The sequence below is a fragment of the Halomonas alkalisoli genome (assembly GCF_021412585.1).
Classification (GTDB): domain Bacteria; phylum Pseudomonadota; class Gammaproteobacteria; order Pseudomonadales; family Halomonadaceae; genus Halomonas; species Halomonas alkalisoli.
Window position 1 is genome coordinate 1 of record NZ_JAKCMI010000001.1, and the last position, 40,713, is coordinate 40,713.

Here is a 40,713-nt window from a genome sequence, read left to right on the forward strand (position 1 = left end):
CCGGTCTTGTCCAGGGCGATGACCGTGGCGTCACGCAGCGACTGGAGCGCTTCGCCCTTGCGGAACAGTACGCCCATTTTCGCGGCCTTGCCGGTACCCACCATGATAGAGGTAGGGGTGGCCAGGCCCATGGCGCAGGGGCAGGCGATGATCAGTACTGCCACGCCGTTGGCCAGGGCGAAGTTCAGCGCCGGGGCCGGCCCGAAGATCAACCAGACGGCGATGGTGGCCAGGGCCACGGCGATTACCGCCGGCACGAAGTAGTTGGTGACCTTGTCCACCAGGGCCTGGATCGGCAGCTTCGAGCCCTGGGCCTGTTCCACCATGCGCACGATCTGAGCCAGCAGGGTGTCGGCACCGACCTTGGTGGCCCGGAAGGTGAAACTGCCCACCTTGTTGATGGTACCGCCCACTACCTCGGCACCGGCCTCCTTGCGCACGGGGACGGGCTCGCCGGTGATCATGGACTCATCCACGAAGGAGCTGCCGTCGGTGACCTGGCCGTCCACCGGGATCTTCTCGCCGGGGCGTACCAGCACCATATCGTTCTGACGCACTTCCTCGATGGCGATCTCCATTTCCTCGCCGCCACGAACGACGCGGGCCGTCTTGGCCTGGAGCTTCATCAGCGCCTTGATGGCTTCGCTGGTGCGGCCCTTGGCGATGGCTTCGAAATAGCGGCCGACGAGTATCAGCGTGATGATCACGGCCGAGGCCTCGAAGTAGACATTCACCGTACCGGCCGGCAGTACCTGGGGGACGAAGGTGGCCACCACCGAGTAGCCCCAGGCGGCAGAGGTGCCGAGCATCACCAGGGAGTTCATGTCCGGGCCGCCACGCATCAACGCCGGCCAGCCCTTCTGGTAGAAGCGCAGGCCGGGGCCGAACTGCACCACCGAGGCCAGGACGAAGAACAGATAGAACAGGTTCTGCTGGCCCACGGTCATATGCAGCCAGTGATGGAGCATGGGGATGAAGTGCGAGCCCATGTCCAGCACGAAGATGGGCAGGGTGAACATGGCCGCCACTGTCACTGCACGTTTCAGCTCGGAGATTTCTCGCTCGCGGGCCTCGCGCTCACGGTCACTGCGGTCCGGTGCGTCGCTGGCGGCCTCGGCGTCGTAGCCCGCCGCCTTCACGGCCTCGATCAGGCGCTGCGGGGTCACGGCCTCGGCCACCACTCTCAGGGTGGCCGTCGATGTGGCGAGGTTGACGCTGGCATCCAGGACACCGGGTACGTCGGCGAGCTTGCGCTCCACGCGGCCGACGCAGGAGGCACAGCTCATGCCCTTGATGCGCAGCTCGAGGGTGTCGGTAATGGCGGGGTAGCCGGCGCTATCCACCGCTTTTACGACACCGGCGAGGTCCGCGTGGTCGGCAGCGAATGTCACCTGGGCGCGCTGAGTGGCCAGGTTGACGGAGGCGTCGGTGACCCCCGCCACGCCACGGATCGCCTTCTCGACCCGGCCGACGCAGGAGGCACAGCTCATGCCTTCGATGCCCAGGGAGTAGGAGGCGCTGGTGGCAGGAGCCTTCTGGGTGGTCGCCCCTGTCGAGCTGACTTGGTTGCGTTGCATGATCTGGCTTCCTCTCATGTGCCGCAGTTGCTAGAGTGGTAACCATAGACCTTCCCATCGTTGGAAGGTCAAGCCATGATATGAGCAATGGCGGTGTCACACGGCAGGACTTGATACAGAAGAGCTTGATACAGAAGGCCTTGATACAGAAAAGCAGGAGAAAGCGGATGAATATCGGAGAAGCGGCAAAGGCGTCTGGCATCTCGGGGAAGATGATTCGCTATTACGAGAGCATTGGCCTTATCCCCTCGGTTGGCCGGACCGAGGCAGGCTATCGAACCTTCAGCGACAAGGACATTCATACGCTGCGCTTTATCGCGCGGGCACGAAGCCTCGGGTTTTCCGTGGAGCAGATGTCGAACCTGCTCGCCCTGTGGCGTGATAGCAATCGTGCCAGCTCAGACGTGAAGGCCGTCGCTTACGCCCATATAGAAGAACTGGACAGCAAGATCGAGAAGCTGATCTCCATGCGCCAGACCTTGCAGCACCTGGCGGAGCATTGCCAGGGTGACAATCGCCCGAGCTGCCCGATTCTCGGGGATCTGGCTGGAGCGCCCGAATCAGCCGGGACGGCTCCCGCCCAAGTGCGCCCACCGCTGGCATGTGAAGAGGCATAGCGCTGTCGTCCTGTGTGACGCAGCTTATACGCGATCGCTTTTTTAGTTTATCTTCATGGATATTTGAAAAAGTCAGGCCGGCGTGAAACAAGTTCGAGACGCTACTCATTAAAGATGGGTAAAATCCCTGCCGATAACCAAAAAAAGATACCGCTCTGGGCAGGGGGGAGCATGAACAGGACAACTCACTGGTTGACCGCTTTCGCTGCGTCGCTGGTCATGATGAGCAGTGGTGCGGCACAAGCCAATTTCGATTTTCCCACGACACTCGATGATCGCATGGAGCCGGCCTTTTCCCAGCCCGGGTTCCTGCACGCGCTCGATGCCTCGGCGATGCCGGCCGGCCTGGCACCGGATGAGATCTGGGTAAGCGTGGACCTGAAGAGCCGCCTGGTGACGGTCTATCGCGGTGAATATGTGATGAAGCGAATCGAGCACCTGGCCTATGGGGCGGGGGGGGCGGCTCCGCTGCGAGCGAAGGGTAGCTCCATGACGCCGCTGGGCGAGTTCCGGGTGGACCGGATCAACCGCGCCTCCCGCTTCGGGCTCTTCTTCGGGATCGACTATCCCAATGCCGAGGTGGCCTCCGAGGCACTGCGAATCGGCAAGATCACGCCTGAGGAGTACCACTATATCGAGTCCTACCGGGCACGCCATGGCAGGCCACCGCATACCACGGCCCTGGGTGGCCTGATCGGGTTGCATGGGCTGGGCAGCGGCGATCCCGATGTACACCAGCGCTTCGACTGGACCGAGGGGTGCGTAGCCGTCGACAACTACCAGATCCGTGCACTGGACCCTTGGCTCAACATCGGTACCCGGGTCGTGATCCGAGGTTAATCCGGCTGAGGCAACGGGGGGGCAGCGTCGATGCAGAGGCGGTCCCGGCCGAGCCGCTTGGCGCAATAGAGGCTCTCGTCGGCGCGCTGGACCATCTGCCAAGGGTCCTGGTCGTTGCCCTGCAGGTGGCTCAGCCCCAGGCTAAGGGTGTAACGGATCGGGCCGGCATCGGTATTCACCCGATGAGCCCGGTTGGCTTCGAGGATGCGTTCTGCCACGTGCCGGGCTTGCTGGAGGTTTGTCTCGGGCAGCAGTACAACGAACTCTTCACCGCCATAGCGGGCCAGATGATCCTGGGCTCGCAGCGCGGCGCGAGTCACTCTGACGATCTCCTTGAGCACCACGTCTCCCGCCAGGTGGCCTGACTCATCGTTGATCCGCTTGAAGTTATCCACATCCATCAGGATGATGGACAGCGCATGGCGAGCGCGCCGGGAGCGCTGAAATTCCTGCTGCAGCTGCTGCTCGAAGAGGCGTCGATTCCCCGCCCCGGTCAGCCCATCCCGATCGGCCAACTGCTGCAGGGTCGCCTCGGCCTCGCGACGCCGCTGGATCTCCTCCTTGAGGCGTCGGTTGGTGAACAACAGATACCCGGCAAGGCCTGCCACCACGACCACTACGCCCATGAAGGGCAGTAACCAGCGCCAGAGGGTGAGCAGCAGGGTGGTGAGGGTCGGAGGTGCAGGCTGGAACAGGAAGCCCTCCAGCTCATAGCCGTCGATCATGCCCATGGCCAGGTACTGGTCACCGATACTCTGCCAGCGCTGGGGGTTGCTGTAACCGATCTCGATGAGGCTCGGTTGCAGCAGCTCGCGAACCTGTTCGGCCTCATGCAGCAGCAGGTCGCGATCGATATCGCCATGGCGCCTGGGGTAGGCCTCTAGGATCAGGTCGACGGTCTCCTCGACATTTTCAAAGGCATACACCCAGCCCCTGATGGTGGCCTGGCGGAAGGCCGCGACGCGTTCGGGGTGCTGTTCCACCAGGGCCTGGCGCGTGAACAGCAGGTCCCCATAGAAATCGATCCCGTAGTCGGCAGGCCGGATGATCACCGGCACCTCGCCATGCCGTCTGACGGCATAGAGGCCATCGGTCGAGTAGGCCGGCATCAGCTGTGTCCGGCCCGCGTAAAGATCCTGCAGGTTCCAGCTCGGTGCGGCGTTGTTCAGCGACTCGAGGTTGACCCCGGCGGCGAGAAAGGTAGCCAGCGTTTCGGCACTGATACGCTCATCCACTCCCGGCAGCGTGACGCTGATCGGGCGATCACCGACCTCCTCAAGCCGAGAGAAACCGAAGCGCTCCAGGGTCAGGAACACCAACGGCGAGCGCTGCATGATATTGGCCACCACCGTGACCGGCTCGCCGCGGGCACGATGCAGGAGCAGGTCCGAGCGCGACACGCCGAAGTCAGCCCGGCCGGTGACCACCTCCCGCACAGGATCCGCCGCCCGGCCAGGGGTGTGGTACCCGCCATCGCGGATTTCGACGTCCAGCCCGGCTTCCTGGAAGTACCCCTGCGCCTTGGCCGCGTAGTAGCCGGCATACTGGAACTGGTGATACCACAGCAGCTGCAGGCTGACCGGCATCAGAGGCACTTCGTTGGCGAGTAGCGGTCGCGGTGAAGCGAGTAGCGCCATCCCCAAAAGCAGAGCGCCGCACACCCTTAGATGACATCTGCCGGAACGATTGCCCATGGCGCCCTCAAGTGGGTAGATGTCCAACCGAGTGTAACGAGAACGAAACAGAAAGGCAGCCATTTCAGCACCGGTGGGGCGATAACGGGGAGACAGCAAGCGCCCACGGCTGACCTGGCCCCAGCGGGCGTCAGCAGGATATCGAACCGGGCTACCGCTTCCAGGCAGTCGAGGTCTACTGCAGCTCAACCTGAGCCACACCCTGGAGCCGGAGCATGATCGTGCCGCGCGCTCGGATACCGCGGCAGTGCTCAACTATCAGGTCGGGTTCTGAGTCGTTTGAAAGCCGTTTGGGAGAGTTAAAGCCGTTGAATCTCGATGAGGTGGCCGATGATGGGGTAGCCGGCCTTCTTGGCCGCCTTCTCGGCTTCCAGCTGTGCCTCGAGCTTTGAAATGCTGCTGGAATGGTGTTCGAAGACGCTGTCCTGTTCGAGTGCCCTGGTACGCACGGCGAGCCTGACCAGATGACCCGTCTTGTAGGAGCTGGCCGATTGACCTGGGGACCTGGCCTCTCTGTCGGGCGTGGGGCGAGTCGGCCGCTTGCTCTCTTCCTTGGGGTTTTGAAAGGCGCTGATTTGACGGCGCATGGACTCTTCAAATTCCTGTAGTTCTGTCTTCATTGGCTCTCTATATGTCGATAAAGATATGTCGTTAAAATAGTTAAGGCTAAGGACGCGGTGAGTATCAGTTTCGTGATTCGATTAGTGCCAGGAAAACCATTCCAGGAAAAACAGTCATGTATGATTAATCCGGGTGCTGGCCTGTTTTATTATAGCTTCTTGATAGCGGTGACGCGCCCGCACCATGTGCAATCTTCAATATGCCGCCTTCGCGCCAGCTCATGGCAAAAGTGTCGAAGCCATGTCTCGCATCGCCCATCTCGAATTGCCAGAGCGGGCACCGCTCATCGAAGTTCGCTTGAAGAGCCCGTCTATTCAATAACCCAGGTTATGAACAGGGCGCCTTGAGTGGCGAAGAATTCCAAAAAAATCGTCAATCGACCGATAGCTGGCTTTCAGAGGCTCGCGGCGCTTCTAGAGCATATCCAAACCTCAGTTGCCGAACAACCTTAATGGTCGATTTTGCTTTCATCTCGTTACACCGTGCGCTTTCGTGTTCCGCCGCGACGTTGACGGGGCTGCCAAGGCGCGGCGAATGCGCCATGATGGTGGGAGTGCAGCCGTGCTGGAGCCACCGATGCCATTTCCGTTTGCCTTTCCTGGAGGGGCCCTGCCGATGATTTGTCTGGCAGGCGCCCTCATGTCGAGCGCCATTGCCGTGCAGGCCGATACCTGCCCCGCCCCCGGGCAGTGGTGGCAGCCCGAGGGGACGCGCCTGACACCGGATGCCCTCTTCGCCGAGCTGGCCGAGCGCGATGTGGTGCTGCTTGGCGAGCAGCACGACGACGTGGATCATCATCGCTGGCAACTCCACACCCTGGCGGGCCTGCATGGGCGTCGGCCCGATATGGTCATCGCCCTGGAGATGCTGCCGCGAGAGGCGCAGCCGGCGCTCGATGCCTGGGTGGCGGGCGAGCTTGGCGAGCAGGCCTTCATCGACGAGAGTCGCTGGAACACCGCCTGGGGCTTCGATCCGGCGCTCTATTTTCCCATCCTGCACTTCGCCCGGCTCCATCGGGTACCGCTCAAGGCGATCAACGTGACCCCGGAGTTGCGGGGCCGGCTGGTCGAGCAGGGGTGGGAGGCGGTGCCGGAAGCCGAGCGCTTCGGTATCACGGCACCGGCCGAGGCGCCGGCTGCCTATCGCGAGCGACTGGCGGAAGTGTATGCGCAGCATCCGTCCCGTGGCGGCGAGGCGGGGCTCGAACGCTTCATCGAGGCGCAGCTGGTATGGGATCGCGCCATGGCTGACGGACTGGCGGAAGCCGGGAAGGAGGCTGATCTGGTGGTTGGCCTGATCGGCCAGGGACATCTGCAATACGAACATGGTGTGCCGCATCAGCTCACGGATCTCGGCGTCGACAACCACGCGACGCTACTGCCCTGGCCGGTGAATGGAAACGAATGCCAGCTACCGCCGGAAGGCCTTGCCCGGGCGGTCTTTGCCTTGGATGAGACTCGGTACGAGGCAGCCCCCGCCATGCAGCTGGGCGTCTATACCACCCCCCATGAGGCGGGTGTCGAAGTTCACGCCATCCTCGAGGGCTCGGTCGCCGAACAGGCGGGCCTCGAGGCAGGTGACATCATTCTCCAGGCCGCCGGGGAGTCCCTGGCACGTCCCTCCGACCTGACCGGCCTGATACGCCAGCAGCGTCCGGGCACCCTGCTGCCGCTGGTCATTCGTCGAGACGGCGATGAGCGGGAGGTGCTGGCTCGCTTTCCGCCGCGGTCAACGTGAGAGATCGAGGAATGTTGGGTTGCGCCTGGCGAGTGGTAACGGCGCTGCTGCTGGTCTTGTCGCTGGCGCTGCCGGCCCATGGCAGTGAGTCTGCCCAGAGTGAGCGTGAACGCGAGGTGCGGCTGAGCGTCTGGCTGGAGCCGTCATCGCGGCGGATCCAGGGTGAAATGATCGTTCGTCCGTCTCCTCGCATGGGCACCTTCCGGCTCGATCCGGGGCTCGAAATCAGCGAGGCGCTGGTCGATGATAGGGCTTTGTCGCTGGAGGAGAGTGCGGTAGGGCGCTATCGCCTGGCGATGCCACCGAAGGCCGAGTCGGTGACGCTGCGCTGGAGCGGCGTGCTGAACACCGCGAACGGCCGGTCGATGGTGTCCCCGGAAGGCAGCCTGTTGGCGGGTGACGGCGTCTGGTATCCGCAGTTTGCCGAACTGGGGCCCTTTGCGCTGCATATCGAGGTCCAGGTGCCGGATGGCCAGCGGGCGGTGGCCACGGGGTCGCTGCTTGGGGAGCCTCTTGCTGACGAGACGGGCTATCGGGTGCGGCATTACCATCCGCGAACGGCGTCGATAGAGCTTGCCGCGGGGCCATGGCGGGAGCGCCAGCGGACGGTGGGTGGCGTGCGCGTGCGCACCCTGTTCCCCGCCGAGCTGGATGACGACCATGCCGAGACCTATCTCGCTCACTCCGGTCGCTACCTCGCCCAGTTCGGCGAGCGTGTCGGCGACTACCCTTACGACAGCTTCACCATTGCCGCATCGCCGGCGCCGCTGGGGCTGGCCTTTCCCGGCTTCACCCTGCTCGGCGAGCGGGTGATTCCGCTGCCGTTCATACCGCACACCTCGCTGGCGCACGAACTGATGCACGCTTGGTGGGGTGCCGGTGTCCGGGTGGACTACCCCAGCGGCAACTGGTCGGAGGCCTTGACCACCTACCTGGCCGACTATCATCTGGATGAGTTGCGTGGTGAAGCCAGCGACACTCGCCGCCGCTGGCTCGTCGACCTGGCGGCGTTGCCCGACACCTTCGACCAACCGCTGGTGGATTTCCGTGGTGGCCGTGACCCCGCGCTGCGACTGATGGGCTATCAGCACGGTGCGATGCTGTTTCACATGCTGCGACAGCGCATCGGTGACGAGGCGTTCGATGCCGGCCTCAAGCGCTTCGCCGCGAGGCATATGCATGCTACTGCAAGCTGGGATGACCTGGCGGCGGCGTTTTCCGAGGCGGCCGACGAGGACCTGAGAGACTTCCTCGGCGCCTGGCGACACAAGCCGGGGCGACCGGCATTGAGCATGGCGGCGGTTGAGCGCCGTGAAACCGAGACGGGCTGGCAGGTGGAGGGCGTGCTCGACCAGGCGGGCGACCACGCACCCTGGCCGCTTCTGGTGCCGGTGGTGGCAGAGACCCGCAGCGGCCCCGTGCGCCATGATGTCGCGCTCGAGACCCGGCAGGCCAGGTTTTCGCTATCGTATGACGCAGAGCCCCTCTCCCTTACCGTAGACCCTGACCATGACCTGCTGCGCGAGCTCGACCCGGCGCCGTTCATCCTGAGACACGTCGCCCTGCATCCCGAAAGCCGCCTGCTGGTGCTGCCGAAGGCGCTGGAGGCCCAGGGGCGCGAGTGGGTACAGCAGGCCCTGGGCCGGCCCCTGGCCCCGGTGGTTGGCGAACCGTCTCTCGAGGGCGAGGCGCCGCTACTGGTGCTCGGCGACGCCGAGGATGTCGCTACCTGGCTGGCCGAGCAGGCGTTGCCCGAGCCGTCGACGGCCCTGGCAGCACGGGGTGAGGCGCGGATGTGGACGCTGCCGGAAAGCCGGGTGGTGGTCGTGAGTGCCGCTGAACCTGGCCAGCTGCGACGGCTGGTGGCGTCACTGAGACACCACCAGCATCGCAGCTATCTGGTCCAGGACGCCGAGGGGGATACCCTCGAGGCCGGCACATGGCCGCTGGACGAGGCGGGGCTGCGCGTCGTGTTCTCGTCTTCGCGCTGATGCGGAGCGGGGGGCAGGGGCGCATCGAATGCGTTATCGTACCGCGTGCGCCTTGCCCCTGGCTGGCGCCTGTTTCATTATCGGCATCGCCAATGCGATGTTGCGACCGAGTTCTGGAGGAGTATCTTGGCCATTTCCCGTTTCGCCGATCTGCTGGAGGAGGCGAATCAGCAGCCGGAGCCCCAGCGGCTGCTGTTCGTCTTCACCCGTGCCGAGCTGCCGGACAACCCCACCGCCGAGCAGCGCCAGCGCTTCGAGCAGGGCGAGGGTGGGGTGCTGACCCCGGCGCTATGCGTCGACAAGTCGCCCGAGGAGCTCAGTGACATGGAGGCGCTGGTGGCGGAGTCGCGCAACACCGGCATCGAGTGGGATATCGTGTTCGTGGCCGCGCTGTCCGGCAGCGGTCTGCAGCCACCCTCCGGCGAGGAAGCCGAACGTCATCTGCAACGTATGGTCGAATCGCTCAAGATGGGTAACATAGGGAGCTTCCTGGCGCTGGATCGCCAGGGAGAGGTGGTTTCGTTTCAATAAGTTGCTCGCCAGCTATAGGCGATACTTATCACCACCATGCTTGCATTCAATTTAGCCTATCGGGGCTCAGCGGTTATCATGGGCCTCGTATTCGGACCATCAACCACCGACAAGGAGCATCACTGAATGTCCCTGATCAACACCGAAGTCAAGCCGTTCAAGGCCACCGCTTTCCACAATGGCGAGTTCATCGACGTCACCGAGGAGAGCCTGAAGGGCAAGTGGAACATCTTCTTCTTCTATCCGGCTGACTTCACTTTCGTCTGCCCCACCGAGCTGGGTGACCTGGCGGACAACTACGAAGAGTTCAAGAAGCTGGGTGTCGAGGTCTACGGTGTTTCCACCGATACCCACTTCACCCACAAGGCGTGGCACGACAGCTCCGAGACGATCAACAAGATCCAGTACCCGATGCTGGCCGACCCGACCCTGACCATCTCGCGCAACTTCGAGGTGCTGATCGAGGAAGCCGGTCTGGCCGAGCGTGGCACCTTCGTGATCGACCCGGAAGGCAAGATCCAGATCGTCGAGATCAATGCCGGCAACATCGGCCGTAACGCCGAAGAGCTGCTGCGCAAGGTGAAGGCTGCCCAGTACGTGGCCGCCAATCCGAACGAAGTCTGCCCCGCCAAGTGGAAGGAAGGCGAAGAGACCCTGTCTCCGTCCCTGGACCTGGTCGGCAAGATCTAAACGACGCTTGCCGAACCCGCGGGGCTATCCCCTGACCTCGTGAGTTCCACGCCCGGGCGTGCCCCGCCCGGGCGATTCAAGACCAAGACCCTGACCCGACGTGCGCTGGCCCCTGGCCTCGCAGGGCGTCGAGTCATGCCTGTTTCATGAGCGAGACATGAGGAAGCCGCTGTCATGTTGGACGACAATCTGAAGAGCCAGCTGCAGACGTATTTGCAAAAGGTCACCCAACCGTTCGAGATCGTCGCGTCCCTCGATGACGGCGACAAGTCTCGGGAAATGTTCAAGCTGCTGGAGCAGATCGCCGGCTTGAGCGACAAGATTACCCTGCGCAGCGATGGTCGCGATGCCCGCACGCCGTCGTTCGCCCTGAACCGTCCCGGGGAAGATACCGGCCTGGTGTTCGCCGGGATCCCCATGGGCCACGAGTTCACCTCGCTGGTATTGGCCCTGCTGCAGGTGGGCGGGCACCCGCCCAAGGTCTCCGACGAGGTGATCGAGCAGATCAAGAGCCTCGACGATGAGCTGAGCTTCGAAACCTATTACTCGCTCTCCTGCCAGAACTGCCCCGACGTGGTTCAGGCGCTCAACCTGATGGCGGTGCTCAACCCCAAGGTGCGCCACGTGGCCATCGACGGGGCCCTGTTCCAGGACGAGGTGGAGCAGCGCGAGGTGATGTCGGTACCGAGCATCTACCTCAATGGCGAACCCTTCGACCAGGGCCGCATGAGCCTCGAGCAGATCCTGGCCAAGGTCGACACCGGCGCCGCCAGGCGCGAGGCCGCCAAGCTTAACGAGAAGTCGTCCTACGAGGTGCTGATGGTCGGCGGCGGCCCGGCCGGTGCCGCGGCGGCCATCTATGCCGCACGCAAGGGCATCCGTACGGGGGTTGCCACCGAGCGCTTCGGCGGCCAGGTCCTCGACACCATGGCCATCGAGAACTTCATCTCCGTCTCGGAGACCAACGGCCCCAAGCTGGCCGCCGCGCTGGAGGAGCACGTCAAGCAGTACGACGTGGATATCATGCCGCTGCAGCGGGCCGTCAAGCTGGTGCCGGCCACACAGCCCGGCGGCGAGCATGAGGTGGTGTTCGAGTCGGGCGCGTCGCTCAAGAGCCGCTCGCTGATCCTCGCGACCGGTGCCCGCTGGCGTGAGATGGGCGTGCCCGGCGAGGACGAGTACCGCAACAAGGGGGTGGCCTATTGCCCTCACTGCGATGGGCCGCTGTTCAAGGGCAAGCGCGTGGCGGTGATCGGGGGTGGCAACTCCGGCGTCGAGGCCGCCATCGACCTGGCCGGCCTGGTCGAGCATGTCACCCTGATCGAGTTCATGGACGAGCTGCGTGCCGATGCGGTGCTGCAGAAGAAGCTCGCCAGCCTGGCCAACGTGGACGTGATCAAGGGAGCCAGGACCACCGAGGTCAACGGCGACGGCAAGCGGGTCAACGGCCTCACCTACGAGGAGCGGTCAAGCGGCGAGCTGCGTCGGCTCGACCTGGAGGGCATCTTCGTGCAGATCGGCCTGGTGCCCAACACCGAGTGGCTGACCGATTCGTCGATCGAGCTCTCCCCGCGTGGCGAGATCGTCGTCGACGATCACGGCATGACCTCGGTGCCGGGTATCTTCGCCGCCGGCGACGTCACCACGGTGCCCTACAAGCAGATCGTCATCGCCATGGGCGAAGGTTCCAAGGCGGCACTGGGTGCCTTCGACTACCTGATTCGTCTCTGACGACGAGCTCGGCGCAAGTTGTCCCGCATCGCCCCGCAGGCCCAGCCTGCGGGGCGATTGCGTATGCGGGCAGGTCAAATTCGCGGGTTCGTCCAAATGAGCGGGTGAAAGTGGTGGGTATATGGGCTAATGGTAATACGGGAGGCATCTCCACCGGCCCCCGCATGACCCACCATGGCAAGGATGAACCGCATGAACGACAACAACACGATGGCTCGGCTGATGCCGGTGATACTGCTGACCCTTGGCGCCACTGGATTGGCACAGGCCAGCACTCTGGAGGACGTACGCGACCAGGGCCATGTGCGCTGTGGCGTCAACGCCGCCCAGCCGGGCTTCTCGGCGCTGGATGACGAGGATACCTATCGGGGGCTGGATACCGATGTCTGTCGCGCCATTGCCGCCGCGGTGCTGGGCGATGCCGAGAGCGTGCGCTTCGTGCCGCTGGATTCCGTGGAGCGCTTCACGGCAATCCAGTCGGGAGAGGTCGATGTACTGTCGCGCACCACGACCTGGACATCGAGCCGGGACACCACGATGGGCGTCAACTTCACCGGGGTCAGCTACTACGACGGCCAGGCCTTCATGGTGGCAAGCGACCTGGGTATCAACAGCGCACTGGAGCTGGACGGAGCCGATGTCTGCACCCAGAGCGGTACCACCAGCGAGCTCAACCTGGCGGACTTCTTCCGCGTCAATGACATGAGCTACAACCCCATCGTGTTCGACTCCCCCGAACAGGCGATTGCCGGTTTCGAAGCGGGGCGCTGCGACGTGCTCAGCTCCGACGCCTCCCAGCTCTACTCCCAGCGCATGCAGTTGCCCGATCCCGACAGCGCCATGGTACTGACGGACATCATCTCCAAGGAGCCACTGGGTCCGGCGGTCCGTCAGGGCGACGACCAGTGGTTCAATATCGTCAAGTGGTCGCTGTTCGCCATGATCAACGCCGAGGAGATGGGCATCACCCAGGCCAACGTCGAGGAGATGCTCGATTCCGAGGATCCCGATATCGCGCGTCTGCTGGGGCGTGACGGCAACTACGGCGAGGGCATGGGGCTCGAGGCCGACTGGGCCTATCAGATCATCAGCCAGGTGGGTAACTACGGCGAGATGTTCGACCGCACCGTCGGCGCTGGTTCCGAATTCAAGATCGCCCGAGGCCTCAATGCGCTGTGGACAGATGGGGGCATCCAGTACGCGCCGCCGGTGCGTTGAGGCCGAGTGTGACGGCTAGGCGGTGGCACTGGCAGGGTCTGGCCGTCGAGGGAGATCCTCTTCGGGCGGATCGTTGAATAAGGGTTTCGACTGGACTATCCCTGTGACGGAAGAAACCTTGCTAAGGTGCGTGGCACATGCCTCGGCATGCATCATTCATACGCTACTATTGTTATCGAGGGACCCTCATGCGCAACAACAAGAACAAGTGGCTACTGCTGACATCCGCAGCGGCTTTGACACTGGGTGCCGTTTCCGCGGCGTCTGCCGATACGCTCGACAATACGCGCGAGCGCGGTGCCGTTCAGTGCGGCGTGAGTGACGGCCTGCCGGGCTTCTCCGCACCGGACGACCAGGGCGAGTGGCAGGGGCTCGATGTCGACGTCTGTCGCGCCGTGGCCGCCGCCGTCTTCGGCGACGCCGAGGCGGTGCGCTATATTTCGCTGAACGCCGTCGAGCGCTTCACCGCGCTGCAGTCCGGCGAAGTGGATCTGCTTTCGCGCAACACCACCTGGACCACCACCCGCGACACCACCCTGGGCCTGAACTTCGCCGGCGTGAACTTCTACGACGGTATCGGCTTCATGGTCAATCGCGACCTGGGTGTCTCCAGCTCCACTGAGCTCGACGGCGCGGCGGTCTGCGTGCAGTCCGGCACCACCACCGAGCTGAACGTCGCCGATTACTTCCGTGCCAACGACATGACATTCGATCCCATCGTCTTCGATACCTCCGAGCAGACCGTGGGTGGCTACGAGGCCGGCCGCTGCGACGTGTTGACCTCCGACACCTCCCAGCTGGCGGCCCTGCGCATCCAGCTCTCCGACCCCGACGGTTCGGTGATCCTGCCGGAAGTCATCTCCAAGGAGCCGCTGGGCCCGGTCGTTCGTCAGGGTGACGACCAGTGGTTCAACATCGTCAAGTGGTCGCTGTTCGCCATGCTCAACGCCGAGGAAATGGGCATCACCAGCGACAACGTCGACGAGATGCTCGCCTCCGAGGATCCGGATATTGCCCGCCTGCTGGGCGAGGACGGCAACTATGGCCAGGGCATGGGCCTCGAGGCCGACTGGGCCTACAACATCATCAGCCAGGTGGGTAACTACGGCGAAAGCTACGAGCGCAATGTGGGCATGGACTCCCCGCTGCAGATCGAGCGCGGCATCAATGCCCTGTGGACCCAGGGTGGCATTCAGTACGCACCGCCGATTCGCTGATCGAACCGTCCGGGGCGTCGCTTGATGGCGCCCCGAGCCTTGTTATGCCCCGGCCCGGCTATCCCGGCCCGGGGCTTGATACCTGCTTGACGGATCCAGGCGGAGAGTCCCTTCATGTCCGTTCGACCACAGGCCCATCCAGTGGGCCCAAAACCGCCTTTCTGGCGTGATCGCGCCAAGCGCGCACTGATCTTCCAGGTATTGCTGATTGCTGCAGTGGCTGCCTTCCTGCTCTATATCATCGGTAATACCCAGGCCAACCTGGCCGCTCGCGGCATCACGACCGGCTTCGGTTTCCTGTCCAATACGGCCGGCTTCGGCATCGTCCAGAGCCTGATCGACTACTCCTCCCAGAGCACCTACGGCCGCACCTTCGTGGTAGGACTGCTCAACACCCTGCTGGTGTCGGCGCTGGGGGTGCTGGCGGCCACGATCATCGGCTTCACCGTGGGCATCGCCCGGCTTTCGCCCAACTGGCTGATCGCCCGCCTGGCCAATGCCTACATCGAGATATTCCGCAACATACCGCTGCTGCTGCAGATCTTCTTCTGGTACTTCGCCGTGCTGCGGACCATGCCGAGTGCCCGCGACAGCCTGTCGCTGGGCGAGGTGGTCTTCCTCAACGTGCGTGGTCTCTACCTGCCCGAGCCGCTGTTCGAATCCGGCTTCGGACTGATTCCCCTGACCCTGGGCATTGCCGTGGCAGCGAGCATCGCCCTGGTGGTGTGGAACAAGCGTCGCCACGAGGCCACGGGCAAGCGCTTCCCGGCGGGCTGGATCTCGCTGGGGCTGATACTCGGCCTGCCGCTGCTGGTACTGGTCGCCACCGGCGTGCCGGTGACCTGGGATGTGCCGCAATTGACCGGCTTCAACTTCCGCGGTGGCATCACGATCATTCCCGAGTTCCTGGCCCTGTGGCTGGCCCTGTCGATCTATACCGCGTCTTTCATCGCCGAGATCGTGCGCTCGGGCATCCAGGCGATTTCCCATGGCCAGACCGAGGCCGCCCAGGCGCTCAGCCTGCCGCGCAACCTGGTGTTGCGCCTGGTGGTGGTGCCGCAGGCCATGCGGGTCATCATTCCACCGCTGACCAGCCAGTACCTCAACCTGATCAAGAACTCCTCGCTTGCCACCGCCATCGGCTATCCGGACCTGGTGTCGGTGTTCGCCGGGACCACGCTCAACCAGACGGGGCAGGCGATCGAGGTCATCGCCATGACCATGGCGGTCTACCTGACCATCAGCCTGCTGGTGTCGATGTTCATGAACTGGTTCAACGCCCGCGTGGCGCTGGTGGAACGCTAGGAGAGCGCCATGACAATTCAAGAAAAGATGATCGAGGCGCGCCCCGCACCCAGGAGCACCGTTGGCCCGGTGGCCTGGCTGCGTGCCAACCTCTTCAGCGGACCGGTGAACACGGTATTCACCCTGCTGGGGTTCTACCTGCTCTATATCCTGCTGACGCCGACGATCCAGTGGGCCTTCATCAACGCCGACTGGATCGGCACCAGCCGCGACGACTGCTCCCGGGAGGGCGCCTGCTGGGTCTTCGTCAATGCCCGTCTCGGCCAGTTCATCTATGGGCTCTATCCGGGCAGCGAGATCTGGCGGGTCAACCTGACCTTCGCCATCTTCGCCGGGCTGATCGCCTGGCTGGCGATACCGCGGCTGCCTTTCAAGCGCTGGGTGGCGGTGGCGACGCTGGTGGGCTTTCCGCTGCTGGCCTACTTCCTGCTCTACGGCGGCCACTTTGGCCTGCGCGTGGTGGAGACCCACCGCTGGGGTGGGCTGATGCTGACCCTGGTGCTGGCGGTGGTGGGCATGGTGGGCGCCCTGCCCATCGGCGTCATGCTGGCACTGGGCAGGCGTTCGCAGATGCCCATCGTCAAGAGCTTCTGCGTGGTGTTCATCGAGTTCTGGCGCGGCGTACCGCTGATCACGGTGCTGTTCATGGCCTCGGTGATGTTGCCGCTGTTCATGCCCACTGGGGTCAGCGTCGACCGCCTGATCCGCGCCTTCATCGGTATCACCCTGTTCCAGAGTGCCTATATGGCCGAAGTGATACGGGGTGGCCTGCAGGCGATCCCGCGGGGCCAGGAAGAGGCCGCGGCGGCCCTGGGCATGGGCTACTGGAAGCGCATGGGCCTGATCGTGCTGCCCCAGGCGTTGAAGATGATGATTCCGGGCATCGTCAATACCTTCATCTCGCTGTTCAAGGACACCACCCTGGTCATGATCATCGGGCTCTTCGACCTGCTGGGTATCGTGCAGGCGGCGCTGTCGGATTCCCGCTGGCTGGGCTTTGCCCTGGAAGGCTATGTGTTCGCCGCCTTCATGTTCTGGGTCTTCTGTTTCAGCATGTCGCGCTACAGCCAGTATCTCGAACGGAAGCTGCATACCGGACACCGACGCTGATGAGAGACCGGTTCCATGCTGCGCAGCGCTTCCCAAGAGCACCTTATTGAGAGACAACAACGATGAGTGAACAGGCGACAACTCCCAAGGCCGGCACCGAGACACCCATGGTCGAGATGCGCGGCGTCAACAAGTGGTACGGCGACTTCCACGTGCTCCGCGATATCGACTTCGAGGTCAAGCGTGGCGAGCGTATCGTCATCTGCGGGCCCTCGGGCTCCGGCAAGTCGACGCTGATCCGCTGCATCAACCATCTGGAAGAGCATCAGCAGGGCGAGATCGTGGTCGGGGGTATCCCGCTGACCCAGGACATCAAGCGCATCGAGCAGATTCGTCGCAGCGTGGGCATGGTGTTCCAGCACTTCAATCTCTTCCCGCACCTGACGGTGCTGGAGAACTGCTGTCTCGCCCCCATGTGGGTGCAGAAGAAGCCACGCCGCGAGGCCGAGGCGCTGGCCATGCGCTATCTCGAGCGGGTGCAGATCGCCGAGCAGGCGCGCAAGTATCCGGGGCAGCTCTCGGGGGGCCAGCAGCAGCGGGTCGCCATCGCCCGTTCGCTGTGCATGCACCCGGAGGTGATGCTGTTCGACGAGCCGACCTCCGCGCTCGATCCGGAAATGATCAAGGAGGTGCTCGACGTCATGGTCGAGCTGGCCAACGAGGGCATGACCATGCTCTGCGTGACCCACGAGATGGGTTTCGCCAAGACCGTGGCCGACCGGGTGATCTTCATGGATCAGGGGCAGATCATCGAGGAAAACGCCCCGGAGCCCTTCTTCAACAACCCCCAGTCCGAGCGTACCCAGCTGTTCCTCAGCCAGATACTGGGTCACTGAGGGTGTCGGACCTGCCCGAAGCCGTCACGTCACGCGCTGGCTTCACGGCCTGGGCTCATGGGCCGGGCAGAAGGTCAGCCCATGCCCTGGGGGCGAAATGGCTCGGCGGGACGCGTGATCCGGGCGCTTCCCACCACGCTGGCTTCTGTCTCCAGGTGGCGCGCCTCGCTGGTCCAGGCCGCATCCTCGGCGTGTACCGCAGGCCGGCGTTCGAAGGAGCGTGTCATCACATCGCCAGGTGCGAAGCCGGGCCGGCCTTTCAAGTGATGGGGCAGCAGGCACAGCTCGGCGAGCAGGCGCAGGGTCATGGCGCCCAGCAGCCAGAGGCCGCCACCGACTGCCAGGGCCGGCCAGGCCGTTACCCAGTCGGTTGACGCCAGCACCGGGGTGCGTGGCATCAACCAGAGTGCGGCGGCGGTCAACAGGCCGAGCTGAAGCAGTAGATGGCAGAAAATCAGGGTGCCGCGAGAGAGCGGACGGCGGGGAAACAGGAATTGTTGCATCGGGGATCCTCCCGTAGAGTGCACATCGTGGCACGATGAATCTCGCCGGCCTCCATGCCCGACAATGCAGAATGCTACCTCAGATGATAGCCGGGTGCAGCCGTAGATGCTGGCTATCGTGTCGGTTGGCTCACGGCAGCACAGTCAAACTGGCGGGAGCCAGCGGCTCTCGATCGCGGTGCCGGCGGAGCGGCCGGCCCTCCAGGGCCGTCAGCAGTATCTGCAGCGGATCGCCGTGGCTGACCAGAAGCACCGTTTCCCCGTCCAGTGAATGCTCCAGTGTCTCGATCACTGCCTGCATCCTCTCGGCCACGCTGGCGACGCTCTCCACGCCATGTTCGACGTGCTCGGCGCTGCGTGCATCCAGCGCCCAGACTCGGGGGTATCGGTCGTCCGCCTGGCCTTCAAGGTCGCCGAAGTGCCTTTCCCGCAGGCGAGGCTCGCTCTGCAGCGGCAGCGTGAAATGGGTTGCCACCCGGGCCGCGGTCTCGGTGGTACGCAGGAAATCCGAATGAAGGATCCGCGTGGGTGTCGGCCAGCGCCAGTCGGCGAGCAGGGCGTCGAGCTGGGCGATGCCCTGGGGGGAGAGGCCAAAGGCCGCCAGGCCCCGCTCGGGGGTACTGACGATCAGCCCCTGTGCATTGGCCTGGCTATGGCCGTGTCGCATCAGGAGGTAACGGTTGCGCCGTGGCGTCGTGGCGTTGAGGAATCTGTTTGACATGCTATCGTCATACTACCTAGATTGATCTTTAGTTTCGATAATGATCATCACGCGCGCTCACATGTTCGATTTCGATCAATCATGCGGGCGACCCACTGGCACCCTGCAACGAAAACTCTCTCGAACGTTCCAATAACAACGTACGCAAAGTGAGTCACGCCATGAAAGCATACAGCACCGTAAACAAGCACCCCCTGGCCACGCTGGCCATCTCTTCCCTGCTGCCCCTGGCCATGCTCATGTCGGCCCAGGCCCACGCCGACTGTCCGCGTGGCGACCTGGACGATCTCTACTGCGATGAAGACGGCAACATGGTTGCCGACCGGCCGGCCGATGAGTCCGAGTGGGCCAACCCCGACACGTTGATCTTCGCCTATACCCCGGTGGAAGACCCGGCCATCTACTCCGATATCTGGCAGCCGTTCATCGATCACCTCGAGGAGGTGACCGGGCGCAACGTGCGCTTCTTCGCCGTGCAGTCCAACTCGGCCCAGGTCGAGGCCATGCGCAGCGGGCGGCTGCATATCGCTGGCTTCTCCACCGGGCCGACACCCTTTGCGGTGAACCTGGCCGGCGCGGTGCCGTTCGCCCTGATGGGGTCCGACGACGGCCAGTTCGGCTATACCCTGCAGGTCTACACCCACGTCGATTCCGGTATCGATGACATGGAGGACCTCAAGGGCAAGCGGGTGGCACACACCTCGCCCACCTCCAACTCCGGAAACCTGGCGCCCCGCGCGCTGTTCCCGGAACTCGGTATCGTACCCGACGAGGACTACGAGGTGGTCTATTCCGGCAGCCATGACCAGTCGATGCTTGGCGTCGTTGCCCGTGACTATGACGCCGCGCCGGTGGCCTCCGAGGTGGTCGAGCGCATGGCCGCCCGCGGCCTCTACGACGAGGAGGACGTCAAGATCATCTACGAGTCGGACCGTTTCCCGACCACCTCCTACAACTATGCCCACAACCTGCATCCCGACCTGATCGAGAAGATCGAGGAAGCCTTCTTCTCCTTCGACTTCGTTGGAACCGCCCTGGGCGACGAGTTCGAGGGTGTGGAGAAGTTCATTCCCATCAACTACGAGGAGCATTGGCAGGTGATCCGCACCATCCAGGCGGCCAACAATGTCCGCTACACCCGCGAAGACCTGGACCAGGAGTAAGCCTGACAGACCCGCGGGTCTCCTGTCCGAGACGGTGTGAGCCCCCGGCCTCTGGCCGGGGGTCGGTTTCTGCATAGCGAGGTGGATGAATGCTGGAGATCTCCAAGCTGGTCAAGCGCTACGGGAATGACGAACCGGTGCTGCAAGATCTGGATCTCGTGGTGGAGGGCAGCAGCGTGGTCTCCATCGTTGGCGCATCGGGGGCGGGAAAGAGCACCATGCTGCGCTGTATCAACCGACTGGTGGAGCCGACCTCGGGCTCGATCCGGCTCAACGGCAATGAGCTGGTCAAGCTGAGAGGGGCTGCGCTCCGTCGGGCCCGGCGCAAGATCGGCATGGTGTTCCAGGGTTTCAACCTGATCGACCGCCTGACCGTGATGGAGAACGTGCTGGCGGGCCGGCTCGGCTACGTCAGCCTCTACCAGGCCATCTCGAGGCGTTACCCTCGGGAGGATATCGAACGTGCCTTCACGCTCATGGAGCGGGTAGGCATCGCCCACTACGCCAACAAGCGTGCCGACGAGCTTTCCGGTGGCGAACGTCAGCGGGTCGGCGTCGTGCGGGCGCTGATGCAGGAGCCCGAGATCCTGCTGGCCGACGAGCCGACGGCGTCACTGGATCCGCGGACCTCCGAGCAGATCATGATGCTGCTGCAGAGCCTGGCCAGCGAACTGTCGCTGCCGGTGCTGATCAATATCCATAACGTCGCCCAGGCCAAGGCCTACACCGAGCGCATCGTCGGCCTGCGTCACGGCAAGATGATCTTCGACGGGGCGCCGAGCGATTTCAACAAGGATGCGCTGGACGCCATCTATGGCGGTATCGAGGCACCTGAAGAGGAGCTCGCCGCAGAGCCCGACAAAGCCGAACCGAGGGTGCCTCATGACGAGACCTGACGTATCCGGCACGACGCCGGGGCCCAGAACCTGGCGCAAGCCTTCCTTCATCGCCAATCCGGTCCTTCGCTATGGGCTGTGGCTGGTGGTGCTGGTCTATCTGATCTGGGCCTTCGGCAGCCTGCCGTTCAACTGGGAGCGCATTGCCGAGGGCTTGCCGCGGGCGGCACGGATCTTCGGCAGCGGCTTCCCGCCGAGCTTCGAGCGCGGCGGCCTGCTGCTCACCGGGTTCAAGGAGAGCTTTCAGATCGCCATCCTGGCAACCCTGCTGGGGGTTGCGCTGTCGATTCCCTTCGCGGTGATGGCGGCACGCAACATTGCGCCGCTGCCGATCTACCTGTTCGGCCGTGCGGTGATCATCGTCTCGCGCAGTTTCCATCCGGTGATCGTTGCCATCCTGTTCGTGGCAGCGGTGGGGTTCGGCCCCTTGGCGGGCGTGCTGACCCTGACCCTCTACTCCATCGGCTTCGTCGGCAAGCTGCTGGCGGAGGAGATCGAGGAGATCGACTGGGGTCAGGTCGAGGCGATGAAGGCGACCGGTGCGGGCTATTTCTCGATTCTGGTCTACGCCGTCTTCCCCCAGATCCTGCCGCGCCAGGTGGGGCTTTCCATGTACCAGCTCGACAGCAACCTGCGTGCCTCGGCCGTGGTGGGGATCGTCGGGGCAGGGGGGATCGGCGGCACCCTGATGAATGCCTTCGGACGCTACGACTACGACTTCGCGTTCGCTATCCTGTTGATCATTATCGCTGTGATCCTGGTCAGTGAAGGCATCAGCGGCTGGGTGAGGAAGAAGATATGGTAGATCGAACCGAAGCCCTCGCCGACCGCATCTGGCATCGCTATGATCGCAAGGAGCGCCTGATCCGCTATGCCGTGCTGCTGGTGACCGTGATGGTGGTCTACTGGGCGGTTCGCGATATCGACATCTTCTGGCCCTGGGTGTGGGATGCGCCCAACCAGATCTCGAGTCTCGGTGCGCGGATGTGGCCGCCGGACCCGCGGCGGCTGGAGCAGATCATCGGCGCCATGATCGAGACGGTGCATATCGCAACGCTGGCGACGATGCTGACGATCTTCATCGCCCTGCCGGTCTCCTACATCGCCGCCCAGAACACCACGCCGAACCGCGCCTGCCTGTGGCTGGGGCGCTTCATCCTGGTCTCCAGCCGTTCGGTGAACACCATCATCTGGGCGCTGTTGTTCGTGGCGATCTTCGGCCCCGGGGTGCTGGCGGGGATCCTGGCGATCATGTTCCGTTCCATCGGCTTCATCGGCAAGCTGATGGGCGAGGCGATCGAGGAGATCGACCGCCGCCCGGTGGAGGCCATGGAGGCCACTGGTGCCTCCAAGCTCAAGGTGATCGCCTATGCTGTCGTGCCCCAGGTCATGCCGGCCTTCTTCGCCATCGTCATACTGCGCTGGGACATCAACATCCGCGAGTCCACGGTGCTGGGACTGGTGGGTGCCGGTGGTATCGGGGTCCTGCTTCAGGGTTCCATCGACACCTTCGCCTGGCCCACCGTGGCGACCATCCTGATCGCCATTATCATCCTGGTGCTGTTCGGTGAAGCCATTACCAGCATTCTGCGGCGCAAGGTTATCTAGGGGGGACGCGAGCGGTTTGACCGCGGGGACCCACCTTGCCATGTTGAAGGGGGAGGCGGGGCATCGCCCCATGGCGCGCCCTTCCGTCAATTCGTATCAAGGAGAGGCTATGACAACGTATATCGTGGTGGCCGATGCAGCACGGGCGCGTGTCTTTACACGCGATGCCCTCAAGCTGCAGGAGAAGGAAAGTCTCGTGCACCCGGCAGGGAGGCTGCACGAGGGAGATCTGGTGACCGATGGCGGCGCCGACGTGCACGAATCCAAGGGACCCGGCTCACGCTCCTCTTATCGCGAGGATATCGCCTCCGAGCACGAAGACCAGCTGTTTGCCAAGCAGGTGGCCGAGCGGATCTACCGCGCTCGGGTCGAGAATCTCATGGACAAGCTGATTCTCGTGGCCCCCCCCAAGTTTCTCGGCCTACTGCGTGATGAGCTGGATGCTCCCACCCGCAAGCTGGTCATCCATACCCTCGCCAAGGACCTGAGCAAGTCCGGACTGGAGAACATTCAGGAAGCGGTCAGCGATATGCGCTGATCGTACCGACGCTACGCCTCAAGAGTCGGGCGCCCTTGCCGATATCAAGGAGAGCAGAGCCGCGGTTTGATGCCGCCGAGCTTATCCTTCTTCAGCGAGAGCGCCCATGCATCTCAAGTCGATTCGCCAATTCGTCGTGCTGCTGGCCGGTCCCTGCCTGCTGGCAGTCGTGGCGGCCCTGGTCGTCTATAGCCTGTTCTCCTCCTCTCGTACCCAGCAGACCGTCGAGACACACACACGGGGGCTGCTCGAGGGGGCCATCGATCAGCGCCTGGCGGTGTTGGCGGATGCCGAGGCGGGCCGTATTCAGCGTGAGCTGGAGCATGCCCTGACCCTGGCCACCCAGTTGGCCAGTGCCAACGCCCTGATGGGACAGCGCGACGACAGCGGTCGCGTGGCACTGTCCATGAGCCGTCGCGAACTCTCCAACCTGGTGCGCCAGGCCGTGGTCGGGAATCCTTCGCTGCTCGACGCCTTCATCGGCTGGGAACCCGACGCCTTCGGTCGAGACGACCTGCATGCCGACCTGGGCGAGGCCGAGGGATACGATGGCTCGGGGCGTTTCATGCCCTGGTGGTACCGCACCGACAGTGGCAGCGTGGAAGTGCTGCCACTGGGCGACACCATGGAGAGCGACACCCTGCTGGGCAGCGGTGTCCGCGAAGGTGAATACTATCTCTGCCCACGGGAGACCCTGGCACCCTGCATCATCGACCCGGCCCCCTATGACTATGCCGGCGAAACCTTGATGGTCACCTCCTTCAACGTGCCGATCCTGGTGGATGGCGCCTTTCGCGGCGTTGCCGGCGTCGACCTGTCCCTGGATTTCATTCAGGAGCTGCTGGCAGCCGCCAGTGCCTCGCTCTATGACGGTGCCGGTGAACTGGCCCTGATTGCCGGCCAGGGTGGCCTGGCCGCCTATTCCGCCGATGCCGAACGGCTGGGCATGCCGGCCGCTGACGCACTGGGAGCGGACATCCTGGCCTCGGTGGATCAGGCCCGCGAACAGGGTGTCACGGCCAGTGTGTTTCGCAATGGCATGATCGAGCGTTACCAGCCCTTCACCATCGGCGCGAGCGAGACGCCCTGGGTGCTGATGATCCGCCTGCCCGAGGGGGCGGTGATGGGTGACCTGACGGCCTTGCAGAATCTGCTCGACGATCAACGGCGTACCGACACCCTGGGCATGAGCCTGGTGGGCCTGTTGCTGGCGGCCCTGGGCATGGCGGCGCTGTGGATCGTGGGTGGTCGGGTATCGCGACCGCTGCGCCTGCTCGCCGATCGCATGCGCGGGATCGCCACCGGCAATGGCGACCTCACCCAGCGGCTGCCCGTGAAGGGGCGTGACGAAGGCGCCGAGCTGGCAGCGCAGTTCAACGCCTTCGTCGACAAGGTGCACGACGTGCTGATCGATGTGCGTGACAGCAGCGAATCGGTTCGCCTGGCGGCCAGCGAGATCGCCATGGGCGGCGAGGACCTTTCGCGGCGTACCGAGCAGGCGGCCGCCAGCCTCCAGCAGACCTCCGCTTCCATGGAGGAGATCTCGAGTACCGTCGAACATACCTCTGCCTCGTCACGGGAAGCCAATGCCCTGTCGAAGTCGGCCGCTCAGGTGGCGCAGCAGTCGGGCGAGGCGGTGGGCCAGGTGGTCAGTACCATGGATGAGATCAGCGACGCATCGCGGCAGATCGGCGACATCGTCAAGGTCATCGATGGCATCGCCTTCCAGACCAACCTGCTGGCACTCAATGCCTCCGTCGAGGCGGCGCGGGCCGGCGAGCATGGGCGGGGCTTTGCCGTGGTGGCCGGTGAGGTGCGCCAGCTGGCGACTCGCAGCGCCGAGGCGTCGCGGGACATCAGGGGGTTGATCCAGGCCTCCGGCCAGCGGGTGGCCGCCGGCACGGAGCTGGTCGGTCAGGCGGGGGCCACCATGGGCGAGCTGGTCGCCAGCGTAAACCGTGTGGCCAGCATGCTGGGCGAGATCAGCGTGGCCGCCAGTGAACAGAGCGACGGCATCAGCCAGGTCAGCGTGGCCGTGGCGGACCTGGACCGCATGACCCAGCAGAATGCCGCCATGGTCGAGGAGTCGACCACCGCCGCCGAGCGGTTGAGCGACGAGGCGGACCGGCTGGCCGGCGTGATCGGAGGCTTCAAGCTGCGCCAGTGACGGCGTGGCTGGCGGGAGGGGTCAGGGCACCGGCGGCAGGTCGATTTCGTCGCTGCGCTGTATCCCTTCCGTCATCTGGCGGCACAGCCGCAGGAATTCGCGCATGCCGGTGGCGAGGTACTTGTGGCGGTGCCAGATGAAGGCGAATTGCCGGCTCAGGTCCAGCTCCGGCGTGGGGATCGGCACCAGGCTGCCGCGGCGAAAGGCGTCGCGCAGGGCCAGCTTCGAGACGCAGCCGATACCCAGCCCCGACTCCACTGCCCGCTTGATCCCCTCGGTATGCTCCAGCTCCAGCAGGATGTTGAAGCGGCCGCGCCGGTGCCGTGTGGCATGCTCCAGCGTCAGCCGCGTGCCGGAGCCCTGCTCGCGCATGATCCAGTCGGCACGCAGCAGCTTGTCCATGTCCACCTCGCCGACATTGGCCAGCGGATGACGCGGTGAGCAGAAGACGGCCAGCTCGTCCTCCACCCAGGGTTGCATCACCACGTCCTCATGCTGGCAATCACCCTCGATCAGACCCAGATCAAGTTCGTGATGCACGATCCGCTCGATAATGGCACTGGTATTGCGCACCTGCAGCCGTACCCGGCTGTCGGGATGGCGCTGCATGAAATCGCTGATCAGCAGCGTGGCAAGGTAGTTGCCGATCGTCAGCGTTGCCCCCACGTCCAGCGAGCCGACGCCGCGCTGGCCGCGCAGCAGTTCCTCGATTTCCTCGGCCCGGTCGAGCAGGGCCACGGCCTTGGGCAGCAGTTGGAAGCCCAGTGCATTGAGCTTCAGGCGCTTGCCGATACGGTCGAGCAGCTGGCAATCGAACTGCCGCTCGAGCTCCGAGAGAGCCGTGCTGGCCGCCGACTGAGATAGCGACAGTACCCTGGCGGCGTGGGAGACGCTCTCGTGCTGGGCGACGGCGACGAACACTTCCAGTTGGCGCAGGGTGTAGCGCATGGCATCTCTCCAGGTAGTGGCATATTCACATTATAGATATGCTTTATCCAAACTACCCATTTAACAGATATGCTGCGAGCGCTTAGAATTAGTATCAAAGTTGAAGCGGCGACGTTATTCGCCAATGGAATATCAAGGAGCCGGTCGTGAGCAAGTTTGCCCTGGAAGAGGTCCTCAGCGTCCACCACTGGAACGACACCCTGTTCAGTTTCCGCACCACCCGTGAGCGCAGCCTGCGCTTCAAGAACGGTCAGTTCGTCATGATCGGCCTGGAAGTGAACGGCAAGCCGCTGATGCGCGCCTACTCCATCGCCAGCCCCAACTACGAGGATCACCTTGAGTTCTTCAGCATCAAGGTCCCCGATGGTCCGCTGACGTCGCGGCTGCAGCATCTCAAGGTGGGCGACCAGATCATGGTCAGCCGCAAGCCGACCGGCACGCTGGTGACCGACGACCTGCTACCGGGCCGCAATCTCTATCTGCTCTCCACCGGCACCGGCCTGGCGCCGTTCATGAGCCTGATCCAGGATCCGGAAGCCTACGAGCGCTACGAGAAGATCGTGCTGATCCACGGCGTGCGCAGCGTGAGCGAACTGGCCTATGCCGACTTCATCCAGAAGGAGCTGCCGGCTCACGAATACCTGGGCGACGAGATCAGCGAGAAGCTGGTCTACTACCCCACCGTGACCCGTGAGGAGTTCCACACCATGGGGCGACTGACCGACCATATCCGCAGCGGCAAGCTGGCCGAGGATACCGGCCTGCCCCAGCTGGACCCCAAGCAGGATCGCGCCATGATCTGCGGCAGCCCGGCGATGCTCGACGAGACCAGCGCCCTGCTCGACGACCTGGGATTCAATATCTCGCCACGCATGGGCGAGCCCGGCGACTACGTGATCGAGCGGGCCTTCGTCGAGAAGTAAATCCCGCCACTGACGGAAAAACCACCTGTGCAGACAGGTGGTTTTTTCTGGCCGCCTATTTTCTCTTACTACACTGCATCCTTGCCGGTTTCGCCGGTGCGGATGCGAATCACCTGTTCCAGCGGCGTGATGAAGATCTTGCCGTCGCCGATCTTTCCCGTATTGGCGACCTGGGTGATGGCATCGATGACCTTCTCGGACATCTCGTCATCCACGGCGATCTCGACCTTCACCTTGGGCAGGAAGTCGACCACGTACTCGGCGCCCCGGTAGAGCTCGGTGTGACCCTTCTGGCGGCCGAAGCCCTTCACCTCGGTCACGGTGATGCCCTGAACGCCGATTTCGGAGAGCGATTCGCGAACGTCGTCGAGCTTGAATGGCTTGATGATGGCGGTCACCAGTTTCATGGTCTTTTCCTCGTAATCCAGGGTGGGCTCGCTGGGTGCAGCCCTTCGCAGTGTAGGGTTTCGTTGGGTTCAAGCATACACCGCGACGAGCGGGAAGAAAAAAGCCCCCTCGCAAGGGGGCCAGGTGGAGCACGCCAGCTCACGGGGTTGGCGTCGTCACTTGTTGGCGACGCTGAACTCGGGGTAGGCCTCCATGCCGCACTCGGCAAGGTCGACGCCCTCGTACTCTTCTTCTTCGCTGACCCGAATGCCCATCACGGCCTTGAGGATCAGCCAGACAGCCAGGCTGGCAAGGAATACCCAGAGGAAGATGGCCAGGCCGCCGATGATCTGCGGACCGAAGCTCGCGTCGCCATTGGTGAGCGGCACTGCCAGCAGGCCCCAGATACCGACGACACCGTGGACCGAGATGGCACCGACGGGGTCATCGATCTTCAGCTTGTCGAGGCCGACGATAGCGGCCACCACGATGGCGCCGCCCACGGCACCGATCAGGGTGGCGCCCAGGGCCGTCGGTGCCAGCGGCTCGGCGGTGATGGCCACCAGGCCGGCCAGGGCGCCGTTGAGGGCCATGGTCAGGTCCGCCTTGCGGAACCACACCTTGGCCAGGATCAGCGCGGTGATCACCCCGCCCGCGGCGGCGGCGTTGGTGTTGACCAGTACCTGGGCCACGTTGTTGGCAGAGGCCACGTCGGAAAGCTTCAGCTCCGAGCCACCGTTGAAGCCGAACCAGCCCATCCACAGGATGAAGGTACCCAGGGTGGCCAGCGGCAGGTTGGCGCCGGGGATGGCGTGGATGCTGCCGTCCTTGCCGTACTTGCCCTTGCGCGGGCCGAGTATCAGCACACCGGCCAGGGCGGCGGCGGCACCGGCCAGGTGAACGATGCCGGAACCGGCGAAGTCGGAGAAGCCCACGGCGTCCAGCCAGCCCCCACCCCAGGTCCAGTAGCCCGATACCGGATAGATGACGGCGGTCATCACCACGGCGAAGGCCAGGAAGGCCCACAGCTTCATGCGCTCGGCGACGGCGCCGGAGACGATGGACATGGCGGTGGCCACGAACACTACCTGGAAGAAGAAGTCGGCGCGCATCGAGTAGTAGGGCGCATCGTCGCCACCGGCGGTGACGGCCGCCACGCTGTTCTCGCCGCCGATCAGGAAGCCGAGGTTGGGCAGGATGCCACCCTCATTGCCCGAGTACATGATGGTGTAGCCCACCAGCAGGTACATGGTGCAGGCGATGGCGAACAGGGCGATGTTCTTGGTCAGGATCTCGGCGGTGTTCTTGGAGCGCACCAGGCCGGCCTCGAGCATCGAGAAGCCGGCGGCCATCCACATCACGAGCACGCCACAGATCAGGAAATAGAAGGTGTCGAGCGCGTAACTCAACTCTGCCAGTTCAGTCATTGGAATCTCTCCAGAGCCCTAGAAAACAGCTTGTCATTGCAAGCGGTGTCGTTATCAGACGGCGTCGGCGCCGCGTTCGCCGGTACGGATGCGGATGACATCCTCCAGCGGCGTGACGAAGACCTTGCCGTCGCCGATCTTGCCGCTGTTGGCAGCGCCGCAGATGGCCTCCAGTACGCCTTCCAGGCGCGAATCATCCACGGCGACCTCGACCTTTACCTTGGGCAGGAAGTCGACCACGTACTCGGCACCGCGGTAGAGCTCGGTGTGGCCCTTCTGACGGCCGAACCCCTTCACTTCGGTCACGGTGATGCCCTGGACGCCGTTGTCGGCCAGGGCCTCGCGGACGTCGTCCAGTTTGAATGGCTTGATGATGGCGGTAATGAGCTTCATCTCGAATCTCCCGGCTTGGATGGCACGACGGCACTCGGCCGGCGCATTGGTTATGCTTGCCAAGCGAGATGTATGCCGGGCTGGTTCAAATGCAATATGTATCAATATGTTGTGACGAGGTGACTGGTCATGTTGCCCACCTTTTCGAGACCTGACGCCGGCTGGTGCACCAAATCGGTGCGGGGTGGTGGTGCAGGTGCTTCACGGTGGAGCGGCGAAGGGGAATGCGTCACGGGCAGGCGTTGCGTATCCTGTAGGCAACCTTTTGTGTTGGAGAGAGAACCATGGCGAGTCAAGATCCCATCAGCCGGCTGGCCCAGCAGCTGGGCGAACGCCTTCAGGGCGCTTCCCAGGCGCCCGAGGAGATCCACAAGGGGGTCCAGCAGGTCGTGCGCGGCGCCTTCGACCGCCTGGACCTGGTGTCGCGAGAGGACTTCGACATCCTCATGGACGTCATGCAGCGCACTCGCATTCGCGTGGAAGCGCTGGAGCAGCAGGTAAGCGCACTCGAGGCGGCGCTGGCGGCTCGCGCAGACGAGGCAACAACCGCCGGGACCGCGGCGAAAGTCGACGACGGCCAACCCGAGGAAGACGCCGGCGGCGGCGAAGCCGGGCGTTGACGAGCCGCTCGGCGGCCTTTATGCAGCGGTGCTAATCTGTAGCGATCAAGCACACTGACTGCGAGGGACCGCATGATGCTGGCAATCGTTGCCACCCGGGCCGGCCTGGGGCTGGAGGCGCCCGAGGTGCTCGTCGAGGTACATCTGGCCAACGGCCTGCCGGGCATGACCCTGGTCGGCCTGCCGGAGGCCGCGGTCAAGGAGAGCCGCGAGCGAGTGCGCAGCGCCCTGGTCAACGCCGGCTTCGACTTCCCCAACACGCGAAGAATCGTGCTCAACCTGGCGCCCGCCGACCTGCCCAAGGTCGGCGGGCGCTTCGACCTGCCCATTGCCCTGGGGATCCTGGTGGCCTCCGGCCAGCTGCCCGGCGATGCCCTCGATGGCATCGAAAGCGTCGGCGAACTGGCGCTGGACGGCCGGCTGCGCCCGATCAGCGGGGTACTGCCCTTGGCGCTGGCCGCACGGCGTGCCGGCCGCAAGCTGATCGTGCCGCGGGAGTGTGCCGACGAGGCTGCCCTGGCCGGCGACCTTCAGGTGCTGCCCGCCGACCACCTGCTGGAGGTGGTGGCCCATCTGCTGGGCCAGACACCGATCGCGGCGCACCAGTTGGAAGCACCGCCGTTATCGCCGGTCATCGAGGGGGATCTGGCCGAGGTGCGGGGGCAGCATCAGGCGCGCCGGGCGCTGGAGATCGCCGCCGCGGGCGGCCACAACCTGCTTTTCTCAGGCCCGCCAGGCACCGGCAAGACCATGTTGGCCAGCCGCCTGCCGGGCATCCTGCCGCCGCTGACCGAGGATGAGGCCCTGGAAGTGGCCGCCATCCGCTCGGTCTGTGGCCTGCCGCTGTCCGAGCAGTGGGGGCGTCGTCCCTTTCGTGCACCCCACCATACCGCCAGCGCCGTGGCCCTGGTGGGCGGCGGTTCCTGGCCGCGTCCCGGTGAGATATCCCTGGCCCACCAGGGGGTGCTGTTTCTCGATGAACTGCCCGAGTTCAGCCGCCATGTCCTGGAGGTGATGCGCGAGCCCATGGAGTCGGGCCGCATCCATATCGCCCGGGCCAACCACGAACGGAAATTTCCGGCGCGATTTCAGCTGGTGGCGGCAATGAATCCGTGCCCCTGTGGCCACCTGGGGGACCCCCGCCAGGCCTGCCAGTGCACCGCCGCCCAGATCCAGCGCTACCAGTCGCGACTCTCGGGGCCGCTGCTGGATCGAATCGACCTGCAGGTGGAGGTGCCGGCCCTGCCGCCGGAACAGCTGACCTCCCGCGAGACGGGGGAAAGCTCGGCGGAGGTGCGTGAGCGGGTCATGGCGGCCCGCGAGCGCCAGTATGCCCGGGGGGCGCTCAATGCCTATCTGGGAAGCCGGGAGCTGGAGGCGGCCTGTGCCCTGTCGACGGCGGATCGCGCCTGGCTGGCCGGGGTGCTCGAGCGGCTGCGGCTCTCCGCGCGCGCCTACCATCGGGTGCTGCGGGTGGCGCTGACCCTGGCCGACCTTGCCGGCAAGCCGCAGCCGGAGCGCGGCGAGCTGATGGAGGCGATCGGCTATCGGCAACTGGATCGTCAGCGCCAGGGCTAAGAGGCCGTTTTCACGCGACTGCGCTGAGGCCTATAGCGCCGTGGCGTCGAATGCGCCCTCGATCTCGGTCTCCCACAGCGCGCTGTCGGCATCGGGCCGATAGAGCGACAGGGTAAGACGGTAGGGCAGCAATTCGCGGTCGGAGAGCTGCAGGCGCGGCGCAGTGGCTTCCAGCCGGCTCGCCAGGCGCCACTGATGGTCGCCGCTGTCGCCCGCCATGGCGGGGCGCCAGTCCAGCACCTGCGGGCCATCCGAAATCCGCAGCATGGCCCGGGTCAGGTTTTCCAGGAAGCGTTCGGAGGCGATGCTCAGGCTGGTATCCACGGATGGTGTATCGAGCAGCAGCACCTGCTCCTGGGGTGGCTGTATTTCTGCCACATGCATCAACCGGTCGGCGGCACGGTCGCTCAGGTTCTGCAAAGCCCTGCGAATCGGGTCGGGTTCGGGAGGCTGGGCGGCGCAGCCGGCGAGCAGCAGGGCCGTCAATAGTATCGTGGCGTATCTCAGCATCGGGGCGAAGACTCGTCGAAGGCCTGGGAGGGAAGCTCCAGGTCGACGATGAAGTCGTCCAGGGCCGCGAACAGCGTATGGCGTATGGCCTCCGCTTCATTGACCAGGTGATGACGCGCTTCGGGGTGGCGGTGAACGCGTGCATTGGGGAACTTGCGCTCCAGCACCGACAGGTTCCACTCCCAGTCCACGGTCAGGTCCTGCTCCCCCTGCAGAATCAGCGTGGGTAGCTGGCTTGGGGGAAGCGCCAGCAGCTGCGGCATCCAGCGGCGCATGGCGCTGACCCAGATCATCGACAGGTGCTCGGGCTGCAGCGGGTCCTGTTCACGCAGGAAGATGGCGAACTCGCTATCGGTGGAATTCTCCCGGAACCGCCGGGGCAGGGTGCGCACGAACGGGCCGACCAGCAGGTGCAACCAGCTCGACTGGGACCAGCCCGAGGGGCGCACCAGCGGCGCCAGCAGGGCCAGGCCCGACCAGTGGCCGTCATCGGGTCGGCTGAGGGCATCGGTGGCGAGGATCGCCGCACCGGTGCTCTGGCCGACCCCGAGCCAGGGCTTGGGCGCCAGCCCCCGGTCGCTCAATTGGTCCTGCAGGGCGCGCAGGCACTCCCCATAGTGCTCGAAATCGTCGATACAGGCGCGCCGACCGCTGGAGAGACCGTGTCCTGGCAGGTCCCAGAGCACCACGCGCCAGCCGCGCTCCAGCAGGCGCTCCAGCAGATGGCGATACAAGCCGAGGTGATCGAAGTAGCCGTGCACCACGAAGGCGGTGCCGACCGCCTGGCGGGGGCTCCAGACCTGGGTCCAGAGCTGATAGCGTTCCGTTTCCAGGTAGCCGACGTAGAGCCCTACGTGCTCGGTCAGCAAGGGCGACAGCCCATAGTAGTCGAGATAGTCGGCCAGCGGTTCTCCGGCATCCGAGCCGAAAGGAGCGATTGGCCCCAGGCCCTGCAGGGGGGTGAAGTCGGTCATCATGTCCTCCGACAGGTAAGCCGGTCGTCTCACGCGCCGTAGATGGCGGCTGGCAGTCGAATGGTGCTGAAGGCGCAGTTTACACAGGAGTCGTCTAGCCTAGCGATAGGCGATGAAGTGCAGATGTGTTGACCAAATGGTCAAAAACCTGCCTCTTAACCCTATGTCTAGTGCGCTGAACCTTTCACCCGGGTTTACATATGGAACAATTTTCCACAAAATTGGCTTCATAGAGTGGTTTCACCCCCACGGATTGCGGCGGCGGATTGTGTCTCGTCCGTTGCCATCACGAGGAGATTCCCATGTCAGAACGCGTCACTCGCCACCGTCTTCAGGTGGCAGCCGAGCTGGACGGCTTCATTACCGAACAGGCCCTGCCGGGCACCGGCATCGACGCAGAAACCTTCTGGGCCGGTGTCGACGCCATCTTTCATGATCTGACAGCAAAGAACCGGAATTTGCTCGCCGAACGCGAGAATCTGCAGGAGCGTCTCGACACCTGGCACCGGGAAAACCCCGGCCCGGTGGGTGATATGGCTGCCTACCGCGGCTTTCTGAAGGAGATCGGCTACCTGGTGGATGCCCCTGCCCAGGTCAAGGTCACCACCGGCAATGTCGATAGCGAAGTCGCCATTCAGGCCGGCCCGCAGCTGGTGGTACCGGTGAGTAATGCCCGCTATGCGCTGAATGCCGCCAACGCCCGTTGGGGTAGCCTCTACGATGCGCTGTACGGTACCGATGCCATCTCCGAAGAGGATGGTGCCGAGAAAGGCACCAGCTTCAACCCCAAGCGCGGTGAGAAGGTCATCGCCTACGCCCGAGGTGTGCTGGACCGCGCCGCCCCGCTTGCCACCGGATCGCACCGCGAAGCCGTGAAGTATGTCCTGCGTGACGGCCACCTGGTGGTGACCCTGGAGGGCGGCCGAGAGACCGGCCTCAAGGATGCCGGCAAGCTGGTGGGTTACACCGGCGAGGCGGCAAGTCCCGACTCGGTGCTGCTGGCCAATCATGGCCTGCACCTGGAGATCCAGATCGATCCTGCCCACCCGATCGGCAAGACCGACCCGGCCGGCGTCAAGGATCTCGTGGTGGAGGCCGCGCTGACCGCCATCATGGACTGCGAGGACTCCGTGGCGGCGGTGGATGCCGAGGACAAGGTTGGCGTCTATCGCAACTGGCTGGGCCTGATGCGGGGCGACCTGGAAGAGCAGGTCGCCAAGGGTGGCGAGACTATCACTCGCCGCCTGCATGGCGACCGCGACTACACCACCCCCGATGGCGGCAAGCTGACCTTGCCGGGCCGTTCGCTGATGTTCGTGCGCAACGTCGGCCACCTGATGACCACGCCGGCGGTGCTCGATGCCGACGGCAATGAGCTGCCGGAGGGCATCCTCGATGCCATCGTCACCGGCCTGCTGGCGCTCCACGACCTCAACAAGGGCAGCGATGCGCCGCGCAACTCGCGCGCCGGCTCCGTCTACATCGTCAAGCCCAAGATGCATGGCCCGAAGGAAGTGGCGTTCTCCAGCGAGCTATTCGGCCGCGTGGAAGACCTGCTGGGCATGGCCCGCGATACCCTCAAGATGGGTATCATGGACGAGGAGCGGCGTACCACGGTCAATCTCAAGGCGTGTATCGCCGAGGCCACTTCCCGGGTGGTGTTCATCAATACCGGCTTCCTCGACCGCACCGGCGACGAGATGCACACCGCCATGGAAGCGGGCCCGATGATCCGCAAGGGCGACATGAAGAACGCCGCCTGGATCGCCGCCTACGAGAAGAACAACGTTCAGGTCGGCCTGGCCTGCGGCCTGCGCGGCCGTGCCCAGATCGGCAAGGGCATGTGGGCCATGCCGGACCTGATGGCGGCGATGCTCGACCAGAAGGTCGGCCACCCCAAGGCCGGCGCCAACACCGCCTGGGTGCCGTCGCCCACCGCCGCCACACTGCATGCGCTGCACTATCATCAGGTCGATGTGACCGGCATCCAGCGCGAGCTGGAAGCCCAGGGCGAGCCGGACCTGCTCGATGACCTGCTCTCCGTGCCGGTGGCCGCCGAGGCGAACTGGTCCAGCGACGAGATCCAGCAGGAGCTCGACAACAACTGTCAGGGCATCCTCGGCTACGTGGTGCGCTGGGTCGAACACGGCGTCGGCTGCTCCAAGGTGCCGGATATCCACAACGTCGGCCTGATGGAAGACCGTGCCACCCTGCGCATCTCCAGCCAGCATATCGCCAACTGGCTGCACCATGGCGTGGTGGATAGTGCCCGGGTCCAGGAAACCCTGGAGCGCATGGCCAAGGTGGTCGACGAGCAGAACGCCGGGGACCCGACCTACACGCCGATGAGCGCCGACTTCAAGGGCTCCTCGGCCTTCCAGGCCGCCTCGGACCTGATCTTCAAGGGGCGCGAGCAGCCCTCCGGCTACACCGAGCCGCTGCTGCACCACTGGCGCGCCGTGCACAAGTCGAAGTAGGTCTGCGTCGGCCCCCGATGGGCCGCACGCAAGGCGTCACGCCCCCGCGACTCAGCCGCGGGGGCGTTTTCGTTGATGCTGGCGACGTTCGACCACTGGGCGGGGCGGGCCGCCTCGTCTATCTTGGTCCGATCGTCCCACGATTACTTCTTTCCGCAGGGAGCCATGCCATGACCGTGATGACCGCCGCCGCCATCGAAGACTTTCTCGACGAGATATTCCCCCAGCGCGCCGGGACCATCGAAGGCGTCGGCCCGATGCGGGCCACCATGAGCCTGGCCATCGAGGATGAGCACCTGCGGCCCGGGGCCAGCGTGTCGGGCCCCACCCTGATGGGGCTGGCCGATGTCTGCCTCTACGTGGCGATCCTGGCCCAGATCGGCCCGGAGCCCATGGCCGTGACCAGCGACCTGCACTGCCGCTTCCTGCGCCGGCCCCGGGGGGATCGCGATATCATCGCCAATGCCCGCATCATGAAGCTGGGCCGTCGCCTGGCCGTGGGCGAGGTGCAGCTGTTTTCCGCCGGCGACGAGGCGCCGGTGGCGCTGGTGACGGCGACCTATGTGCTGCCCGACAACGACTAGACACTGTCCGAAAACTGGCTGCGCTCGGCCATACGGAACCTAGGCGCGGTCACGCAGGGCGCATACGGCCAGTGCCAGCCAGCCGCCGATCATCAGCAGGCCGCCGATGGGTGTGATCATGCCCAGCCCGCGCAGGCCTGTCAGCGCCATGACATAGAGCGAGCCGGAGAACAGCACGATTCCCGCTGTCCAAAGCCCCAGCACCACGCCCTGTCCCCGACGCGGGTGCGCGGCGCGCCAGGCCAGCACGGCCAGCATCGCCAGGGTGTGCCAGGCCTGATAGCGCACCCCCGTCTCGAAGGCGGCAGCCAGCCGCGGGGCCAGCTGGCCCTCCAGGGCATGAGCGCCGAAGGCGCCCGCCATCACCATCAGGGCACCCGACACCGCCGCCATGCCCCACCAGGATCGGTCCTGCATCGATGTCACTCCCTGTCGGTTGGTATCGCTGCTCACCGTACCCCGAGGGGACGTAACCGGCTACAATATTGGCCCGTCAACGCAGAGAGGACGCCATGCAGATCCAGCTCAACGGTGAGGCCCATGATCTGGCCGCCGATCTCACGGTGGCGCAGTTGATCGATACCCTGGGCCTGACAGGACGACGGATAGCCGTCGAGCTCAACGAGGAGATCGTGCCCCGCAGCGAGCACGGGACGACCCGCCTGAGCCAGGGCGACCAGGTCGAAATCGTCCACGCTATCGGCGGTGGATGAGTGGATAGACGAACGGGTTCGATGAGCCGCTCTTTTCCAGATACCCTACGAAGGCATATTCGATGACAGACTTCTTTCAGGATCAACCGCTGCGAATTGCCGGCCACACCTTCGCGTCACGGCTGCTGGTGGGTACCGGCAAGTACAAGGATTTCGACGAGACGGCCGAAGCCATTGCCGCTTCCGGTGCCGAGGTAGTCACCTTCGCCGTGCGCCGCAGCAACCTGGGTCAGGAGGCCGGCGAGCCCAACCTGCTGGACGTGGTGCCGCCCGAGCGCTTCACCCTGCTGCCCAATACCGCGGGCTGCTATACGGCGAAGGATGCCGTGCGTACCTGCAAGCTGGCCCGGGAACTGCTCGACGGCCACAAGCTGGTCAAGCTGGAAGTGCTGGGCGACGACCACACCCTCTATCCCAACGTGGTCGAGACCCTCAAGGCGGCCGAGGTGCTGCTCAAGGATGGCTTCGACGTCATGGTCTACACCAGCGACGACCCGATCGTGGCCCGGGAGCTCGAGCAGATGGGCTGCTGCGCCATCATGCCGCTGGGCTCCTTGATCGGCTCCGGCCACGGTATCCAGAACCCGCACAACGTCCGGCTGATCATCGAACAGTCCGGCGTGCCGGTGCTGGTGGACGCCGGCATCGGCACCGCCTCGGATGCGGCCATGGCCATGGAGCTGGGCTGCGACGGCGTGCTGATGAACTCCGCCATCGCCCATGCCCGTCAGCCGGTGCTGATGGCCAGTGCCATGAAGAAAGCCGTCGAAGCCGGCCGTGAAGCCTTCCTGGCCGGGCGCATGCCGCGCCGCCAGAGCGCCGACCCCTCGTCGCCCTTTGCCGGCCGCATCAACGGCTGAATTTCCTACCAGAGCCCAATCGATTCCATGAGCGACCAGCGCCACGACAACGTCACCTCGAGCACCGGCCCGGAAGGGCCGGATGCCCCCCTGCACCGCCGCGGCATCAAGAGCTATGTGCTGCGTGCCGGACGCATGACCCAGGCCCAGACACGCGGGCTGGAGGAGGTCTGGCCTCGCCTGGGACTCACCCTGGCGGATGGGCGCCAGGACCTCGATGCCCTGTTCGGACGCCAGGCGCCCCGGGTGGTGGAGATCGGTTTCGGCATGGGCGCCTCGCTGATCGAGCAGGCGGAGCGCCATCCCGACACCGACTTCATCGGCATCGAGGTGCACGCCCCCGGCGTAGGCAAGCTGCTCGACGAGGCCGACAAGCGCGGCCTGGGCAACATCCGCATCTATCGCGAGGATGCGCTGGCGGTGCTCGAGCAGTGCCTGCCGGAAGCCAGCCTGGATACGCTGCAGCTCTTCTTCCCCGACCCCTGGCCGAAGAAGAAGCACCACAAGCGGCGCATCGTTCAGCCCGCCTTCGTCGAGCTGATCCGCACGCGCCTGAAGATGGGTGGCACGCTGCACATGGCCACCGACTGGCAGGCCTACGCCGAGTGGATGGCCGAGGTGATGGAGGCCGCTCCCGGCTATGCCAACACCGCCTCGCCGGAGACCGCGCCCTACGTCCCCCGGCCGTCGTTTCGCCCGCTCACGAAGTTCGAGGTTCGTGGCGAGCGATTGGGGCACGGGGTCTGGGACCTGCTGTATCGACGCTGTGCATAGCCAGGCCCGCGCCGGCGATGGCGATCGCCATGCCGGCGATGCCCTGGGCACTCGGCTGCTCGCCGAACATGGCCGCCGCCCAGAGCAGGGTCACCGCGGGGGTAAGGTAGACCAGCGATGAGGTCAGGGTCACGCCGAGCCGGCGCAGGCTCGCGACGAAGAAGCCGTATCCCCCCAGGCTGGAAAGCATCACCAGCCAGCCGATCGCGGAGATGCTGAGCCGATCGGTGGGCAGGGCCGGCGCACCACCCGCCACGATCATTGCCGCCAGGGTGAATATCCCGGTGGCGGCGAACAGCTGTACCATCAGGGTCGCCGCCAGCGGCAGGGCGGTCGCCCAGCGAACGGAGAGCAGGCTGCCGAGAGTCACGGCCACTACCGAACCCAGCGGCAGCGCATAGGCCCACAGCGGCGCATTGCCGCCGCCATGCTCGATATCATTCACCACATAGAGCAATACACCCAGCGTGGCGATGGCCATGCCTGCCCAGCCCCGGGCCGACAGGCGTTCACCGAGCCAAGGCCCTGCAAGCGCTGCGGCGAGCAGCGGCTGCAGCGCCGTGATCAGGGCGGTCACGCCGGTGCTGACGCCCTGCTCGAGCGCCAGTATCACCCCCAGCAGGTAGCCGCCCATGGTCAGGCTGCCGACGGCCATTTCCCGCACCACATCGCGCTGGGCCAGTCGGACACCGCCGACCAGTCGCCACCAGAGTGCGACCAGCAGGCTCGCCAGCAGAAAACGCCAGGCGAAAAGCGACAGCACGGGCGTATCGGCCTCGGTCGCCAACCTGCCTCCGACGAATCCGGAACTCCAGCACACCACGAAGCCCATGGCGATAAGCGGTGAAACCCATGACGCTCGCATTTCTCCTCCCTCCTGGGTGAACGGCCTTGAGCATGAGGGAGAAATGGATTTCAATGAATCGATAACTATTCGAGTGAGCATTCAATATGTCTGAAGTCTCGTCTGCGGCGCTGGACCTGGAGCTGTTGCGCAGCTTTCAGGCGGCCGCCCAGCTGGGGTCGCTGGCCGCCGCGGCACAGCAGCGCCATCGCACCGTCGGCGCCATCAGCATGCAGATCAAGCGCCTCGAGGAGGCGCTGGGGTCTCGGCTGCTCGAGCGGGGCTCCCGGGGCGTGAAGCCCACGGCGGTAGGCGAGGCCCTGCTGCTGGAGTCCCGCGAGCTTTTGCGGCTGCATGACGGCATGCTCTCGCGCTTCACCGGGCGCGGCCTGGGGGGCAAGCTGCGCCTGGGCTTGCCGGAAGACTATGCGCGGGAGCTGCTGGGCAGCGTGCTGCCGGAGTTCATGGCGCACCACCCCGATGTCCTGCTCGAGATCGTGACCGCCACCAGTGGCGAGCTGGCCCGACAGCTGAGCCGCTCCCAACTGACGCTGTCGGTGCTGCTGGACCGCCCCAACCCGCTGCCCGGCGGCGAGGTGCTGTGGCATACCTCGCCGGTGTGGGCCGGCCCCCGGGTCGGCGACCTGAACGACAGGCCACGCCTTCCCCTGGCGCTCCACGAGGTGGATTGCCCCTATCGGGCCCTGGCCATCGAGGCGCTCGAGGCGATCGGCCGGCCCTGGCATGCGGTCTTTACCAGCACCAGCATCCACGCCGTCGAGAAGGCGGTGGAAATGGGCCTGGCGATCAGCGTACTCGACCGCGAACGGCTGACCGGGGCCATGCGCGAGCTGGGGTCCGCGGAGGATATGCCACCGCTCAAGCGCTGTGAGGCGAGGCTCCATTTCGCCCCGCATATCGCCCCCGCCTCCCAGCCGGCGGCAGAAGCGATGGCCCACCTGCTGCGCGATCGCCTGACCCACCGCGGGCCCTGGCGCGGTGCTGGCGCGTCCTGAGAGAAGCGGCAGCGTCGGTGGAGAGAATCATTGTTGGAGCGCTCGGTTCGGCGCTCCGACTCCGCGTCGCGACTGGCGCCGCCAGGCGCCTCGGCGGAGGCGGTAACGCTGGTGGTCATCGCCAGCGCTGGCAACACCGCCGGGAGCCCTTCGGCCTCCAGTCGTGAGCTGAAGCTTCCTCCAACAGCGGTGTGGCAGCGTCGGCGGATAGAATCGCTGTTGGAGCGCCGCTCCGCGTCGCGACTGGCGCCGTCAGGCGCCTCGGCGGAGGCGGCAACACTGGTGGTCATCGCCAGCGCTGGCAACACCGCCGGGAGCCCTTCGGCCTCCAGTCGTGAGCTAAAGCTTCCTCCAACAGCAGGGAAGTTGCCTGC

At 64.8% G+C, this 40,713-nt stretch carries 41 protein-coding genes; 28 read left to right on the forward strand and 13 right to left on the reverse strand.

Features of this window, described 5'->3' with window-relative positions; translation table 11 throughout:
• Positions 1-1,577 (reverse strand): heavy metal translocating P-type ATPase (locus tag LY622_RS00005; protein ID WP_305038550.1); only part of this gene is annotated, 1,577 nt, incomplete at its 3' end.
• A 167-nt stretch (positions 1,578-1,744) separates the two neighbouring features.
• Between LY622_RS00005 and cueR the strand changes: the two genes are divergently transcribed.
• Both cueR and LY622_RS00015 read left to right on the forward strand, forming a co-directional pair.
• Entirely contained in the window at positions 1,745-2,194 is a 450-nt protein-coding gene (gene cueR / locus LY622_RS00010; protein WP_234289007.1) for a Cu(I)-responsive transcriptional regulator, read from the forward strand.
• Between the two features lie 171 nt (positions 2,195-2,365).
• A complete protein-coding gene (locus LY622_RS00015) occupies positions 2,366-3,034 on the forward strand; it encodes a L,D-transpeptidase (RefSeq protein ID WP_234289008.1) in 669 nt (222 codons plus the stop codon).
• Here LY622_RS00015 and LY622_RS00020 read toward each other — a convergent pair.
• Both LY622_RS00020 and LY622_RS00025 read right to left on the reverse strand, forming a co-directional pair.
• Positions 3,031-4,620 carry a GGDEF domain-containing protein gene (locus LY622_RS00020; RefSeq protein ID WP_234289009.1) on the reverse strand — a complete coding sequence of 530 codons (1,590 nt, stop codon included), beginning with the start codon at positions 4,618-4,620 and terminating at the stop codon, positions 3,031-3,033. The genes LY622_RS00015 and LY622_RS00020 overlap by 4 nt on opposite strands.
• 407 nt (positions 4,621-5,027) lie before the next feature.
• The gene (locus LY622_RS00025; RefSeq protein WP_147273045.1) at positions 5,028-5,315 is read right to left on the reverse strand and encodes a hypothetical protein; all 288 of its coding nucleotides are present in this window, start codon (positions 5,313-5,315) and stop codon (positions 5,028-5,030) included.
• 673 nt (positions 5,316-5,988) lie between these two features.
• On the opposite strand from LY622_RS00025, the gene LY622_RS00030 reads away from it, so the two are divergent.
• The 10 genes from LY622_RS00030 to LY622_RS00075 all read left to right on the forward strand — a co-directional run bounded on the left by LY622_RS00030 (position 5,989) and on the right by LY622_RS00075 (position 17,715).
• Positions 5,989-7,086 carry a ChaN family lipoprotein gene (locus LY622_RS00030; RefSeq protein ID WP_234289010.1) on the forward strand — a complete coding sequence of 366 codons (1,098 nt, stop codon included), beginning with the start codon at positions 5,989-5,991 and terminating at the stop codon, positions 7,084-7,086.
• A gap of 11 nt (positions 7,087-7,097) precedes the next feature.
• A complete protein-coding gene (locus tag LY622_RS00035) occupies positions 7,098-9,077 on the forward strand; it encodes a M1 family metallopeptidase (protein WP_234289011.1) in 1,980 nt (659 codons plus the stop codon).
• A gap of 126 nt (positions 9,078-9,203) precedes the next feature.
• Entirely contained in the window at positions 9,204-9,608 is a 405-nt protein-coding gene (locus LY622_RS00040) for a ribonucleotide reductase subunit alpha (RefSeq protein ID WP_234289012.1), read from the forward strand.
• Between the two features lie 126 nt (positions 9,609-9,734).
• Entirely contained in the window at positions 9,735-10,298 is a 564-nt protein-coding gene (gene ahpC, locus LY622_RS00045) for an alkyl hydroperoxide reductase subunit C (RefSeq protein ID WP_043515649.1), read from the forward strand.
• Between the two features lie 174 nt (positions 10,299-10,472).
• Complete coding sequence (gene ahpF / locus LY622_RS00050) at positions 10,473-12,029, forward strand: alkyl hydroperoxide reductase subunit F (RefSeq protein WP_234289013.1); 1,557 nt, start codon at positions 10,473-10,475, stop codon at positions 12,027-12,029.
• 210 nt (positions 12,030-12,239) lie between these two features.
• The gene (locus LY622_RS00055) at positions 12,240-13,247 is read left to right on the forward strand and encodes an amino acid ABC transporter substrate-binding protein (RefSeq protein ID WP_439649569.1); all 1,008 of its coding nucleotides are present in this window, start codon (positions 12,240-12,242) and stop codon (positions 13,245-13,247) included.
• A 188-nt stretch (positions 13,248-13,435) separates the two neighbouring features.
• A complete protein-coding gene (locus LY622_RS00060; RefSeq protein WP_234289014.1) occupies positions 13,436-14,464 on the forward strand; it encodes an amino acid ABC transporter substrate-binding protein in 1,029 nt (342 codons plus the stop codon).
• Positions 14,465-14,578: 114 nt separating this feature from the next.
• Positions 14,579-15,769, forward strand: coding sequence for an amino acid ABC transporter permease (locus tag LY622_RS00065; protein WP_234289015.1), 1,191 nt, complete (start codon positions 14,579-14,581; stop codon positions 15,767-15,769).
• Positions 15,770-15,778: 9 nt separating this feature from the next.
• On the forward strand, positions 15,779-16,879 hold the full coding sequence (locus LY622_RS00070) for an amino acid ABC transporter permease (protein WP_234289016.1): 1,101 nt from the start codon (positions 15,779-15,781) through the stop codon (positions 16,877-16,879).
• A 107-nt stretch (positions 16,880-16,986) separates the two neighbouring features.
• On the forward strand, positions 16,987-17,715 hold the full coding sequence (locus LY622_RS00075) for an amino acid ABC transporter ATP-binding protein (RefSeq protein WP_234280155.1): 729 nt from the start codon (positions 16,987-16,989) through the stop codon (positions 17,713-17,715).
• Between the two features lie 74 nt (positions 17,716-17,789).
• Here the strand turns inward: LY622_RS00075 and LY622_RS00080 are convergent, their stop codons facing one another.
• Entirely contained in the window at positions 17,790-18,218 is a 429-nt protein-coding gene (locus LY622_RS00080; RefSeq protein ID WP_234289017.1) for a hypothetical protein, read from the reverse strand.
• Between the two features lie 130 nt (positions 18,219-18,348).
• On the reverse strand, positions 18,349-18,939 hold the full coding sequence (locus tag LY622_RS00085; RefSeq protein WP_234289018.1) for a histidine phosphatase family protein: 591 nt from the start codon (positions 18,937-18,939) through the stop codon (positions 18,349-18,351).
• Between the two features lie 161 nt (positions 18,940-19,100).
• Here LY622_RS00085 and phnD point away from each other — a divergent pair, with 161 nt between their 5' ends.
• The 6 genes from phnD to LY622_RS00115 all read left to right on the forward strand — a co-directional run bounded on the left by phnD (position 19,101) and on the right by LY622_RS00115 (position 25,311).
• Positions 19,101-20,102, forward strand: a complete 1,002-nt coding sequence (gene phnD, locus LY622_RS00090; RefSeq protein ID WP_234289019.1) for a phosphate/phosphite/phosphonate ABC transporter substrate-binding protein — start codon at positions 19,101-19,103, stop codon at positions 20,100-20,102.
• An 89-nt stretch (positions 20,103-20,191) separates the two neighbouring features.
• Positions 20,192-20,998 carry a phosphonate ABC transporter ATP-binding protein gene (gene phnC, locus LY622_RS00095; RefSeq protein WP_234289020.1) on the forward strand — a complete coding sequence of 269 codons (807 nt, stop codon included), beginning with the start codon at positions 20,192-20,194 and terminating at the stop codon, positions 20,996-20,998.
• A complete protein-coding gene (gene phnE, locus LY622_RS00100; protein WP_234289021.1) occupies positions 20,985-21,803 on the forward strand; it encodes a phosphonate ABC transporter, permease protein PhnE in 819 nt (272 codons plus the stop codon). The genes phnC and phnE (LY622_RS00100) overlap by 14 nt, the downstream gene beginning before the upstream one ends.
• Complete coding sequence (gene phnE / locus LY622_RS00105; RefSeq protein WP_234289022.1) at positions 21,797-22,606, forward strand: phosphonate ABC transporter, permease protein PhnE; 810 nt, start codon at positions 21,797-21,799, stop codon at positions 22,604-22,606. The genes phnE (LY622_RS00100) and phnE (LY622_RS00105) overlap by 7 nt, the downstream gene beginning before the upstream one ends.
• Positions 22,607-22,715: 109 nt before the next feature.
• Positions 22,716-23,144 (forward strand): host attachment protein, encoded by a 429-nt coding sequence (locus tag LY622_RS00110; RefSeq protein WP_234289023.1) that lies wholly within the window; start codon positions 22,716-22,718, stop codon positions 23,142-23,144.
• Positions 23,145-23,250: 106 nt separating this feature from the next.
• Positions 23,251-25,311, forward strand: a complete 2,061-nt coding sequence (locus LY622_RS00115) for a methyl-accepting chemotaxis protein (RefSeq protein ID WP_234289024.1) — start codon at positions 23,251-23,253, stop codon at positions 25,309-25,311.
• 21 nt (positions 25,312-25,332) lie between these two features.
• Here the strand turns inward: LY622_RS00115 and LY622_RS00120 are convergent, their stop codons facing one another.
• On the reverse strand, positions 25,333-26,259 hold the full coding sequence (locus LY622_RS00120) for a LysR family transcriptional regulator (RefSeq protein ID WP_234289025.1): 927 nt from the start codon (positions 26,257-26,259) through the stop codon (positions 25,333-25,335).
• 146 nt (positions 26,260-26,405) lie between these two features.
• On the opposite strand from LY622_RS00120, the gene LY622_RS00125 reads away from it, so the two are divergent.
• Complete coding sequence (locus tag LY622_RS00125) at positions 26,406-27,182, forward strand: ferredoxin--NADP reductase (protein WP_234289026.1); 777 nt, start codon at positions 26,406-26,408, stop codon at positions 27,180-27,182.
• 68 nt (positions 27,183-27,250) lie between these two features.
• Here the strand turns inward: LY622_RS00125 and glnK are convergent, their stop codons facing one another.
• The 3 genes from glnK to LY622_RS00140 form a co-directional block, all read right to left on the reverse strand.
• Entirely contained in the window at positions 27,251-27,589 is a 339-nt protein-coding gene (glnK, locus tag LY622_RS00130) for a P-II family nitrogen regulator (protein WP_043518541.1), read from the reverse strand.
• Positions 27,590-27,745: 156 nt separating this feature from the next.
• Entirely contained in the window at positions 27,746-28,996 is a 1,251-nt protein-coding gene (locus tag LY622_RS00135; protein WP_234289027.1) for an ammonium transporter, read from the reverse strand.
• A 54-nt stretch (positions 28,997-29,050) separates the two neighbouring features.
• Positions 29,051-29,389 carry a P-II family nitrogen regulator gene (locus LY622_RS00140; protein ID WP_234280141.1) on the reverse strand — a complete coding sequence of 113 codons (339 nt, stop codon included), beginning with the start codon at positions 29,387-29,389 and terminating at the stop codon, positions 29,051-29,053.
• Positions 29,390-29,673: 284 nt separating this feature from the next.
• On the opposite strand from LY622_RS00140, the gene LY622_RS00145 reads away from it, so the two are divergent.
• Together LY622_RS00145 and LY622_RS00150 are read left to right on the forward strand one after the other, a co-directional pair.
• Complete coding sequence (locus LY622_RS00145; protein ID WP_234289028.1) at positions 29,674-30,009, forward strand: accessory factor UbiK family protein; 336 nt, start codon at positions 29,674-29,676, stop codon at positions 30,007-30,009.
• A 72-nt stretch (positions 30,010-30,081) separates the two neighbouring features.
• Positions 30,082-31,587, forward strand: a complete 1,506-nt coding sequence (locus tag LY622_RS00150) for a YifB family Mg chelatase-like AAA ATPase (protein ID WP_234289029.1) — start codon at positions 30,082-30,084, stop codon at positions 31,585-31,587.
• A gap of 30 nt (positions 31,588-31,617) precedes the next feature.
• On the opposite strand, the gene LY622_RS00155 is transcribed toward LY622_RS00150, so the two are convergent.
• Complete coding sequence (locus tag LY622_RS00155) at positions 31,618-32,097, reverse strand: hypothetical protein (RefSeq protein ID WP_234280144.1); 480 nt, start codon at positions 32,095-32,097, stop codon at positions 31,618-31,620.
• A complete protein-coding gene (locus LY622_RS00160; protein WP_234289030.1) occupies positions 32,091-33,071 on the reverse strand; it encodes an alpha/beta hydrolase in 981 nt (326 codons plus the stop codon). Before LY622_RS00160 ends, LY622_RS00155 begins: the two co-directional genes overlap by 7 nt.
• Positions 33,072-33,373: 302 nt before the next feature.
• Here LY622_RS00160 and LY622_RS00165 point away from each other — a divergent pair, with 302 nt between their 5' ends.
• On the forward strand, positions 33,374-35,548 hold the full coding sequence (locus LY622_RS00165; RefSeq protein ID WP_234289031.1) for a malate synthase G: 2,175 nt from the start codon (positions 33,374-33,376) through the stop codon (positions 35,546-35,548).
• Between the two features lie 170 nt (positions 35,549-35,718).
• Positions 35,719-36,132, forward strand: a complete 414-nt coding sequence (locus LY622_RS00170) for a PaaI family thioesterase (protein WP_234280147.1) — start codon at positions 35,719-35,721, stop codon at positions 36,130-36,132.
• A gap of 39 nt (positions 36,133-36,171) precedes the next feature.
• Here LY622_RS00170 and LY622_RS00175 read toward each other — a convergent pair whose 3' ends face one another.
• On the reverse strand, positions 36,172-36,549 hold the full coding sequence (locus tag LY622_RS00175; protein WP_234289032.1) for a DUF423 domain-containing protein: 378 nt from the start codon (positions 36,547-36,549) through the stop codon (positions 36,172-36,174).
• A 95-nt stretch (positions 36,550-36,644) separates the two neighbouring features.
• Between LY622_RS00175 and thiS the strand changes: the two genes are divergently transcribed.
• The 3 genes from thiS (at position 36,645) to trmB (ending at position 38,479) form a co-directional block, all read left to right on the forward strand.
• Positions 36,645-36,845, forward strand: coding sequence for a sulfur carrier protein ThiS (gene thiS / locus LY622_RS00180; protein WP_234289033.1), 201 nt, complete (start codon positions 36,645-36,647; stop codon positions 36,843-36,845).
• Positions 36,846-36,907: 62 nt separating this feature from the next.
• Positions 36,908-37,705, forward strand: coding sequence for a thiazole synthase (locus tag LY622_RS00185; protein WP_066451948.1), 798 nt, complete (start codon positions 36,908-36,910; stop codon positions 37,703-37,705).
• 27 nt (positions 37,706-37,732) lie between these two features.
• Complete coding sequence (gene trmB, locus LY622_RS00190; protein WP_234289034.1) at positions 37,733-38,479, forward strand: tRNA (guanosine(46)-N7)-methyltransferase TrmB; 747 nt, start codon at positions 37,733-37,735, stop codon at positions 38,477-38,479.
• Here the strand turns inward: trmB and LY622_RS00195 are convergent.
• Positions 38,406-39,344 (reverse strand): DMT family transporter, encoded by a 939-nt coding sequence (locus tag LY622_RS00195; RefSeq protein ID WP_234289035.1) that lies wholly within the window; start codon positions 39,342-39,344, stop codon positions 38,406-38,408. The genes trmB and LY622_RS00195 overlap by 74 nt on opposite strands.
• An 86-nt stretch (positions 39,345-39,430) precedes the next feature.
• Here LY622_RS00195 and LY622_RS00200 point away from each other — a divergent pair, with 86 nt between their 5' ends.
• Both LY622_RS00200 and LY622_RS00205 read left to right on the forward strand, forming a co-directional pair.
• Entirely contained in the window at positions 39,431-40,339 is a 909-nt protein-coding gene (locus LY622_RS00200; protein WP_234289036.1) for a LysR family transcriptional regulator, read from the forward strand.
• 30 nt (positions 40,340-40,369) lie between these two features.
• Positions 40,370-40,713: hypothetical protein (locus LY622_RS00205; RefSeq protein WP_234289037.1), on the forward strand; the 344-nt coding region annotated here is incomplete at its 3' end.

Bases quoted from the DNA above. Each gene is read 5' to 3' on its own strand.
- cueR (WP_234289007.1), top strand. From the start codon at position 1,745: ATGAATATCGGAGAAGCGGCAAAGGCGTCTGGCATCTCGGGGAAGATG.
- LY622_RS00015 (WP_234289008.1), top strand. From the start codon at position 2,366: ATGAACAGGACAACTCACTGGTTGACCGCTTTCGCTGCGTCGCTGGTC.
- LY622_RS00020 (WP_234289009.1), bottom strand. From the start codon at position 4,620: ATGCCGGTCAGCCTGCAGCTGCTGTGGTATCACCAGTTCCAGTATGCC.
- LY622_RS00025 (WP_147273045.1), bottom strand. From the start codon at position 5,315: ATGCGCCGTCAAATCAGCGCCTTTCAAAACCCCAAGGAAGAGAGCAAG.
- LY622_RS00030 (WP_234289010.1), top strand. From the start codon at position 5,989: ATGTCGAGCGCCATTGCCGTGCAGGCCGATACCTGCCCCGCCCCCGGG.
- LY622_RS00035 (WP_234289011.1), top strand. From the start codon at position 7,098: ATGTTGGGTTGCGCCTGGCGAGTGGTAACGGCGCTGCTGCTGGTCTTG.
- ahpC (WP_043515649.1), top strand. From the start codon at position 9,735: ATGTCCCTGATCAACACCGAAGTCAAGCCGTTCAAGGCCACCGCTTTC.
- ahpF (WP_234289013.1), top strand. From the start codon at position 10,473: ATGTTGGACGACAATCTGAAGAGCCAGCTGCAGACGTATTTGCAAAAG.
- LY622_RS00055 (WP_439649569.1), top strand. From the start codon at position 12,240: ATGGCTCGGCTGATGCCGGTGATACTGCTGACCCTTGGCGCCACTGGA.
- LY622_RS00060 (WP_234289014.1), top strand. From the start codon at position 13,436: ATGCGCAACAACAAGAACAAGTGGCTACTGCTGACATCCGCAGCGGCT.
- LY622_RS00065 (WP_234289015.1), top strand. From the start codon at position 14,579: ATGTCCGTTCGACCACAGGCCCATCCAGTGGGCCCAAAACCGCCTTTC.
- LY622_RS00070 (WP_234289016.1), top strand. From the start codon at position 15,779: ATGACAATTCAAGAAAAGATGATCGAGGCGCGCCCCGCACCCAGGAGC.
- LY622_RS00075 (WP_234280155.1), top strand. From the start codon at position 16,987: ATGGTCGAGATGCGCGGCGTCAACAAGTGGTACGGCGACTTCCACGTG.
- LY622_RS00080 (WP_234289017.1), bottom strand. From the start codon at position 18,218: ATGCAACAATTCCTGTTTCCCCGCCGTCCGCTCTCTCGCGGCACCCTG.
- LY622_RS00085 (WP_234289018.1), bottom strand. From the start codon at position 18,939: ATGTCAAACAGATTCCTCAACGCCACGACGCCACGGCGCAACCGTTAC.
- phnD (WP_234289019.1), top strand. From the start codon at position 19,101: ATGAAAGCATACAGCACCGTAAACAAGCACCCCCTGGCCACGCTGGCC.
- phnC (WP_234289020.1), top strand. From the start codon at position 20,192: ATGCTGGAGATCTCCAAGCTGGTCAAGCGCTACGGGAATGACGAACCG.
- phnE (WP_234289021.1), top strand. From the start codon at position 20,985: ATGACGAGACCTGACGTATCCGGCACGACGCCGGGGCCCAGAACCTGG.
- phnE (WP_234289022.1), top strand. From the start codon at position 21,797: ATGGTAGATCGAACCGAAGCCCTCGCCGACCGCATCTGGCATCGCTAT.
- LY622_RS00110 (WP_234289023.1), top strand. From the start codon at position 22,716: ATGACAACGTATATCGTGGTGGCCGATGCAGCACGGGCGCGTGTCTTT.
- LY622_RS00115 (WP_234289024.1), top strand. From the start codon at position 23,251: ATGCATCTCAAGTCGATTCGCCAATTCGTCGTGCTGCTGGCCGGTCCC.
- LY622_RS00120 (WP_234289025.1), bottom strand. From the start codon at position 26,259: ATGCGCTACACCCTGCGCCAACTGGAAGTGTTCGTCGCCGTCGCCCAG.
- glnK (WP_043518541.1), bottom strand. From the start codon at position 27,589: ATGAAACTGGTGACCGCCATCATCAAGCCATTCAAGCTCGACGACGTT.
- LY622_RS00135 (WP_234289027.1), bottom strand. From the start codon at position 28,996: ATGACTGAACTGGCAGAGTTGAGTTACGCGCTCGACACCTTCTATTTC.
- LY622_RS00140 (WP_234280141.1), bottom strand. From the start codon at position 29,389: ATGAAGCTCATTACCGCCATCATCAAGCCATTCAAACTGGACGACGTC.
- LY622_RS00145 (WP_234289028.1), top strand. From the start codon at position 29,674: ATGGCGAGTCAAGATCCCATCAGCCGGCTGGCCCAGCAGCTGGGCGAA.
- LY622_RS00150 (WP_234289029.1), top strand. From the start codon at position 30,082: ATGATGCTGGCAATCGTTGCCACCCGGGCCGGCCTGGGGCTGGAGGCG.
- LY622_RS00155 (WP_234280144.1), bottom strand. From the start codon at position 32,097: ATGCTGAGATACGCCACGATACTATTGACGGCCCTGCTGCTCGCCGGC.
- LY622_RS00160 (WP_234289030.1), bottom strand. From the start codon at position 33,071: ATGACCGACTTCACCCCCCTGCAGGGCCTGGGGCCAATCGCTCCTTTC.
- LY622_RS00165 (WP_234289031.1), top strand. From the start codon at position 33,374: ATGTCAGAACGCGTCACTCGCCACCGTCTTCAGGTGGCAGCCGAGCTG.
- LY622_RS00170 (WP_234280147.1), top strand. From the start codon at position 35,719: ATGACCGTGATGACCGCCGCCGCCATCGAAGACTTTCTCGACGAGATA.
- LY622_RS00175 (WP_234289032.1), bottom strand. From the start codon at position 36,549: ATGCAGGACCGATCCTGGTGGGGCATGGCGGCGGTGTCGGGTGCCCTG.
- thiS (WP_234289033.1), top strand. From the start codon at position 36,645: ATGCAGATCCAGCTCAACGGTGAGGCCCATGATCTGGCCGCCGATCTC.
- LY622_RS00185 (WP_066451948.1), top strand. From the start codon at position 36,908: ATGACAGACTTCTTTCAGGATCAACCGCTGCGAATTGCCGGCCACACC.
- trmB (WP_234289034.1), top strand. From the start codon at position 37,733: ATGAGCGACCAGCGCCACGACAACGTCACCTCGAGCACCGGCCCGGAA.
- LY622_RS00195 (WP_234289035.1), bottom strand. From the start codon at position 39,344: ATGCGAGCGTCATGGGTTTCACCGCTTATCGCCATGGGCTTCGTGGTG.
- LY622_RS00200 (WP_234289036.1), top strand. From the start codon at position 39,431: ATGTCTGAAGTCTCGTCTGCGGCGCTGGACCTGGAGCTGTTGCGCAGC.